General features: G+C 71.5%; 49 protein-coding genes (1 of these 49 only partly in view). 28 read left to right on the forward strand and 21 right to left on the reverse strand.

Going from position 1 to position 55,615, the window contains the following annotated elements; translation table 11 throughout:
• Positions 1-640 carry the 5' portion of an aldo/keto reductase gene (locus ACE3Q8_RS03090; protein ID WP_374468771.1) on the reverse strand. The gene continues 200 nt to the left of window position 1, outside the view, so the window shows 640 of its 840 coding nt (coding positions 1-640); the start codon lies at positions 638-640; the stop codon falls past the left edge of the window.
• 186 nt (positions 641-826) lie between these two features.
• On the opposite strand from ACE3Q8_RS03090, the gene ACE3Q8_RS03095 reads away from it, so the two are divergent.
• Positions 827-1,333, forward strand: a complete 507-nt coding sequence (locus tag ACE3Q8_RS03095) for a hypothetical protein (protein ID WP_374468772.1) — start codon at positions 827-829, stop codon at positions 1,331-1,333.
• Positions 1,334-1,357: 24 nt separating this feature from the next.
• Here the strand turns inward: ACE3Q8_RS03095 and ACE3Q8_RS03100 are convergent, their stop codons facing one another.
• Complete coding sequence (locus ACE3Q8_RS03100) at positions 1,358-2,125, reverse strand: SDR family NAD(P)-dependent oxidoreductase (protein ID WP_374468773.1); 768 nt, start codon at positions 2,123-2,125, stop codon at positions 1,358-1,360.
• Positions 2,126-2,244: 119 nt separating this feature from the next.
• On the opposite strand from ACE3Q8_RS03100, the gene ACE3Q8_RS03105 reads away from it, so the two are divergent.
• The 3 genes from ACE3Q8_RS03105 to ACE3Q8_RS03115 are packed head-to-tail and all read left to right on the forward strand — an operon-like array spanning position 2,245 to position 4,649.
• The gene (locus tag ACE3Q8_RS03105; protein WP_374468774.1) at positions 2,245-3,210 is read left to right on the forward strand and encodes an alpha/beta fold hydrolase; all 966 of its coding nucleotides are present in this window, start codon (positions 2,245-2,247) and stop codon (positions 3,208-3,210) included.
• A gap of 3 nt (positions 3,211-3,213) precedes the next feature.
• The gene (locus tag ACE3Q8_RS03110; RefSeq protein ID WP_374468775.1) at positions 3,214-4,011 is read left to right on the forward strand and encodes an enoyl-CoA hydratase/isomerase family protein; all 798 of its coding nucleotides are present in this window, start codon (positions 3,214-3,216) and stop codon (positions 4,009-4,011) included.
• A gap of 2 nt (positions 4,012-4,013) precedes the next feature.
• Positions 4,014-4,649: a glutathione S-transferase family protein gene (locus tag ACE3Q8_RS03115; protein WP_374468776.1), complete on the forward strand. Its 636-nt coding sequence runs from the start codon at positions 4,014-4,016 to the stop codon at positions 4,647-4,649.
• 3 nt (positions 4,650-4,652) lie between these two features.
• On the opposite strand, the gene ACE3Q8_RS03120 is transcribed toward ACE3Q8_RS03115, so the two are convergent.
• Entirely contained in the window at positions 4,653-5,048 is a 396-nt protein-coding gene (locus ACE3Q8_RS03120) for a cupin domain-containing protein (protein WP_374468777.1), read from the reverse strand.
• A gap of 178 nt (positions 5,049-5,226) precedes the next feature.
• Between ACE3Q8_RS03120 and ACE3Q8_RS03125 the strand changes: the two genes are divergently transcribed.
• The 4 genes from ACE3Q8_RS03125 to ACE3Q8_RS03140 are packed head-to-tail and all read left to right on the forward strand — an operon-like array spanning position 5,227 to position 10,145.
• Positions 5,227-7,077, forward strand: coding sequence for an AMP-binding protein (locus ACE3Q8_RS03125; RefSeq protein ID WP_374468778.1), 1,851 nt, complete (start codon positions 5,227-5,229; stop codon positions 7,075-7,077).
• Positions 7,077-7,970: a glutathione S-transferase family protein gene (locus tag ACE3Q8_RS03130; RefSeq protein WP_374468779.1), complete on the forward strand. Its 894-nt coding sequence runs from the start codon at positions 7,077-7,079 to the stop codon at positions 7,968-7,970. The genes ACE3Q8_RS03125 and ACE3Q8_RS03130 overlap by 1 nt, the downstream gene beginning before the upstream one ends.
• Before the next feature lie 9 nt (positions 7,971-7,979).
• The gene (locus ACE3Q8_RS03135; protein WP_374468780.1) at positions 7,980-8,795 is read left to right on the forward strand and encodes a crotonase/enoyl-CoA hydratase family protein; all 816 of its coding nucleotides are present in this window, start codon (positions 7,980-7,982) and stop codon (positions 8,793-8,795) included.
• 60 nt (positions 8,796-8,855) lie between these two features.
• Complete coding sequence (locus ACE3Q8_RS03140; protein WP_374468781.1) at positions 8,856-10,145, forward strand: amidohydrolase family protein; 1,290 nt, start codon at positions 8,856-8,858, stop codon at positions 10,143-10,145.
• Positions 10,146-10,193: 48 nt separating this feature from the next.
• Here the strand turns inward: ACE3Q8_RS03140 and ACE3Q8_RS03145 are convergent, their stop codons facing one another.
• On the reverse strand, positions 10,194-10,463 hold the full coding sequence (locus tag ACE3Q8_RS03145) for a hypothetical protein (protein ID WP_374468782.1): 270 nt from the start codon (positions 10,461-10,463) through the stop codon (positions 10,194-10,196).
• A 199-nt stretch (positions 10,464-10,662) separates the two neighbouring features.
• The gene (locus ACE3Q8_RS03150) at positions 10,663-11,424 is read right to left on the reverse strand and encodes an SDR family oxidoreductase (RefSeq protein ID WP_374468783.1); all 762 of its coding nucleotides are present in this window, start codon (positions 11,422-11,424) and stop codon (positions 10,663-10,665) included.
• Between the two features lie 61 nt (positions 11,425-11,485).
• Between ACE3Q8_RS03150 and ACE3Q8_RS03155 the strand changes: the two genes are divergently transcribed.
• Complete coding sequence (locus ACE3Q8_RS03155) at positions 11,486-12,853, forward strand: family 43 glycosylhydrolase (RefSeq protein ID WP_374468784.1); 1,368 nt, start codon at positions 11,486-11,488, stop codon at positions 12,851-12,853.
• Between the two features lie 30 nt (positions 12,854-12,883).
• Positions 12,884-14,890 (forward strand): TonB-dependent receptor, encoded by a 2,007-nt coding sequence (locus ACE3Q8_RS03160; protein WP_374468785.1) that lies wholly within the window; start codon positions 12,884-12,886, stop codon positions 14,888-14,890.
• Between the two features lie 3 nt (positions 14,891-14,893).
• Here ACE3Q8_RS03160 and ACE3Q8_RS03165 read toward each other — a convergent pair whose 3' ends face one another.
• Entirely contained in the window at positions 14,894-16,108 is a 1,215-nt protein-coding gene (locus ACE3Q8_RS03165; protein ID WP_374468786.1) for an LLM class flavin-dependent oxidoreductase, read from the reverse strand.
• A gap of 69 nt (positions 16,109-16,177) precedes the next feature.
• On the reverse strand, positions 16,178-17,272 hold the full coding sequence (locus ACE3Q8_RS03170) for a DNA topoisomerase IB (RefSeq protein ID WP_374468787.1): 1,095 nt from the start codon (positions 17,270-17,272) through the stop codon (positions 16,178-16,180).
• Between the two features lie 78 nt (positions 17,273-17,350).
• Between ACE3Q8_RS03170 and rlmJ the strand changes: the two genes are divergently transcribed.
• From rlmJ to ACE3Q8_RS03200, 6 genes are all read left to right on the forward strand, one after another.
• Positions 17,351-18,178, forward strand: coding sequence for a 23S rRNA (adenine(2030)-N(6))-methyltransferase RlmJ (gene rlmJ, locus ACE3Q8_RS03175; protein ID WP_374468788.1), 828 nt, complete (start codon positions 17,351-17,353; stop codon positions 18,176-18,178).
• A 68-nt stretch (positions 18,179-18,246) separates the two neighbouring features.
• The gene (locus tag ACE3Q8_RS03180; protein WP_374468789.1) at positions 18,247-18,768 is read left to right on the forward strand and encodes a hypothetical protein; all 522 of its coding nucleotides are present in this window, start codon (positions 18,247-18,249) and stop codon (positions 18,766-18,768) included.
• Between the two features lie 37 nt (positions 18,769-18,805).
• Positions 18,806-19,366 (forward strand): sugar transferase, encoded by a 561-nt coding sequence (locus ACE3Q8_RS03185; protein ID WP_374468790.1) that lies wholly within the window; start codon positions 18,806-18,808, stop codon positions 19,364-19,366.
• Between the two features lie 68 nt (positions 19,367-19,434).
• The gene (locus ACE3Q8_RS03190) at positions 19,435-21,579 is read left to right on the forward strand and encodes an AsmA family protein (RefSeq protein WP_374468791.1); all 2,145 of its coding nucleotides are present in this window, start codon (positions 19,435-19,437) and stop codon (positions 21,577-21,579) included.
• Positions 21,580-21,654: 75 nt separating this feature from the next.
• The gene (locus tag ACE3Q8_RS03195) at positions 21,655-22,161 is read left to right on the forward strand and encodes a cytochrome c (RefSeq protein ID WP_374468792.1); all 507 of its coding nucleotides are present in this window, start codon (positions 21,655-21,657) and stop codon (positions 22,159-22,161) included.
• A 4-nt stretch (positions 22,162-22,165) separates the two neighbouring features.
• Complete coding sequence (locus ACE3Q8_RS03200; RefSeq protein ID WP_374468793.1) at positions 22,166-22,849, forward strand: cytochrome b/b6 domain-containing protein; 684 nt, start codon at positions 22,166-22,168, stop codon at positions 22,847-22,849.
• On the opposite strand, the gene ACE3Q8_RS03205 is transcribed toward ACE3Q8_RS03200, so the two are convergent.
• Positions 22,846-23,178, reverse strand: coding sequence for a hypothetical protein (locus ACE3Q8_RS03205; protein ID WP_374468794.1), 333 nt, complete (start codon positions 23,176-23,178; stop codon positions 22,846-22,848). The two genes, ACE3Q8_RS03200 and ACE3Q8_RS03205, sit on opposite strands and share 4 nt — an antisense overlap.
• 176 nt (positions 23,179-23,354) lie before the next feature.
• Here ACE3Q8_RS03205 and ACE3Q8_RS03210 point away from each other — a divergent pair, with 176 nt between their 5' ends.
• Entirely contained in the window at positions 23,355-24,113 is a 759-nt protein-coding gene (locus tag ACE3Q8_RS03210; protein WP_374468795.1) for a hypothetical protein, read from the forward strand.
• A gap of 43 nt (positions 24,114-24,156) precedes the next feature.
• The gene (locus ACE3Q8_RS03215; protein ID WP_374468796.1) at positions 24,157-25,332 is read left to right on the forward strand and encodes an L-lactate dehydrogenase; all 1,176 of its coding nucleotides are present in this window, start codon (positions 24,157-24,159) and stop codon (positions 25,330-25,332) included.
• Here ACE3Q8_RS03215 and ACE3Q8_RS03220 read toward each other — a convergent pair.
• Complete coding sequence (locus ACE3Q8_RS03220) at positions 25,244-26,344, reverse strand: acyltransferase family protein (RefSeq protein ID WP_374468797.1); 1,101 nt, start codon at positions 26,342-26,344, stop codon at positions 25,244-25,246. The genes ACE3Q8_RS03215 and ACE3Q8_RS03220 overlap by 89 nt on opposite strands.
• A gap of 117 nt (positions 26,345-26,461) precedes the next feature.
• On the opposite strand from ACE3Q8_RS03220, the gene ACE3Q8_RS03225 reads away from it, so the two are divergent.
• From ACE3Q8_RS03225 to ACE3Q8_RS03235, 3 genes are all read left to right on the forward strand, one after another.
• Complete coding sequence (locus ACE3Q8_RS03225; RefSeq protein WP_374468798.1) at positions 26,462-27,646, forward strand: glycosyltransferase; 1,185 nt, start codon at positions 26,462-26,464, stop codon at positions 27,644-27,646.
• 210 nt (positions 27,647-27,856) lie between these two features.
• Positions 27,857-29,107: a glycosyltransferase family 2 protein gene (locus ACE3Q8_RS03230; protein WP_374468799.1), complete on the forward strand. Its 1,251-nt coding sequence runs from the start codon at positions 27,857-27,859 to the stop codon at positions 29,105-29,107.
• Positions 29,104-30,081 carry a glycosyltransferase family 2 protein gene (locus ACE3Q8_RS03235; RefSeq protein ID WP_374468800.1) on the forward strand — a complete coding sequence of 326 codons (978 nt, stop codon included), beginning with the start codon at positions 29,104-29,106 and terminating at the stop codon, positions 30,079-30,081. Before ACE3Q8_RS03230 ends, ACE3Q8_RS03235 begins: the two co-directional genes overlap by 4 nt.
• A gap of 15 nt (positions 30,082-30,096) precedes the next feature.
• Here ACE3Q8_RS03235 and ACE3Q8_RS03240 read toward each other — a convergent pair whose 3' ends face one another.
• From ACE3Q8_RS03240 to ACE3Q8_RS03275, 8 genes are all read right to left on the reverse strand, one after another.
• The gene (locus ACE3Q8_RS03240; protein WP_374468801.1) at positions 30,097-31,608 is read right to left on the reverse strand and encodes an oligosaccharide flippase family protein; all 1,512 of its coding nucleotides are present in this window, start codon (positions 31,606-31,608) and stop codon (positions 30,097-30,099) included.
• Complete coding sequence (locus ACE3Q8_RS03245; RefSeq protein ID WP_374468802.1) at positions 31,605-33,137, reverse strand: O-antigen ligase family protein; 1,533 nt, start codon at positions 33,135-33,137, stop codon at positions 31,605-31,607. Before ACE3Q8_RS03245 ends, ACE3Q8_RS03240 begins: the two co-directional genes overlap by 4 nt.
• Positions 33,134-34,099: a glycoside hydrolase family 16 protein gene (locus ACE3Q8_RS03250; RefSeq protein WP_374468803.1), complete on the reverse strand. Its 966-nt coding sequence runs from the start codon at positions 34,097-34,099 to the stop codon at positions 33,134-33,136. The genes ACE3Q8_RS03245 and ACE3Q8_RS03250 overlap by 4 nt, the downstream gene beginning before the upstream one ends.
• A gap of 21 nt (positions 34,100-34,120) precedes the next feature.
• The gene (locus ACE3Q8_RS03255; protein ID WP_374468804.1) at positions 34,121-36,331 is read right to left on the reverse strand and encodes a GumC family protein; all 2,211 of its coding nucleotides are present in this window, start codon (positions 36,329-36,331) and stop codon (positions 34,121-34,123) included.
• 241 nt (positions 36,332-36,572) lie between these two features.
• Positions 36,573-37,256, reverse strand: coding sequence for a polysaccharide biosynthesis/export family protein (locus ACE3Q8_RS03260; RefSeq protein WP_374468805.1), 684 nt, complete (start codon positions 37,254-37,256; stop codon positions 36,573-36,575).
• Positions 37,257-37,370: 114 nt separating this feature from the next.
• Entirely contained in the window at positions 37,371-38,261 is an 891-nt protein-coding gene (locus ACE3Q8_RS03265) for a glycosyltransferase family 2 protein (RefSeq protein WP_374468806.1), read from the reverse strand.
• Between the two features lie 71 nt (positions 38,262-38,332).
• Entirely contained in the window at positions 38,333-40,162 is a 1,830-nt protein-coding gene (locus ACE3Q8_RS03270) for an FG-GAP-like repeat-containing protein (RefSeq protein WP_374468807.1), read from the reverse strand.
• A 60-nt stretch (positions 40,163-40,222) separates the two neighbouring features.
• Positions 40,223-42,940 carry a family 16 glycosylhydrolase gene (locus ACE3Q8_RS03275; protein ID WP_374468808.1) on the reverse strand — a complete coding sequence of 906 codons (2,718 nt, stop codon included), beginning with the start codon at positions 42,938-42,940 and terminating at the stop codon, positions 40,223-40,225.
• A 167-nt stretch (positions 42,941-43,107) separates the two neighbouring features.
• Between ACE3Q8_RS03275 and ACE3Q8_RS03280 the strand changes: the two genes are divergently transcribed.
• The 3 genes from ACE3Q8_RS03280 (at position 43,108) to ACE3Q8_RS03290 (ending at position 44,990) form a co-directional block, all read left to right on the forward strand.
• A complete protein-coding gene (locus ACE3Q8_RS03280) occupies positions 43,108-43,299 on the forward strand; it encodes a hypothetical protein (RefSeq protein ID WP_374468809.1) in 192 nt (63 codons plus the stop codon).
• Between the two features lie 269 nt (positions 43,300-43,568).
• The gene (locus ACE3Q8_RS03285) at positions 43,569-44,246 is read left to right on the forward strand and encodes a sugar transferase (RefSeq protein WP_374468810.1); all 678 of its coding nucleotides are present in this window, start codon (positions 43,569-43,571) and stop codon (positions 44,244-44,246) included.
• Between the two features lie 12 nt (positions 44,247-44,258).
• Positions 44,259-44,990 carry a phosphatase PAP2 family protein gene (locus ACE3Q8_RS03290; RefSeq protein WP_374468811.1) on the forward strand — a complete coding sequence of 244 codons (732 nt, stop codon included), beginning with the start codon at positions 44,259-44,261 and terminating at the stop codon, positions 44,988-44,990.
• Here ACE3Q8_RS03290 and ACE3Q8_RS03295 read toward each other — a convergent pair.
• A complete protein-coding gene (locus ACE3Q8_RS03295; RefSeq protein ID WP_374468812.1) occupies positions 44,987-45,625 on the reverse strand; it encodes an arylesterase in 639 nt (212 codons plus the stop codon). The genes ACE3Q8_RS03290 and ACE3Q8_RS03295 overlap by 4 nt on opposite strands.
• Before the next feature lie 58 nt (positions 45,626-45,683).
• Between ACE3Q8_RS03295 and ACE3Q8_RS03300 the strand changes: the two genes are divergently transcribed.
• Entirely contained in the window at positions 45,684-46,355 is a 672-nt protein-coding gene (locus ACE3Q8_RS03300) for an ABC transporter ATP-binding protein (RefSeq protein ID WP_374468813.1), read from the forward strand.
• Positions 46,352-48,871 carry an ABC transporter permease gene (locus ACE3Q8_RS03305; RefSeq protein WP_374468814.1) on the forward strand — a complete coding sequence of 840 codons (2,520 nt, stop codon included), beginning with the start codon at positions 46,352-46,354 and terminating at the stop codon, positions 48,869-48,871. Before ACE3Q8_RS03300 ends, ACE3Q8_RS03305 begins: the two co-directional genes overlap by 4 nt.
• On the opposite strand, the gene ACE3Q8_RS03310 is transcribed toward ACE3Q8_RS03305, so the two are convergent.
• On the reverse strand, positions 48,868-50,148 hold the full coding sequence (locus ACE3Q8_RS03310; RefSeq protein WP_374468815.1) for an amidase: 1,281 nt from the start codon (positions 50,146-50,148) through the stop codon (positions 48,868-48,870). The genes ACE3Q8_RS03305 and ACE3Q8_RS03310 overlap by 4 nt on opposite strands.
• 65 nt (positions 50,149-50,213) lie before the next feature.
• Between ACE3Q8_RS03310 and ppc the strand changes: the two genes are divergently transcribed.
• Together ppc and ACE3Q8_RS03320 are read left to right on the forward strand one after the other, a co-directional pair.
• Entirely contained in the window at positions 50,214-52,934 is a 2,721-nt protein-coding gene (ppc, locus tag ACE3Q8_RS03315; protein ID WP_374468816.1) for a phosphoenolpyruvate carboxylase, read from the forward strand.
• Positions 52,934-54,343, forward strand: a complete 1,410-nt coding sequence (locus ACE3Q8_RS03320) for an AMP-binding protein (RefSeq protein WP_374468817.1) — start codon at positions 52,934-52,936, stop codon at positions 54,341-54,343. Before ppc ends, ACE3Q8_RS03320 begins: the two co-directional genes overlap by 1 nt.
• On the opposite strand, the gene ACE3Q8_RS03325 is transcribed toward ACE3Q8_RS03320, so the two are convergent.
• Positions 54,316-54,582, reverse strand: a complete 267-nt coding sequence (locus ACE3Q8_RS03325; protein ID WP_374468818.1) for a hypothetical protein — start codon at positions 54,580-54,582, stop codon at positions 54,316-54,318. The genes ACE3Q8_RS03320 and ACE3Q8_RS03325 overlap by 28 nt on opposite strands.
• 78 nt (positions 54,583-54,660) lie before the next feature.
• Entirely contained in the window at positions 54,661-55,437 is a 777-nt protein-coding gene (locus ACE3Q8_RS03330; RefSeq protein WP_374468819.1) for a Crp/Fnr family transcriptional regulator, read from the reverse strand.
• Positions 55,438-55,615: the final 178 nt, after the last annotated feature.

Here is a 55,615-nt window from a genome sequence, read left to right on the forward strand (position 1 = left end):
GCAGCGGCAGGCGTCGCACGCGGGCGAAGACGTCACCGCCGGCGAACGGCCGGTTGACGATCACAGCCATGCCGCGCTCCTGCGCCAGCGGCAGGATGCGCCGTTCCGCCTCGCGCTCGGCCACCGAGGCGTTGACCTGCACGAAGTCCAGCCGGTGACGTCGCATGGCGGCCTCAAGGCCCGGATAGGCGCTCTCCGTGTAGTGCGTGGCCCCTACGTAGCGAACGCGACCACGCGACTTCCAGTCGGCGAGCGTCGCCAGGTGGGTCTCCAGGTCCACCAGGTTGTGCACCTGCATGAGGTCGATGACCTCCGTCCGGAGCTTGCGGAACGAGGCCTCCATCTGCGCGACGCCGGCCTCCCGGCCAGTCGTCCACACCTTGGTGGCGAGGAACAGACGGGGCCGGAGTCTGAGCTCGGCGGCGATGTCGCCCACCACGCCTTCCGCGGGCCCGTACATCGGCGAGGAGTCCACCAGCCGGCCGCCGCCGTCGGCAAAGGCCTGGAGGCCCTGACGCGCCTCGTCCCACTCCGTCCCGCGGCTCACGTGGAACGCCTGCCAGGTGCCGAGCCCGACCATCGGCATGACCTCGCCGGTGGCGGGAATGCTGCGCGTCGCAAGCGGGCCGGCGTCTGTCATGGTTCTCTCCGGAATAGAGGCGGAGGCGGCGGGCGCGGGCTCTGACGAGCATCCGGCCAGGGCGGCGGCGCCGATCAGCATCCCGCGGCGAGTCAACGGCATGGGTCCAGCCTCCGTTTCCGGCTGCCCTCAGGGCGCCACGTTTGGCAGGACATCTCAACGTGCATTTCCGCAGGAGGTCTCCCGTTGAAAGTTCTGCTGGCGGGCGCGCTCGCCCTGGCCGCCGCCTCGCTCACCGGCCCCGCCGCCGCCGAACCCGCCCAGGAGGCGGCGTCGGCCATGCGCGCCTGTCTGGACGCGGTGATCGAGGGCGCGCCGGTGGATTCCATCCGCGCCGGCGAGATCGAGATCACCCGCGAGAGAGACCCGAACGCCTGCACCGTCGCCGTCTCCGAAGGCGAGCCGGCGGTGGTGCGGGAAGCTGTGCTGAAGGCGGTGGCCGACCGCCGCGAGCGGTTCACGCCTGCCAAGACCCGCTGGGACCCGGGCCAGTTCGCCACCCGCGAAACCTGGTGCAACGTCGCCGGCCGTCGGCACCTGAACGTGGTCATCTCCACCGGCATGCCCGGCCGGCCGCTGAAGCTGATCGCCACGGCTCTAGAGGCTAAGGAACGCGACTCGCGCTGCGATCGCGATGAGGGCGTCCAGAAGCCGCCGCTGGCGCCTGCGGCGGCGCCCGCAGCCTCGCAGTGATCATCGGGTCCTAGGCCCGAGGGCTCAGGCGTTGCGGGCCATCAGCCCGCCGTCGACCGGGATCACCGCGCCGGTGATGTAGGAGGCGGATGGAAGGCAGAGACTGAGCGTCATGTGCGCCACCTCTTCCGGGTCGCCGTAGCGGCGCAGGGCCGTCCGGCGGTTGGCGAAGGCCTGCCGGTCGGCTTCCGGCACCTCCGCCGTCATGCCGGTGAGGATCGGGCCCGGGCAGATGCAGTTCACCGTGATACCTTCCTTGCCGAGCTCGACCGCGAGCGCGCGGGTGAGGCCGGTCACCCCCGCCTTGGCGGCCGCGTAGGGACTGTCGCGGGCGGTGGCTCCCAGCGCCTCGGTCGAGGCGATGTTGACGATCCGCGGGTGCTTCGAGGCGCGCAGGTGCGGCAGGGCGCTGCGCACCAGCCGTTGGTGCGCGGTGAGCAGCACCGCGAAGGCGCGATCCCACACCTGGTCGTAGGTGGGGGAGTCCACCGCGGCGAAGGCCGAGATCCCGGCGTTGTTGACCAGGATGTCGAGGCCGCCGAACCGGGCCACGGCCGCCTGGACCACCGTCTCGATGGCCTGCGGATCGGCGACGTCCAACGCCCAGGCCTCGGCCGGCAAGCCGTCGCGTTGCAGGGCGTCGGCGGTCTGCCAGGCGGCGTCCGCCGACAGGTCGGTGACGGCGACGTTCGCCCCCTCCCGGGCGAAGACCTCTGCGGTGGCGCGGCCCATGCCGGAGCCGGCGCCTGTGATCAGGGCGGTGAGCCCGCGGACCGAGCGTGACAGGGCCATGACGTCCTCCCAACCGAAGGGCGAACGATGCGCCGGACGGGCCATGGGTCAACGGTGACGCCGGGGCAGGCTTGCGCGGCGGGCGGCGCGGGAGAAGCATGACGGCGAGGGAGACGCCCATGCCAGAATTCCGCACGGTCGACGCCGGCGAGGTCCGGATCCGCTGCGCCGTGGAAGGCGAGGGGCCGCTGGTCCTGATGGTCCACGGCTTCCCCGAGAGCTGGTTCTCCTGGCGCCACCAGATCGGACCGATCGCCAAGGCGGGCTACACCGCCTGCGCGATCGATGTGCGCGGCTATGGCGGCTCGGACAAGCCGCACCCGATCGAGGCCTACGCCATGGAGCACCTGACGGCCGACGTCGCCGGGGTGGCGAAGGCGCTGCAGCCGGAGGGGCCCGCGATCCTGATCGGCCACGACTGGGGCGCGCCCATCGTCTGGAACACCGCCCTGACCCGGCCCGGCGCGGTGTCGGCGGTGGCCGGGCTGTCGGTGCCCTACACCGGCGTGCCCGCGCGGCCGTTCACGGAGATCTTCAACGCCCTGTTCACGAAGAAGGACCGCTTCTTCTACCAGGCCTGGTTTCAGAAAGTCGGGCCGCCGGAAGCCGAGGCGGAAGCGGACGTGCGCGGCTTCCTGCGCAAGTTCTACTACGGGATCTCGGGCGACGCGCCGGAGGGCTCGTGGCCGCAGAAGCCGGCGGGCGCCACCTTGCTGGAGGGGATGGTCGATCCCGACCCGTTCCCCGGCTGGCTGACCGAGAACGAGCTCGACTACTACGTCTCGGAGTTCCGCGAGAGCGGCTTCCGCGGCCCCATCAACCGCTACCGCAACCACGAGCGTGACTTCGAGTGGCTGCAGGGCTTCAGGGACCGGCAGATCGAGCAGCCCAGCCTGCTGATCGGCGGCACGAAGGATCCGGCCTTCAATGGCTTCGGCCGTATCCCCGACCCGGGCGCCCTGATGCGCGAGCACGCCACCGACCTGCGCGGCGTGCACGTGCTGGAGGGTTGCGGACACTGGACGCAGCAGGAGCGGCCGGAAGAGGTGACGCCCCTGCTGCTCGACTGGCTGAAGGGGCTGTAGAGCATGGCGGACCTGGAGCTCCGACAGGACGGCGAGGTCGTCTGGGCGACCCTCAACCGGCCCGAGCGGCTGAACGCGCTGTCGCGGAACCTCGTGGAAGACCTGCGGGCCTTTTTCGTCGACCTCTACTGGCGGCGCGACGTGCGGGTGGTGGTGCTGCAGGGAGCAGGCGACGCCTTCTGCGCCGGCCTCGACCTGAAGGAGCGCGCCGAACCGCAGGGAGACCGCTCCATCGGCGCCGGCCTGACCGCACAGCGGAGGATCAGCGAGATCGTCATCGCCATGCGCCGCTGCCCGCAACCGATCGTGGCCTGCGTGAACGGTGCGGCGGCCGGCGGCGGGTTCGCGCTGGCCCTGGCCTCGGACATCCGTATCGCCACGCCCACGACGCGCATGAACGCGGCCTTCATCCGCATCGGCCTGTCGGCGTGCGACATCGGGGTGAGCTATTTCCTGCCGCGCATGGTGGGGAGTTCGGTCGCCGCCGAATACATGCTGACCGGCCGCTTCATCACGGCCGAACGGGCGCACGAGCTGGGCCTGGTCAGCCAGATCGTGCCGGCGCAGGAGCTGGCGGGGACGGCGCAGGGCTTCGTGGACGACATGCTGCACGCGACGCCGCTGGGCCTGCGGCTCACCAAGGAGGCGCTGAACCACGCCATCGACGCCGGCGGCCTCGAGGCCGCCATCGCCATGGAGGACCGGAACCAGATCCTGGCCAGCGCCGACGGCGACTTCGGCGAAGGGGTGAAGGCGTTCTTGGAAAAGCGCCGGCCGGTCTATTCGCGGCGCGAGGGGTGAGGATGATCGAACTTTGGCACTGCCCGGACGCGCGCTCGTTCCGGCCGCTGTGGGCGCTGGAGGAGCTGGGACTCGACTACGAGCTGCACCTGCTGCCGTTCCCGCCCAGGGCGCGGGCCCCGGAGTACCTGGAGGTGAACCCGCTGGGCACCATCCCGGCGATGCGCGACGGCGAGACCTTCATGACCGAGAGCGCAGCCATCGTGCAGTATCTGGTCACCCGCTACGGCCCGAACGAACTGGCCCTCGCAGCGGACGATACGGCCTTTGGCGCGTGGCTGAACTGGCTGCACTTCGGGGAGGCGACCCTGACCTTCCCGCAGACGCTCGTGCTCCGTTACGGGACCTTCGAAAAGGGGCGGGCGGACGCGGCGGCCGAGGACTATGCGCGCTGGTTCCTGAGCCGGTTGCGACATGTGGACCGTGCCCTGGAGCAAGGGGACTGGCTGTGCGCGGGCCGGTTCACGGCGGCCGATATTTCCGTAGGTTACGCCCTGCTGCTGGCGCGGCACCTGAAGCTGTCCGAACACTTCTCGCCAGCGGTGGCGGACTATTGGGAGCGCCTCTCCGCCCGGCCCGCCTTCCTGGCCGCGAAGGCGGCGCAGAAGATGGACCTGGCGGAGGCGCTCCGCGCCTGAGGGCTATTCGCTGGTCTTGCCGTCGAAGTGCTCTTCCTTCTCGTCGGCTTCCTTCTTGGTGGCGCGGACCACGCCGTCCCGGTGCTCGGGCGGGCCATAGAGGGTGTAGAGCTTCAGCGGGCGGTCGCCGGTGTTGACCACGTTGTGGCGCGCGCCGGCCGGCACGATCACGGCGTCGTCGTCCTCGATGTCCGTGGGCTGGCCATCGATGAAGACCTGGCCCCTGCCGTCCTCGATCCGGAAGAACTGGTCGTGATCCTCGTGCACCTCCTCGCCGATCTCCTCGCCGGGCTTCAGTGTCATCAGGACGAGCTGCAGGTACTTGCCCGTGTAGAGCACCCGCCGGAAGTCGTCGTTCTCGGTGGTCAGTTTCTCGATGTCGTCGACGAAGCCCTTCATTCCTGTTCTCCGATGCAAAACTGTGGCGCTTGATGTGGTGCCGCCCCCGCGCGCCCGCAACGACGATCCCGTCAAATCGATCCCTTGCCGTCGCGGCAGGTGACGTGGCGGCGTGCTTGCGGGCGGGCGCCAAAGGCCTAGGGTTTCGGCAAAGCCCGGACGACACGGGGAGGAAACCATGAGCCTTGTGGAAGACGCCGCGCCGCCGGTGCGCGCCGAGCCGCCGCCGTTCAAGCCCCTGCCGCAGAAGGCGCCGGACGTCTCGGTGGAGCGCCGGGCCGACGGGACGGTGCTGATCCGTTCGAACCACGCGCCTGGCGACGGACCCCGCTCCATCGCCCACCTGCTGGCCGAGCGCGCCGCGCAGCATCCCGACAGGCCCTACATCCTGCAACGCGCTCCAGGCCACGGGCCCTGGCAGGGCGTCACCTACGGCGAGGCCAAGCGGGCGGCGGACGGCATCGCGCAGTGGCTGCTGGACCGTGGCCTGACCGGCGCCGACAGCGTGATGGTCCTGTCCGCCAACTCTGTGGAGCACGCCCTCATCATGCTGGGCTGCTACACGGCCGGCGTCCCGGTGGCGCCGATCAGTCCGGCCTACAGCCTGATCTCTTCGGACCACGCCAAGCTGAAGCACTGCTTCGCCACCGTCCGGCCGAAGGCGGTGTTCGTGCAGTCGAGCGAGATGTTCGCCCGCGCCATCGAAACCCTGAAGGCGCAGGATCCGGAGCTCTTCTTCATCAGCGTTGATGGTGGGAGCGGAACCATCCCACTCGCCGAGCTCACCCGGACCGAGCCCACGCCGGCGGTGGAGGCCGCGCGCGAGCGGCTGAACCACGAAACAGTGGCCAAGTACCTGTTCACCTCCGGCTCCACCGGCATGCCCAAGGGTGTGCCGCAGACCCACGGCATGTTCGCCGGCGTCATCGCGGGACAGGAGGGGCTGCGCGCGGAGGAGGCCGATCCGGACGTGGTCCCGCAGGCGCTGGACTGGATGCCCTGGAGCCACATCTCGGCCGGAAACATCGCCTTCAACGGCAATCTCTGGGGCGGCGGGACCCTGCACCTGGATGAGGGCAAGCCGGTCCCGGGGATGTTCGAGACCACCATCAAGAACCTCTACGAGGTCTCGCCCATGGTGTTCGGCTCCGCGCCGGTGGCGTTCGGCATGCTGGCCGAAGCCATGGAGCGCGATGCGGCGCTCCGGCGCAGCTTCTTCAGGAACCTGCGCTACATGGGCTACGGCGGGGCGACCCTCTCCAACGACATCTACGAGCGGATGCAGGCGCTCGCCATCGCCGAGACCGGCCACCGGATCCCGCTGACCACCATGTACGGCGCCACCGAGACGCAGGGGATCACGGTGGTGCACTGGATCACCGAGCGGGTGGGCCTGATCGGGCTGCCGCTGCCCGGCATCACGCTCAAGCTCGTGCCGAACGGCTCCAAGCTGGAGGTGCGGGTGAAGGGGCCGACGGTCACCAGCGGCTACCACAACGATCCGGAGAAGACGGCGGCCGCCTTCGACGAGGAGGGCTTCTACAAACTGGGCGACGCCTGCCGCTTCCTCGATCCCGAGGATCCCACGCAGGGCCTGGTGTTCGACGGCCGGGTGACCGAGGACTTCAAGCTGGATTCCGGCACCTGGGTTTCGGTCGGCACGCTGCGCCCCGACCTGGTGGCCGCGTGCAGTCCGTATGTGTTCGACATGGTGCTGACCGGCCAGGACAAGCCGTTCGCCGGCGCCCTGATCTGGCCCTCGCCGGCCGGGCTCGCCACGCTCGGCGACGATCCACTGCCCAAGCTGGTGGCCGTGCTGCGCGAGCGGATCGCCGCGTTCAACGCCGGCTCGGGCGGCTCGTCCCGGCGGATCGGCCGGTTCACCGTCATGGCCGAGCCGCCTTCGATCGACGCCGGCGAGATCACCGACAAGGGCTATGTGAATCAGCGCGCGACGCTCGAGCGCCGCCACGCGCTGGTTGACGCGCTCTACGCCGAGCCGCCGGGGCCGGGCGTCGTGGTCGTCTGATGGCCGAGCTGATCCTGCACCACTACGACACCTCGCCCTTCTCGGAGAAGGTGCGGGCGATGCTGGGGGTGAAGAGCCTGGCGTGGCGTTCGGTGATCCAGCCGGTGATCATGCCCAAGCCCGAGCTGATCCCGCTGACCGGCGGCTATCGCCGCATTCCGGTGCTGCAGGTCGGCGCGGACGTGTTCTGCGACAGCCAGGCCATCCTGGAGGAGATCGAGGCGCGCTGCCCCGCCCCCAGGATGATCCAGGGCGCGGACTGGGCCGTGAACATGTTCGCCGACCGCCAGTGGTTCCAGGCGAGCGTGGCGGTGGTCTTCGCCCGGATCGGCGACGCCGTCCCGCGCGCCTTCATCGAGGACCGGGAGAAGCTGTCGGGACGCCCCTTTGACGTGCAGGCGATGCGCGCCGCCGAACCGTTCGCGCGGGCGCAGTGGCTGGCCTACGCCGCCTGGGTGGACCAGGCGCTGACCGCAGCGCCGTTCCTGGGCGGCGAGCGGCCCTCGCTGGCCGACGTCGCCGCCTGGATGCCTGTGTGGTGGGCGGGGGGCGCCGCGCCCGACCTGCTGGAGGGGCTGGAGCGGCTGGGCGCCTGGCGCGAGCGGATGCTGGCGTTCGGCCATGGTCGCCGCGAGGAGATGACGACCGCCGAAGCGCTGGAGGTCGCCCGTGGCGCTCAGCCGCGGCCGGCCGCGGTCGCAGCCGACGACCCGTCCCGCCTGCGGGCCGGAGACCACGTGACCGTCCAGGCCGACGACTACGGCCGCGACCCGGTCTCGGGGCGTCTCGCGGGGCTCACGCCGACGCGGGTGACCCTGGCCCGAGAGGCCGGCGACCTCGGCCTGATCCATGTGCATTTCCCGCGCGCCGGCTATGTGCTGGCCCGGACCTAGGAGGCTCTGATGAACGACCGCGTGACCGTGGACATCCAGGACGGCGTCGCCGACGTCCGCCTGGTACGCGCCGACAAGATGAACGCCCTCGACAACGCCATGTTCGAGGCTCTCGTGCAGACCGGCGAGCGGCTGAAGTCGCAGGCGGACGTTCGCGCGGTGGTGCTGTCGGGCGAGGGCCGGGCGTTCTGCGCCGGCCTCGACATGGGCAACTTCGCCCAGATGGCGTCCGGCGAGCGCAAGGGGGGCGAGCGCAGCGTCGACGAGCTTGTGAAGGGCCGCACGTCGGCCGGAGCCAACCGCGCGCAGCAGGCCTGCTACGTCTGGCGCGAGATCCCCGTGCCGGTGATCGCAGCGGTGCACGGGGTGGCGTTCGGCGGCGGCTTCCAGCTCGCGCTGGGCGCAGACCTGCGGTTCGTCACCGCCGACGCCAAGCTGGCGGTGCTGGAGATCAAGTGGGGCCTGGTGCCCGACATGGCGGGCATCGTGCTGATGCGCGGGCTGATCCGCGACGACGTCGCCCGCGAGCTGACCTGGAGCGGCCGCATCTTCTCGGGCGAGGAGGCCCTGCAGATGGGGCTGGCCACCCGCGTCTGCGCCGACCCGCGCGAGGAAGCCCTGGCCCTGGCGCGCGAGATCGCGGCCAAGAACCCACACGCCATACGCGCCGGCAAGCGCCTGCTGAACCTCGCCCAGTCGGACGCCGACATCTCCGAGATTTTCCTGGAGGAGACCCGCGAGCAGGTGGCGCTGATCGGCTCGGCGAACCAGGTGGAGGCGGTGATGGCCAACATGCAGAAGCGCGTGCCGGCCTTCGCCGACTAGCCCCGCCACTTTCCCGGCCGCCTGCGCATGGCTAGGCTTGCAGGGGCGGAGGGGAAGTCCATGAAGGTGTTGGCGCTCGCCTTGGCGGCGGTCCTGGCGGCGGGCGTCGCCCAGGCGGAGACCGTCTACGTCCGCGCTGGGCGGCTGGTGGAGCCTGAGGCCGGCCGCGTCCTGACGGACCAGCTTATAAAGGTCGTCGACGGGCGCGTGGCGGCGGTCGGGCCGTTCGGGTCGGCGCCTGCGGACGGCAAGGTGATCGACTGGTCAGCCTACACCGTGCTGCCCGGCCTGATCGACATGCACACCCACATCGCCGACGGTTTCGCCGGCAACAGCGATCCGGCCGACGCCCTGAAGCACTCGGCGGCCGAGTCGGTGCTCAAAGGCGCGGAGGCGGCGCGGCTCACCCTGCACGCCGGCTTCACCAGTGTGCGCGACGTGGGCGTCTACCGGGGCCTGAACGACGTCGCCCTGCGTGACGCGATCGCCGCCGGATGGGTCGAGGGGCCGCGGATGAAGGTGGCCGGCGCCTACATCACCGTGCCGGGCGGCGGCGGGGCGGTGACCGGCATGTCCCCGGACGTCGAGGTCCCCCGCGACTTTCGCCTGGGGGAGGTGAGGGGGCCGGAGGAGGCGCGGGAAAAGGTCCGTTACCTCTATCAGCAGGGCGCTGACTTCACCAAGGTGATCGGCACCGGCGCGGTGCTGGCCATGGGCAGCGAGCCCGGACAGCTCGAACTCACCGAGGCCGAGATGAGGGCCGCCTGCGACGAGGCGAAGCTGCGCGGCGGCTACTGCGCGATCCACGCCCACGGGGCCGAGGGCATCAAGGCGGCGATCCGGGCCGGGGCCCGATCCATCGAGCACGCCTCGCTCATCGACGAGGAGGGGATCGCGCTCGCCAAGGCGCGCGGCGTCTTCCTCGACATGGACGTCTACAACGGCGACTACATCGACGAGGTAGGCCGCAAGGACGGCTGGCCGGCCGAGTACCTGCGTAAGAACCTGGAGACCACCGAGATCCAGCGGCGTGGCTTCCGGAAGGCGGTACGGGCCGGTGTGAAGATCAGCTACGGCACCGACGCCGGGGTCTATCCGCACGGCCTGAACGCCCGGCAGTTCGCCTACATGGTCCGGTGGGGCATGACGCCGATGCAGGCGATCCAGTCGGCCACCACCGTGGCCGCCGAGCTGCTGGGCGAGAGCCGCAACGTGGGGGCGCTGAGCCTGGGCCGGTTCGGCGACATGATCGCCGTGCGCGGCGACCCGCTGGCCGACATCCGCGTGCTGGAGCGCGTGGAGGGCGTGATCCAGGGCGGCCGGCTTGTGAAGGCGCCTGGATCGGAGTGACCGCCGCCCGCCCCCCGGAGAGCGGCGGTCTTCGCCGAGCCGCGCTCGCTAGCGCGTGGCGAGTTGGGTGGCGGCCGGCTTCGCCGCCATCTGGCTCAGGGTGCTGGAGACGGTGTGCTTGACGCAGGTGCGGTGCGCGTCGGCCGGGAAGCTCGCGCCGATCGTCTCGCGCAGGCACAGGCTGCGGGCCGCCTTCGTCACTTCCGCCTGCACCTGCTCGACAGACTTGCCGCTGGTGGAGATGCGAATCGACTTGGCGCTGGCCGGCGCCGCGATGGCGAGGGTCGCGGCGGCGGCGAGGGTCAGGATGCGGATCATAGGTTCGGTTCCGGATTGAGGTTGTGTCCAACCCCTTTCGCGGCGTTCCTCGGCAGGCGTGGCCGGAACTGACGTGGCCTTGCGCCTGAGGCCTCCATGCCCCGGCGCGGCTTGATGATCAATGATCACATTGCGCCGCAGCATGAAATTCGTGTGGCGGTGCAGCGCAAGCGGGCAGGGCGCCCAAGGGCTGGGCAGGTCAGCCCCGGCCGACGAACGGCATCTTGGTGGCCATGACCGTCATGGACTGAACGTTCGCCTCCAGCGGCAGGCCCGCCATGTAGAGCACCGCGTCGGCCACGGCCTTCACGTCCATCACCGGCTCCGGCGCGATGGAGCCGTCCGCCTGCGGCACGCCCTTGGCCATCGACCGGGTCATCTCGGTGCCGGCGTTGCCGATGTCGATCTGGCCGCAGGCGATGTCATAGGCGCGGCCGTCGAGGGAGGTGGAGCGGGTCAGGCCGGTGATCGCGTGCTTGGTGGCGGTGTAGGCGACCGAGCGGGGCCGCGGCGCATGCGCCGAGATCGAGCCGTTGTTGATGATCCGGCCGCCGCGTGGGTCCTGGGCCTTCATCAGCCGGAACGCCGCCTGAGTGCAGAGGAAGGCGGCGGTGAGGTTGACCTCCACCACCCGCTTCCACGCCTCCAGCGGCAGGTCCTCGAGTAGAACGGGCGGCGCGCCCGTCCCGGCGTTGTTGAACAACAGGTCGAGCCGGCCGAACCGGGCGCGGGTGGAGTCGAAGAGGCGGCCCACAGCCTCCGGGTCCGTCACGTCGGCGGGGACGGGCATGGCCCAGTCCGCAGCCTCGCCGGCGAGCGAGCGGGTCTCCTCCAGCGCCTCCGCGCGCCGGCCGGCAAGGCTCACCGACCAGCCGGCGTCCAGCAGGGCGAGCGCCACGGCGCGGCCGATACCGGAACCCGCGCCGGTGACGATAGCGACCTTCCCTGTGCCTGTGGCCATGCGCCTCGATAGCCGCGATCCTGGGCCGCCGCTAGAGATGCGGGCGGCAAGGAGTGTCGGCGTGGGGTTCGAGATCGAGGTCAGCGGAGGCCCCGCTGGGGCCAGGACCGTGCGGGTCCGGCGCGACGGCGCCGGAGCGCGTGACTACGTGCTCGCCGGGCCGACCCAGGCCGCCTACCAGGATCTCTTCGCCCGCTTCGCCCAGGACTACGGCTGCCGCCTGCCGCTGGCCCGGCGGCCGGTGGCGTTCGATGGGCCGGACCCGCGGCTCGAGCCGCTGATCACCGAGAACCTGACCCCGGAGATCCTCTACGGCTACGGCGACCCCTCGGTGCTGCGGGACGGCGGCCGGTGGTGGATGGCGGTCACCTCCAACGACGCGCCCCAGAGCTTTCCGCTGCTTACATCGCGCGACCTGCTGGCCTGGGAGCCGGCGGGCTTCGTCTTCCCGGAAGGGCGGAAGCCGGAGTGGGCCGTGGACGGCGTGGGCAGCGACTACTGGGCGCCGGAGATGCACCGGGTCGGCCGCGAAGTCTGGCTGTGCTTCACCGCGCGGCAGACCAACGGCGAGCTAGCGATCGGCCTCGCCAAGGCGACCTCGCCTGCAGGGCCCTTCAGCCTGCCTGAAGCGCCGCTGATCGGCGGGGACGTGATCGACGCCCACATCCTGCCCGATCCGGCCGGTCCGATCCTCTACTGGAAGTCCGACAGCAACGGCCACTGGCCGGGCCCGCTCGGCCGGCTCCTCTACGAACGGCCGGATCTCCTGCCAGCGCTGTTCCCCCGGGCCGAGGACCAGGTGACCGGCGAGATGGCGCGCGCGCTGCATGTCTGGTCCGAGACGCTGGGGCCGATGGAGCAGTTCTGCCTGCGCCAGCTCCTGATCGAGGCGGTGACCGAGGACTTCGCAGGCTTTCGCGAGAGGCTGACGCGACTGCGCAGCCAGGTCGGGCCGTCCGCCGACACGATCCTCGAGGCGCTGACCACCACGGTCTACGCCCAGCGGCTGGCGGCCGACGGCTCGTGCCTGGTCGGCGAGCGGGTGGCGGTGCTGTGCAACGACCTGCCCTGGGAGGCGCACCTCATCGAGGGCATGTGGATCACCGAGGCCAACGGCCACTACTGGATGTTCTATTCGGGCAACGACTTCTCAACCGCGCAGTACGGCGTTGGCGTGGCCGTGGCGCCGACGCCCTTCGGGCCGTTCGTGAAGCAGCGCGAGCCGTTCCTGAGGTCGAGCCGCGACTGGTGGGGCCCTGGGCACGTCTCGGTGGCGCCCGGGCCGGACGGCCGGCCGCGGCTGTTCCTGCACGCGTTCAAGCCCGGGCAGATGGGCTACAAGGTGTTCCGCGCGCTGCTGACCGCCGGCCTGGTGTTCGAGGACGGGACGGTGCGGCTGGAGGCCCGGCCGCTGCGCAGGGTTGCCTAGGGTCGAACACCTGTTTAGCCCTGCGCCCCCATGGCCGAACTCCCCCCTCCGCCGCCGCCCGCCGAAGTCGAAGTCGTCGTCGTCCGCGCCCCGCGGCTGAACCCGCTGGGCGGTGAAGCTGCCTTCAGCGCCGTGCAGATCGGCCCGGAGATCCTCGAGACCACGCCACGGCTGGACGAGGCGCTGAAGCGTGCGCCGGGCGTCTCGCTCTTCCGGCGGACGACCAGTGTGGCGGCGAACCCCACGACGCAGGGGCTGTCGCTGCGCTCGATCGCGCCCTCGGGCGCGGGGCGGGCGCTGGTGACCCTGGACGGGGCGCCGCAGAACGATCCGTTCGGTGGCTGGGTGATCTGGAGCGCGCTGCCGCCCGAGGGCCTCGACGGCGCCACCGTCGTCCGCGGCGCGGGGGCGGGACCCTATGGGGCCGGGGCGCTGACCGGTGTCGTGGCCCTGCAGGAGCGCGGGGCCGGCCCGGGGCTCGCCGCTTTCGACGTTTCGGCCGGGGAGCGGGACAGCTACCGCATCGCCGCGTCCGGCGGCGGGCCGGGTGTGCTGGTGACGGCCAGCGCCGAGAGCACCGACGGCTATGTGCCGGTGCGGGGCGCGGCCAGGGGCGCCGCGGACCGGCCGCTGACGCTGGACGACGTCGCATTCTCCGTTCGCGCGCAGCGGCAGGTGGGTGGGGTGCAGGCGGCAGCGCGGCTGTCGGCCTTCGAGGAGCGGCGCGGGGCGGGGCTCGCAGGCGCGCGATCGATCGCCTCCGGCGGCTCGGCGGCGCTGACCCTCGCCCGGGCGCCCGAGCAGGGCGTCGGCGGCTGGCGGCTGCAGGGCTGGGTGCGGACCAGCGACCTGAAGAACAGCTCGGTGGCCGTGGCTGCCGGGCGGGCGACCACCACGCCAGCAAACGACCAGTATGCGACGCCGGCGGTGGGCTATGGCCTGAACGCCGCTCTGCAGGGGCTGTGGGGTGACATCGCCTGGGAGGCCGGCGCCGACGTCCGCCTCACGGACGGCGAGGCGCGCGAACGCTTCCGCTACATGAACGGCGCCTTCACGCGTGGTCGGCTGGCCGGCGGCAAGACCCTCGTGGGCGGCGCCTATGTCGAGACGGCCCTCGACCGCGGCCCCTGGCTGGTCACCGGCGGGGTGCGGGTGGACGGCTGGAAGTCCTACGACGCCACCCGCCAGGAATGGGACCTCGCGACCAATGCCCTGCTGCTCGACCAGACCACGCCGGACGCGTCGGGGACCACACCCACGGCCCGGCTGGGGGTGCGCTACGAGATCAACCGCGCGGTCTGGGTGCGGGCCGCCGCCTACGGGGGGTTCCGCCCGCCGACGCTGAACGAGCTGCACCGGCCCTTTCGGGTCGGCAATGACATCACCGAAGCCAATCCGGGGCTGAAGCCTGAGACCCTGCAGGGGGTTGAGGCGGGCTTCGGCGGGGACGGCGCGATCCGCTGGAGCACCACCGCCTTCTACAACCGCATCGAGGACCCGATCACCAACGTCACCATCGGGATCGGGCCGGGGACCTTCCCGACGGCGGGCTTCGTGCCGGCCGGGGGCGTGCTTCGCCAGCGGCGCAACGCCGGCGAGATCACGGCCTGGGGCGTGGAGTCCGAGGGCGCAGGCGAGCTCGGGCCGGCGTTCGGCTGGCGGACCGCCTGGTCCTACACCGACGCCGAGGTGGACGGCGGCTCGGCCGCGCCCCAGCTCACCGGCAAGCGTCCCGCCCAGACGCCGAAGCTCACCGCCACCGCCGGCCTGGACTGGCAGCCGACGCAACGGGTCAGCCTCACCGCCGACGTCCGGTACGAGAGCGCCCGCTGGGAGGACGACCTGAACACCCGCAAGCTGGGAGCCGGCGTGCAGGTGGACCTCCGGGCGGGGTTCCGGCTGGGCCGTGACAGCGAGATCTATCTCGCCGCCGAGAACCTCCTGGACGAGGAGCTGGAGGTGGGCGAGACGGCGGACGGCGTGGAGAGCTTCTCCGCGCCGCGCACGGTCCGGGTCGGCTTCTCGCTCCGGCGCTAGGCGCTACTCGCCCTTGCCCGGCGGGGCAGCGCCGGTGATCAACTGGACGATCTCGGGCCGGATGTTCTCGGCGCCCTTCTCCATCATATGCTGGACGATCCGGGCGCCGACCGCGTTGCGCACCTCGGTGGTGAACTCGGCCTTGTTCGCGCCGACCCAGGCCATGGAGGCCTCGCGGTTGACGTTGAGCTGCTGGAACTCGGGGAAGACGTACCGGGCGACGAGCTCGTAGCTGCGCTGCTTGCGCGCCCACGGCGCCCAGTTGTGGTCCATGAACAGAAACGCGCCGAAGCCGCCGCTTTCGTCCACGAGCTGGCGGATGCGGCGGGCCGCGTCCTCGGGCGTGCCGATCACCGCAAGGCCGGTGTCGATCATCGCCTGCACCGGATCGTCGCCCTCCGGCACCACCGGCAGGTTGGCGATCTCCCGGAAGTAGTAGATCCAGCGGTCGAGGCCGAAGCGGACGTCCTCCATCGCCTGCTCGCGCGTCTCGGCCACATGCATCGGCCCCACGAGGCGCCAGGCGTTCCGGTCCATGCTCTGGCCGTGCTCGGCGGCCTGCTCGCAGGCGATAGCCCAGTTGGAGGCGAGGGCGTTGAACCCCGCCGTGGACGTGGCGCCCAGCGACAGCAGGCCGAGGCCATGCCGGCCGGCCGCCCGGGCGCCGGTCGGCGAGACCTGGCTCGCCACCGCCATCTCCACCGAGGGGCGGGAGTAGGGCGTCATCTGCAAGCGGGCGTTCTTCAGCTCGAACCAGTCGGACTGATGGCTCACCTCCTCGCCGCGCATGAGCCGGACGAGGACGTCGAGCGCCTCGTCCATGCGGTCGCGCTGCTTCTGCACGGGGATGCCCATCATGAAGGCATCCGAGACGAGCGCGCCTGGACCGACGCCGAACATCACCCGGCCGCGAGTCATGTGGTCGAGCTGGTTGATCCGGTCGGCCAGCATCATCGGGTGGTGGTAGGGCAGGGACGCGACCCCGGTGCCGAGGCGGATGCGCCGGGTGCGCTCGGCGGCGGCGGCGATGAACACCTCCGGCGAGGCGATCAGCTCGTAGCCCGCCGAGTGGTGCTCGCCGATCCACGCCTCGTCATAACCCAGGCGGTCCAGGTGCTCGACGAGTTCGAGGTCGCGCTGGAGCGCCAGGGTGGGGTTCTCATCCACCGGGTGGAACGGCGCGACGAAGGCGCCGAAGCGCAGGCGCGGCGGCAGCATGGCAGGTCCTCCCGTGGCGCGGTTCATCCGCGTCTGAGTGTCAGGATACCGGCGTTCCGCGGCGGCAGGCTACGCCTTGGCGGCGCCCTTCGCCTGCTCGGCGATCTCCTCCTTCACCTCGTCCCGGGCGGCTTCCAGGAAGCGCAGAACGGCGAGCTCGAAGGCGCGCTCGTCCTTGGCGGGCTTCAGCGGCAGGGCGCCCTGCTGGTAGGTCTCGAGCACCACGGGGTGGATGTAGGCGCTGCGGCACACCGCGGCGGTGTTGCCCAGCACGCCGGCCACCGCCTTCACGCAGGTGTTGATGTTGCGCTTGGCCTCGGTGGCGGTGGAGCACTGCGGCAGCTCGATGAGCCCGCGAGCGGCTGCGAGCGTGCCCGCCCAGGTGCGGAAGTCCTTGGCCGAGAAGTCCTCACCCAGGGTCTCGCGCAGGTAGGCGTTCACGTCGGCCGACTCCACCACCCGCTGCTCGCCGTCCTCGTCGATGTACTGGAAGAGCCGCTGGCCCGGCAGGTCCTGACAGGCCTTCACCACGCGGGCGAGCCTGCGGTCGTTGAAGCCGGTGCGATGTACCTTGCCGCTCTTGCCCCGGAACTCGAAGACCGCGCCCTTGGCGTCGATCTTGGCGTGGCGGTCCCGCAGGGTGGTCAGGCCGAAGCTCTTGTTCTGCTTGGCGTATTCCTCGTTGCCCACGCGGATCAGCGTCATCTCCATCACCCGGATGACGGCGGCCAGCACCTTCTCGCGCGGGAGGCCTCGGCGGCCCAGGTCCTCGTCCACGCGGCGGCGCAGCTTCGGCAGGGCGCGCCCGAAAGCGATCACCCGGTCGTACTTGTGGGTGTCACGCACCTCACGCCAGCGCTCGTGGTACCGGTACTGCTTGCGGCCCTTCTGATCGCGGCCGATCGCCTGGATGTGTCCGTTGGCCTTGGGCGAGATCCAGACGTCGGTCCAGGCTGGGGGGATCGCGAGCTTGCGGATGCGGTCGAGCGTCTTCTCATCGGTGACCGGATCGCCGTTCGGCTTGAAATAGTTGAACCCGTTCGCCCGCGCCTTGCGGCGGGTGATGCCGGGGTCGGAGTCGCTGACGTAGATGAGGCCGGCGGCCTCCACGTCCTCCAGCCCCGGCGGCGAGGGGCTGAGGTCGTCGGGCATGTCCCTGGCCATCTTCGCACACACTCCTACGGCTGAGCGGCAACGTGGTATGCGCAAGGCGGGTTCCTCCCAGACGCCGCCGGAGCAGACTTGAACTACCGCCACGCCTTTCACGCCGGGAACTTCGCGGACCTGGTGAAGCACGCCGCCCTGCTGCAGTTGCTGGCCCGGCTGCAGGCCGACGCTGCGCCGCTCGCCGTCGTCGACACCCACGCGGGGCGCGGGCTCTACGACCTCGCCGGCGCCGAGGCCCGCAAGTCGGGGGAAGCCGAGGCGGGGATCGTCCGGCTGGCGGCCGCGAAGGACGCGCCCGGGAGCTTCGCGCCGCTCACCGCCGCCGTGGAGGCGCTGAACACGGGCGGGGGCGTACGGCGGTATCCGGGCTCGCCGCTGCTGATCGCCGATGCGCTGCGGCCGGGCGACAGCTATCTCGCCTGCGAACTCCGCGCCGAGGAGCACGGCGCGCTCAAGACCCTGTTGAAGGACCGGCCGGGCGTCCGCACGGCCTGCACGGACGGCTACGGCGCGGCGGTGGAGGCGACACCCGAGGCCGGCCGCATCCTGCTGGTGATCGACCCGCCCTTCGAGCGGCCGGACGACTACCCAAGAATCGTGGAGACTTTGCGTGCGGCGCGGCGGCGCAACGGCGCGGCGCAGGCGCTGATCTGGCTGCCGCTCAAGGATCTCGAGACCTTCGACGCCTTCCTCCGGGACCTGGAGGATGAGGTGGCCGCGCCGCTTCTGGTCGCCGAGGCACGGATGCGGCCACTCAGCGACCCGATGAAGATGAACGGCTGCGCCCTTGTCCTGCTGGATCCGCCGGCCGGCCTGGCGCCTGTCCTGGAGGCGATCTGCGGCTGGACCGCCGGGGCGTTGGGCGAAGGTGGCGGGGCCAGGGTCTACACGCTGATGTCATAGCATTTTCGCATCCGCGAGACGCTCTGGCGTGATATGTTGCGACGCACAATCGAGCCTGGAGCAGCCCAATGTCCGTGAGCGAGATGCGTGAGCTTTCCCCAAAGCCCCTGACCCCGGAAGCGCTGATCGGCGCGGCCTCACCGCTGTGGGGCTTCTTCGCCGGCGCGGCGGCCACCGGCGTGGCGTTCTGGTGGTTCGCCCAGTGGAGCCGGCCGACCAACCTCGAAGCGCTGTTCGGGCGGTCGAGCACGGTGGTGTCGCCGGAGCTCGCGCCGGCGCTGCCGGCCTTGAGCGATCCTGAGACGGTCACGGAGCCCGCCACCGCGGTCGCCTTGAAGGCGATGGAGCCGTTCATCGCCGCCGTCGAGGCCGTGGAAGCTCCGGTGGAGGAGCTGGTCGCCGAGGTCAACGCGGTCGTGGAGGCAGGGGGCGAAGCGGCGGTCGAGGCGACGCCCGAGCCCGCCACCTTCATTGCCGAGCCTCCGGAACCTGTGGCGGGGCCCGAGCCGGCAAGCGAGGCGCCGCGGCCCCGCCGGAAGGCGGCGGCGCAACCCTCGAACGGCATGACTATCGGGCCCGTCGCCGACTGACTTGGCGGCCCCGCCCGGCGCGGCCTAGAACGCCCGGGTGAAGCGGCTGATGGACATCGCGGGCGGGATCGTGGGCCTGGTGCTGTTCTTGCCCCTGCTGCTGGGGATCGCGCTGGCCGTGCGGCTGGAAAGCGCCGGTCCGGCCCTCCACTGGTCGAAGCGCGTGGGGCGGGGCAACCGCATCTTCCTGATGCCGAAGTTCCGCACAATGCGGCTGGGCACGCCTGACGTGGCGACCCACCTGTTGGCCGACCCTGGTCAGTGGGTGACGCCTGTCGGCCGGTTCCTGCGCCGCACCAGCCTCGACGAGCTGCCGCAATTCTGGAGCGTGCTCATCGGCCACATGAGCCTGGTGGGGCCCCGGCCGGCGCTGTTCAACCAGGACGACCTGGTGGCCCTGCGGACCGAGGCGGGGGTGCACACCCTGCGGCCCGGGGTCACCGGCTGGGCGCAGGTGAACGGCCGCGACGAGCTGCCGATCCCCGAGAAGGTGCGGCTGGACCGGGAGTATCTGGAGCGCCGTTCGCTGGCCTTCGACCTGGCGATCATCGCCCGGACGGTAGCGGCCGCGTTCAGCGGCCGGGGCGTAAGCCATTAAAGTTTGAGGGGAACTGGATCGCGGCCCTTGTGCGTTTCCACGCCTGGGCCGCTGTAGGAGCCAGTCCCGTGAGCAACGAAGCCTTCCAGAATCCCGAACCCGGCCCGCGCCGGACACCGGGACGGACGAACCGCACGGCCGATGGCCGGCGCAGGCCGCTGCAGCGCGCCGGCGCCTGGACCCGCGAGCACTGGCAGGCGGCCCGCGCCCGCATGGCCGCCACCCGGATCAAGAAGCCCAGCCCCAAGTCGCTGAAGATCGCCGGCGGCGTGCTCGCCGCCATAGCAGTGATGATCGCGATCCTGATCGCCATCTGGGACTGGAACTGGTTCCGCGGCCCGCTCGCCCGCTTCGCCTCGGCGCGGATGCACCGGGAGGTGCAGATCACCGGCGACCTCGACGTCCATCTCTGGTCCTGGCAGCCCAGGGCGACGGTGGAGGGGATCCGGATCGCCAACCCCGACTGGGCGCCCGACAAGCGGCAGATGGCCGAGATCGACCGGATCGTCGTGCAGATCCGGCTGCTCCCGCTCCTGAAGGGCGACGTGGACCTGCGCCTGCTGCAGTTCGACCGGCCCAACGTGCGGCTCTACGCGGACGCCCAGGGGCGCAAGACCTGGGATTTCTCCGACGGCCGCAAACCCGACAAGCCCACGAAGCTGCCGCCGATCCGCAACTTCATCATCAACCAGGGCCAAATCGACTTCCGGGACGTGAAGCGCGGGCTGACCTTCAACGGCACCCTGAACGCCAGCGAGCAGCTCGGCGGGCAGAACCGCGGCTTCAACATGCTGGGACAGGGCTCCTACAACCGCCAGCCGTTCAACCTGCGGATCACCGGCGGGCCGCTGCTGAATATCAACAAGGACACGCCGTACCCGTTCGACGCCTACGTGCGCGCCGGGGACACGGTGATCACCGCGCAGGGCGCGGTGCCCGAGCCGTTCGACCTCGGCCAGTTCCACGTCAACGCCTCGGTACGCGGGCCCGACATGGCCGAGCTCTACGGCCTGACCGGCATCGCCCTGCCCAACACCCCGCCGTATACCGTGCGCGGCCGGCTGAGCCGGGACGAGGGCCTGTACCGGGTGACCGGCCTGAACGGCCGGGTGGGGGACAGCGACCTCTCCGGGACCCTGTCGGTCGACACCGGCCGGGAGCGCCCGTACCTGAAGGCCGACCTCGCCACCCGCAGCCTCGACTTCGACGACCTGGGCGCCCTGTTCGGCGGCGCGCCGTCGACGGCGCCGGGCGAGACCGCCTCGGCCACCCAGAAGGCGGTGGCCCAGAACCTCAACGCCCAGCAGCGGCTGTTCCCCGACTCGACCCTGGCGGTGGAGCGGATCCGGGCCATCGACGCGGACGTGGACTACAAGGTGGCCACCATCCGTGATGCGCCGGTGCACCTGCGGTCGGCCGCCGTCAAGGTGAAGCTGGACGAAGGACTGTTGCGCGCCGACCCGCTGCGGCTCGACCTGCCGCAGGGGCAGATCGCCGGCCACGTCCAGCTCAACGCCCGGCGCGCGACGCCGGTCACCGATCTCGACCTGCGCCTGTCGAACGCCCGGCTGGAGCAGCTCATCCCGATCCGCAGCCCCGGCGGGCCGCTGCCGGTCACCGGCTCGCTGGTCGGCCGCGCGCGCCTGACCGGCGAAGGCAACAGCGTCCACAAGGCGTTCGCCAACGCCGACGGCGAGGTGATGGTGGTGATCCCGAACGGCGAGATCCGCGAGGCCTTCGCCGAGCTTCTCGGCGTCAACGTGGTCAAGGGCCTCGGCCTGCTGCTGAAGAAGGACCAGGACAAGGTGCCGATCCGCTGCGGGGTGGCGCACTTCCAGACCACCGACGGCGTGATGCGCGCGAACCAGATCGTCTTCGACACCGAGCCGGTCGTCGTCACGGGCTCCGGGACGGTGAACCTCGACTCCGAGCGCATGGCCTTCCGCGTGCAGGGCCATCCGAAGGAGTTCCGGCTGCTGCGGCTGATGCTGCCCGTCACGGCCCAGGGGCCGATCCGGGGGCCGAAGCTGGGCGTGGAGCCGGGCAAGGCCATCGCCCAGGGCGGCGTCGCCGTGGCGCTGGGCTCGCTGCTGTCGCCGCTGGCCGCCATCCTTCCGTTCGTCGACCCGGGCCTGGCCAAGGACGCCAACTGCTCGGCGCTGCTGGCCGGCGCCTCGGCCGAGGGCGCGCCGGTGAAGTCCGCCCGCCGTTGAGCCGTTGACGCCGCGGCGGGGCTCGCGGCAACCTCCCGTCGCCGCCGCTTCCGGCGTGCGACAGGGAGTACGGCTATGGGCGGCAGGATCGGCAGGGGCGCGGGCGCCGCGCTGGCGCTGGGCATCGGCATCGCGGTCGCGGCCGGCGGGGCGCTGGCCCACAACGCCGAGGGCGAGACCGCCACCACCCCCGGCGGCAAGGCGGCCCTGGCCCGCCACGAGAACTTCGAGAAGATGGGCGGCGCCTTCAAGCGGCTGAACGACGAGCTGCGCAAGGGCTCGCCGGACAAGGCGGTGCTGGTGCAGAGCGCCACCCAGGTGAAGACCCTGTCCGACCAACTGCCGACCTGGTTCCCCCGCGGCTCCGGCCAGGAAGCCCGTCCGAAGAGCGAGGCCAAGGCGAACATCTGGACCGACGCGGCCGGCTTCACCGCCGCGGCGTCGAACCTGCGGACCCAGAGCGCCAAGCTGCAGCAAGCCGCCGGAGCGGGCGATATCGACGCGCTGAAGGCTCAGGTCCGCGCCACCGGCGGCGCCTGCAAGGGCTGCCACGACAAGTACCGCGTGCAGAAGGATTCCTAGACCGGTGGCGAGGGAGGGCGGCCTTGACGCGCAGGTCCGCGCGCGGCTGTGGGACGGCCCCGTGCGGATCGTCCATTGGTCGCTGGTGCTGCTGATCGCCTTCTCCTGGGGAGCGGCCGAGTTCGACCAGATGCAGCTCCACAGGATCAGCGGCTACCTGGTCATCGGGCTCCTGGTCTTCCGGATCGTGTGGGGTCTGTGGGGGTCGCGCACGGCGCGCTTCGGGAGCTTCGTGAAGGGGCCGGGCCGGACTCTCGCCTATCTGAAGACCCTGCCCAACCGCTCGCCCACCGACGTGCCGGGCCACAACCCGCTGGGAGCCTGGAGTGTGGTGGCGATCCTGCTGGTGCTGCTCGTCCAGGTGGCCACCGGCCTGTTCGCCGTGGACGTGGACGCCTTCGAAGCCGGCCCGCTCTCGGACAGGGTGAGCTTCGAGACCGGTCGGGCGATCGCCGAACTGCACGAGACGAGCTTCGCCGTCCTGCAGGCGCTGGTCGTCCTGCACGTGGCGGCGGTGCTCTACTACCTGATCTGGAAACGTTCGAACCTGATCGGCCCGATGATCACTGGCCGGCGGAGGTTCGCCGCCGACCCGGGCCTGACGTTCGCGCCCTGGTGGCGCGTGGTGGCGACGGCCGTCCTGGCCGCCGCCGTCGCGTGGATCCTGTCGAAGGGCCTGAGGCTCTAGCCGACGTCGGCGGCTTCGCGCAGCGACTTCAGCCAGGCGTCCTCGCGGGCCTTCTCCGCGGCCCGGAGCTTGTCCTCGGCCTCGCGGACCGCGGCGTCGTGCTTGCGCCACTCGAGCACTGCGCCCTCACGCGCCGCGCGGGCGGCTTCCAGGGTCGGGTAGCGGGCGAGCACCGCGCGCACGGAATAGCTGACGGGCGGGCCCACGGTCTCGCGGTCGGGGTAGAAGCCGGTGATCGAATCCGCGGTCTCGCTCTCGATGTGGAAGACGTCCGCCCAGCCGGCATGATGGCGCATCAGGGCCCAGGGCCGTTCCATCCGCTCGCTCACCGTGTTCTCCTCGAATGTGTTGCGCGAATCCGCCCGGGGGCGGTTGGGCCGCAAGCTACTCCGCGGCTCCGCCTGCTCCAACGCCGGGCGAACGATTTTGGGTCTTCCGTTCCGCAACGACGCCGTGGCAAGCCTGGGACATTCCTTAGATCCATTTTCCTGAAGAGCATTCGCGTTTGTCCCAGATCGTGATCGGCCGCCGGTTCTGCGGCCCGCCCAACTCCGGCAACGGCGGCTATGTCTGCGGCGTGCTGGCCAAGGAAATCGACGGCCCGGCCACGGCCGTGCTTCGTGCGCCGGTGCCGCTGGACGCCGGCCTCGACCTCTCCGTCCAGGACGGCCAGGTGGCGCTGACCGGGGAGGGTGGGACGCTGATCGGCCAGGGCCGTCCCTCCGCTGGGGCCGAGCTGCCCAAGGCGCCGGCGCCGATCAGCCTTGACGAGGCCCGCGCCGCCGGCGCCCGCCACATCGGCCTGACCCAGCGGGTGCACCCGATTTGCTTCACCTGCGGGACGGAGCGCGCGGAAGGGGACGGGCTCCGAGTGTTCGCGGGCCAGGTGGCGGGCCGCGAGCCGGGCGTCGTCGCCGACGTCTGGACGCCGCACGAGGCCTTCGCCGACGCCGACGGGGTCGCGCCGCTGGAGGTGGTCTGGGCGGCGCTCGACTGTCCGGGCTACTTCGCCTGGGTGGAGAAGGAGGGCCGCCACGGCGCCCTGCTCGGCACCATGACCGGCGAGGTCCTGCGCCGGCCGAAGGCGGGCGAGGGCTGCGTGATCATGGCCTGGCCGCTCGTCCGTGACGGTCGCAAGGAAACCGCCGGCGTGGCGCTGTTCAGCGCCGCGGGCGAGCTGATGGCCCGGGCCCACCAGGTGTGGATCGTCATGGGCCCCCGGCCCGAGACGGCGCCTGCGGGGAAGGAATCGGCTTCCGCCTGAGGCCGCGCGGCGGCAACCTGCGCCCCGCAACCGGGGAGGAAGCATGCGCGCGGCGTCTGTCTCGGATTATCGGGAGCTCGCCCGCCGGCGTCTGCCGAAGATCTTCTTCGAGTACATCGACGGGGGCTCCTACGCAGAGGAGACCCTTCGGCGGAATGTGGCCGATCTGGAGGCCATCGCGCTTCGCCAGCGGGTGATGCGCGACATGACCGAGCTGGACATGGGCGTCGAGGTGCTCGGCCAGGAGCTGTCGATGCCCGTGGGCCTCTCGCCCGTGGGCATGGCCGGCATGTACGGTCGCCGCGGCGAGGTGCAGGCGGCCCGCGCGGCCGCGGCGGCGGGGGTCCCGTTCTGCCTGTCCACCGTCGGCGTCTGTTCGGTGGAGGAGGTGGCGAAGGGGGCCCAGGCGCCCTGGTTCCAGCTCTACATGCTGAAGGACCGGGGCTACATGCGCGAGCTGCTGGGCCGCGCCAAGGACCTCCACTGCCCGGTGCTGGTGTTCACCGTCGACCTGCCCGTTCCCGGCGCCCGCTACCGGGACGTCCGCTCGGGGTTCACCGGCGCGTCGAAGTTCGAAGCGGCCATGACCCAGCTCTGGGACGGGATCACCCATCCGGGCTGGACCTGGGACGTGTTCGTGAACGGCCGGCCGCACAGCCTCGGGTCCGTCGCCTCTGCGGTTCAGGACAGCCGGCGCGTCACAGACTTCCTGAGCTGGATCGCCCGGAACTTCGACCGCTCGGTGACCTGGAAGGACCTCGACTGGGTGCGCGAGACCTGGGACGGGCCTATCGTCGTCAAGGGCGTGCTGGACCCGGAGGACGCGCGCGACGCGGTCCGCGCAGGCGCGCAGGGGCTGGTGGTCTCGAACCACGGGGGCCGCCAGCTCGATGGCGTGCGTTCGTCGATCTCGGCGCTGCCTCGGATCGCTGACGCGGTGGGGAACGACCTCGAGGTGTTCATGGACGGCGGCGTCCGCTCGGGCCTCGACGTGCTGAAGGCCCTGTCCCTCGGCGCCAGGGCCTGTTTCCTCGGGCGCGCCTGGGCCTATGCGCTCGGCGCTGGCGGCGAGGCGCAGGTGGCGAAGATGCTGGCCACCGTCCGCTCGGAGCTGGCGGTGGCCATGATCCTCACCGGCTGCCGGTCGGCGCAGGAGGCCGGGCCGGAGCTGCTGGACGGGCTGGACCCGCCGCCGGCTTCGCGGCGAGACCTGTCCTGAAGAGGCGCATCAGCGGCTTCTCCACGAGCTGGTAGGTGACCAGTCCAGCGATGACGCCGGCGATGAGGCCGCCCGCCAGGATCAGGGGCGGGGAAGCCAGGCCGGCCATGTCGAGGAGCCGCACCACCGCCGAGATCGCGAGGCCGTGGACGAGGTAGAGCGAGTAGGACGCATCGCCCAGCGCCTGGAGCGGCTTGAGGTTCGGCACCGCGCCCTGGCGCTCGATGGCGACGGCGCCGGCTACGAGCAGCAGCGCGGGGACGCCCCAGATCAGGAACCGCGCGCGCTCCACGTCGACGCCCGAGACACCGGCCACCGCGAAGCCGAGCAGTCCGGCGACCACCAGGGCCCAGCCTGTGCGGACGCCGGGTAGCCGGCCCTCGGCCCACGCCTTGCCGAGCCAGATGCCGGCCCCGAACTCCAGCAGCAGCGGGTTGGTGTAGGTGGCCCAGAGCGGGTTCTGCACGTCGCCCAGCGGCCGGATGGCCACCAGGGCGAGCAGGGCCGCGCTCACCAGCCACGGCCTGAGCCTCACCGGCGCCAGCAGGCCGGCGGCGAACAGGACGTAGAAGAACATCTCGTAGTTCAGCGTCCAGCCGGGGATCACCAGCGGGGCGACCAGGCCGGTGTGGTCCCGATAGGGGACGAAGAACAGCGACTTCACCACCGCCTCGGCCGTCACCTCCATGGCCGGGAAGATCCACGGCGCAGACAGCGCCACCCCGACCACCAGCAGGGTCAGGCCCCAGTAGAGCGGCACGATGCGCTGCGCCCGGCGGATCAGGAACTGGGCGGGCGACGGCGGCCGCCGGCAGGTCACGACCCACATGATGAAGCCGGAGATCACGAAGAAGACGTCCACGCCGGCCGCGCCCAGGCCGAAGTGGCCGCCCGCCCGCTCGGCGGCGTGGAAGACCAGCACCCCGAACGCCGCGAAGCCGCGCAGGTACTGGATCGAGCGGACCTCGGCCGGCGTCTGCCGGGTCTCGCTCTGCGGCGTCAGTTCTACCAAGGACCCCCTCCGGACGCGCGCCCACGCGCCGGAGCGCTCGGGCGGTGAAGCTTTGCGTCCAAACGGGCCGCCGCGCGTTTGGCTCCCGACCGATTGCTCAAGCTCGGGGGTTCGCCTGTGAAGCTCGCCTATTTCGTGCACGACCTTGCCGACCCCGCGGTGACGCGCCGCGTGCGGATGCTGCAGGCGGGCGGGGCGCAGCCGGTGGTGCTGGGCTTCCGTCGCACGGAGACCGCGCCCGAGCAGGTGGCTGGCGCGCCGGCCGTCGACCTCGGGCGCACTTACGACGGACGGATGGGTCATCGCGCCAAGGCCACGGCCATGGCGGCGCTGCAGGCTGGGCGCTGGAAGCGCCTGCTCGCCGGGGCGGAGGTGGTGGTGGGCCGCACGCTGGAAGCCCTGGCGATGGCCGAGGCGGCGCGCCGTCTCTGCGGCTTGGACGCCCGGCTGGTCTACGAGTGCCTGGACATCCACCGGATGATGCTGGGCGAGGGGGCGAAGAGCCGCGCCATGCGGGCGGTGGAGCGGGGGCTGATGCGGCGGGCCGACCTGCTGGTGGTGAGCTCTCCGGCGTTCCTGGAGCACTACTTCGCGCCACGCCAGGGCGTGGGATCGAGCCTGCGCCTCGACACCCTGCTGATCGAGAACAAGCCGCTGGAGCTGGGCGGCGCGCCCGCAGGCAAACGGCCGATGCGGGCTCCCGGCCCGCCGTGGCGGATCGGCTGGATGGGCGCCATCCGCTGCCGCAGGAGCCTGGACATCCTCACCGCGCTCGCCGCCCGGCGGCCCGACCTGATCGAAGTCCGCATCCACGGCCGACCGGCGTACACCGAGTTCGACGACTTCGACGCCCAGGTGGCGCGGGCGCCGAACGTCAGCTTCCTCGGGGGCTACGTCGCCGAGGACCTGCCGCGGATCTACGGCGACGTCCATTTCAGTTGGGCCTTCGACTACATGGAGGAGGGGCTGAATTCGGCCTGGCTGTTGCCCAACCGGATCTATGAGAGCGGCCGCTACGGGGCGGTCCCGATCGCGCTCGCCGGCGTGCAGACCGGCCGCTACCTCGCCGAGCGCGGCTTCGGCGTCCGGCTGGACGATCCGCAGGACCTGGAGGCCTTCCTCGACGCCCTGACGCCGGAGGCCTACGCTCGGCTGCGGGCCGCGCTGGACGCCGTCCCGGGCGAAGCCTTCGTCGCCGACCAGAACGACTGCGAGGCGCTGGTCGCTGCCCTGAGCGGTCGGTCGGGCGGGCTGAACGATCAGTACCCTGACCACTCCAAAGCAACGCGGCTGGTGGCCTGACGGCCAGGACAGACTAGCCTTCGGACGGAATAGAAAACCGGGATCGCACGACTGTAATCCAGGCTGAACTGTGCAGATCGCCGGTATTGAGAAAATGTCTTACGGCCAAGCCGTGCGGGTGCGGAACGTAATCGGGCAGAGGCTGTTTTAGGCCCGACGCCACCGGAGCTTCGCCGGAGCGTCGCTGGTCACAGTGCAGGTCCCGAGACGATGCTTAACCCCAAGCCCATGCCCGAGCGGTCGCAGCGCTCGGATGGCGCGCCCACCGAGGATGGCCGCGCGCGCGCCCCGGCCGAGCCCCGCTCCTTCGCTCCCGCCGAGCGGGCGGCGCGGACCGACGACCCCTTCGACGGCCTCCTGCCGCAGGCCTGGGACCGGATCGACATCCCGTCGTTGATCCGGCTCGCCGAATCCGCCGAGCCGGTGGCCAAGGCGCCCGAGGCGGACGCCTCGCGCCGGGCGCTGGTGGTGATCCCGTGCCTGAACGAGGAGGCGGTCATCGCCCAGGTGATCGCCCAGATCCTTGAGGACGACGGGCTGGTGGACCCCCTGGTGCTGGTGGCCGACGGGGGCTCCAGCGATCGCAGCCGGGAGATCGTCGCCGAGATCGCCGCGCGAGATCCGCGCGTGCGCCTCATGGAGAATCCCGGCCGCTTGCAGAGCGCCGGCATGAACCTAGCGGCTCGCATGATGGGCGGCGACCGGCCGTGGCTGGTGCGCGTGGACGCGCACGCCGACTATCCGAAGAACTACGCCTCGACCCTGATCGAGGAAGCCCGCCGCACCGGTGCGGACTCCGTGGTGGTCTCGATGGACACCCGCGGCGAAGGCTTCTTCCAGCGGGCCGTGGCCGCGGCCCAGAACTCGCTGCTCGGCACCGGCGGCTCGGCCCACCGACTGGCGAGCCATGGCCAGTGGGTGGACCACGGCCATCACGCGCTCTTCAGCCTCGACGCCTACGCTCAGGCCGGCGGCTACGACGAGAGCTTCAGCCATAACGAGGACGCGGAGCTCGACCTGCGGCTGGCGGAGCAGGGCGGCCGCATCTGGCTCACCGACAAGGTCCGCATCGGCTACTACCCGCGCAGCACGCCGCGGGCGCTCGCCAAGCAGTACTACGGCTACGGCCGGGGCCGGGCGCGCACCGTTCTCAAGCACTACACCCCGCTGAAGATCCGCCAGACTCTCCCGTTGGCCGTGGCGCCGGCGGTGGCCGGCCTGGCGCTCGCGCCGCTTTTCTGGGCCTTCGCGATCCCGGCTCTGCTGTGGATCGCCGCAGCGCTCGGTTACGGCGCGCTGCTCGGCGTGAAGAAGCGCGACCCGGCGGCCTTCCTGTCGGGTCCCGCCGCGATGATCATGCACCTGGCCTGGTCCGCCGGCTTCTGGGTCCAGCTCGCCACCTGGCGGCGCGACCGCAAGGCCGCGCCGCCCGTGCGGTTCGCGCCCCAGGCGGCGTCATGACGGACGCGCGTCCGCTCGTCTCGGTCGTCACAGCCAACTACAACGGCGCCAGCTACCTGGCCGAGGCCGTACGCTCGGTGCTGGGCCAAACCCTGGCCGACCTCGAGCTGATCGTGGTCGACGACCGCTCCACCGACGACAGCCTCAGGGTGATCGACGAAGCTGCGGCGGGCGACCCGCGCGTCCGTGTGCTCGTCCAGCCGCAGAACGGTGGCCCGGGCGCGGCGCGCAACAGGGCGCTGGCGGAGGCCCGCGGCCGTTGGATCGCCGTGTTCGACTCTGACGACCTGATGGCCCCCGACCGCCTGGAGCGCCTGGTGGCCCGGGCGGAGGGGGACGGGGCGGACATCGTGGTCGACAACCTCGACGTCTTCCAGGATGGATCGCTCACGCGCGGCAAGCCGTTCCTGGCGGGTCGGGCCTGGACACAACCGCGCTCGATCGGCTTGGCCGAATACGTCCACGCCGCGCGGATGTACGCGAAGACGCCCGGCCTGGGCTATCTGAAGCCGCTGTTCCGGGCCGAGCCGGTCAAGGCCGCGCGCTACCGCGAGGCGCTGCGGATCGGCGAGGATTACGACCTCGTGGTGCGCCTCCTGGCGCAGGGGCTCACCCTGCGCTTCGAGCCGGCTGTCATGTACCGCTATCGCAAGCACGGGACCTCGATCTCGCATGTCATGCGCCGCGAGCACCTCGTGCAGATGGTCGCCGCGGACGCGTCGCTGGAGGGGATCATGATGGGCCAGCCGAAGGAGGTCCGCCGGGCCTTCGCGGCGCGCCGGCGGTCCCTGCACGCGGCGCTCGCCTACGATCACGTAGTCTCGCGGCTGAAGGCGCGCGACGTGGTCGGCGGCGTGACCGCCAGCCTGGCGTCGCCGGAGATCTGGCCGCTGCTCACCCTGCCGGTGAAGGCGCGGCTCAGGCGCCTGGCCGCCAAGCTGGCTCCGGCCCCGGTGGCTGCGGCCGCCGCCTAGCTCTACCGACGGAGATCAGGCGCTGGGCGCGTCGCCCAGCGCCTGGGCTGCCTGGAAGGCGCGAAGATCGGCGATCAGCCGCCGCCGCGCGATCAGCCAGAGCACCGCGCCATAGGCGAGGGCGCCCACCGCCACCATCAGCACGAACTCCACGACCATCGGCGCGTGGACGAGCGCGGCGCGAGCCGCCAGCACCGCTCCGGCCATGACCGCGCAGCCCAGGGCAGCGGGGCCGAACGCCGCCACCAGCCGCCGGCGCGGGGCCTGCAGCTCGCGGGCGAGGGCGTGGACGTAGATGGCGCAGACCAGGGCCATGGCCGCGGCCGCCGCCGCCGACACCGGCTCCAGGCCGAAGCGGACGACGGCCGCCACCGTACCGATGGTCGCCACGCCCAGCAGGATCGAAAGCTTCAGGCGCTGCCCCGTGCGGCCCAGCCCCATGAAGGTGGTGGCCATGATCGAGCACATGCAGAAGAAGAAGCCCGCGCCGGCCAGGAACCGCAGGGGACCGATCGCGTCGTGCCACTTGTCGCCAAGCACCAGCTTTACGGCCAGGTCGGCCACGAGCGCGAGGCCCACGAACAGCGGGGCCAGGAACACGGAGCCCAGCCGCAGGCTCGACGCCGCCAAGTCCTGCATCGCCTCGCGCGAGGCGCCGTGGGCGGTCTTGGCGACCGCGGTGAAGATGTAGAGGTAGAGGGGCCCCGAGATCAGCATGTCGGGCGCGCGGACGATCTGGTAGGCCATGGCGTAGTAGCCGAGCATGGTCGCGCCCAGCACGCCGCCGACGATCAGGCTGTCGAGGTTGCGCGAGACGAAGTCCGCCAGGATCGCGCCGATCGTGTGAGCCCCGAAGGTCAGCAGGGCCTTCGCCTCCTGGAACCGGTAATGCAGGCGGATCGGCGCGCCCGCGCGGGCGCTGACCCAGGCCAGTTTGCAGAGCCACAGGACGAGCTGCTGGGCCACCAGCGCCCAGGCGCCCCAGCCGGCGAGCGCCGCGGCGAGCGCCGTGGCGGCGCTGGCCCCAGTCGAGATCAGGTCCCCGCCGGCGAAGACGGCGAACCGGCCCTCGCGGATGATCCGGCCGTTCGGCACCGTGGTGAGGCTGTTGATCAGCAGGATGGGCGAGAGGGCGGCGATCAGCAGCGGCAGGCGCGGCTGGTTCATCAGCGCGCCCATCGGCCAGGCGGCCGCGGCGCAGGCGAGGCTGAGCGCCAGGCCGATGGCGGCCGAGAGCCAGAAGACGGTCGATTCCTGGTCGCGGCTCACGTCCCGCTGGCGGCCGAGCGCATAGCCCATGCCGCCGTCCGACAGCACGTTGGCCAAGAGGATGAACGGCATGGCGAGCGCGACGAGGCCGTACTCCGAGGGCCCGATCAGCCGCGCCAGGATCGGCAGCATGGCGAACTGCAGGCCGAGCCGCAGCGCGCTCGCGCCGGTCAGCGCCAGGGCGCCGATCGAGGTGCGGTGCAGCCGCCGCCGGCCGCCGGCCGGGGGCGTGTCGGCCACGTCGCCGGCGGCGGTCATCGGTGCGGTTCGATGTCGGAGCGCAGCAGGCGCAGCGAGCCGGCTTCGGGGCGCAGCCGCGGGTTCGCCCAGCCGCTGGGGATCTGCTCCACCGGCCAGACCTGCACCATCCGCGGCTGCTGCGGGCGGTAAGCGGTGCGGGCGATCCTCGGCGAGTCCACCCGCCCGAACGCCGCGCCCAGGGCGCCGAACGCGAGCACCGTCGAGAAGTAGAAGGGCGCGATGCCGATCGTCTCGATGCCGGTCCGCGAGAGCTGGTAGAGCAGCACGCCCACCCAGAAGACCAGCGCCAGGTTCGGGCGGATCACGAACCGCCGGACCAGTGCGAAGACGCCCACCGCCACCGTGATCCCGACCACAATCAGGCCGAGCAGGCCCATGGTCACGAGGATCTCCACGAAGGTGTTGTGGAAGGTGAAGCCGCCGCGGCTGTCGATGCCGAAGTACTTCCACAGGCCCTCGGCGTCGGGATTCCCCTGCAGCCAGAAGGCGTAGTAGCCGCGGCCGAGCAGGGGCTTCTCGTGCATCAGGTCGGCGGCGCGGTACCAGAGGTAGGTGCGCCCGGTGAGCGTCGGGTCCTTGTCGAAGGTCTGCGCGCCCCACTCGATCAGCGCCTGCGAGAGCCAGCGGTAGCTGAGGCCCACGCCCAACAGCACGACGCCGACCATGGCCGTCAGCCAGGCGCGCACCGCGCGGTGCGCCTTCAGCAGCGGCAGCAGGGCCAGCATGGCACCGACGCCCGCCGCCAAGCCCAGCAGGGCGCCGGCCGAGCGGGCGGCGGTCACCGCATGGAAGCCGAGCGCCAGGCCCACCAGCGCCACCGCGGCCCACAGCCAGCTTCGGCTGCGGACGGCCATGAGACCCATGCCGAGGAACACCAGCACGCCGGTGGAGGCGATGTCGGCGAGCAGGTTCTTGCTCTCGGTCAGGCCCGAGAAGGCGCTGCCGCCGGCGCCCACGCCCACCGCCACCGTGCCGCCGCTGACCAGCGAGAAGGCGATGTAGGTGAGGAAGGCGCAGGCCATGGCCCGCAGCGCCGCCTCCTGGTTCCTGGCCGACGAGATCAGCAGGCCTGCGACCACGGTGATCGTGAGTTCGAGGGCGAACTTCAGCGTCTCCTTCGGCGCCTCCGACCAGATGGTCGAGAAAATCGCGAACGCGGGGATGGCGAACAGGAAGCCGCGGACGAACAGCACCCGCTCGAGCTTGCGTCGGCGCACGAAGAGGTAGAGCGGCACGGCCGCCGCGATGATCGCCGCGCCGAGCGTCGCCAGGTTGGCGATGAACAGCAGGGCGATGAACAGGGCGAAGGTGAAGACTGCGTCCAGGTCCACGGTGAGGCGGCCGAGCCGCACGGTCGCGCCCTCGGCCGCGCCGGGGTCGGCGGCGGCCTGCGGGGGCGGTCCGGCGAGCCGCGCCTGCGCCCTGCGCTGTTTGCGCCAGCTCACCGGGTGCGGCGTCGGGATTTCGCCGCCGCGGATGCGGCGGGGGCGGGCGGCGGACGGGCCGAAAGCGTCCCAGGTGGTCATGGCGCGAACCTGTAGGCGCGGATGTAGTCGATCTGCATCCGGGCGGGGAAAGGCGTGGTGGCGTCGGGCTCGCCGGCCCAGCCGCCGCCGAGCGCGATGTTGGCGAGCATGTACATGGGCTTGTGCATGTCGGCGGGCGTGGGCTGGCGCTTCACCTCGCGGCCGTTCACGAACCAGACGATGCGGTCGCGGTCCCAGCTCACGGCGTAGGTGTTGAACCCGTCTGGGTCGACCTTCACCTCCACGCCCTGGCCCTTCACATGGTTCGAGTGGGCCGTGACATAGACGGTGGACGGGTCGCCGACGCTCTCCATGACGTCGATCTCGGGGGGCCAGGAGAGGTCGAGCGGCAGCATCCAGAAGGCCGGCCACACGCCCTTGCCGCGGGGCAGCCTGGCCCGCATCTCGAAGTAGCCGTAGGTCTGCGAGAACGACGGCTGGGTGGTGATCAGGCCCGAGACGTAGCGGAAGCCGCCGAGCTGCTCGGCGAGCCCCGCCGGCGCCCGGTCGGCCCGAATCTCGAGCACGCCGTCGCGCACCGTGAACGGATCCAGACCCAGCGGCCGGTCTGCCGGCTGCCGCCGCGCCCGGCGGCCCTCGTCGCCCGGTGTCTCATGGTCGCCGTGCCGGCCCCGGTGGCCGACCATGTCGGGGTCGACGTAGAGCTGAAGCTCCTTGTTCCACTTCAGGGTGCGCAGGTTGAAGTCGTCGTCGTTGTCGTCCCGTCCGTCGCGGAAGGTGGTCCGCCACACCCCCTGGCCGTTGCGGAACCGGCGGAAGCTGTCGAACTCGTCGGCGAAGGTGAGCTTGAGCGCCCGTCCGTCCGGCGTCCTGGCCAGCGGGGCCGGGGAGGCCGTGGCGGCCTCGGCCCTGGAGCCGCCGCCCTGGCAGGCGGCGAGGCCGGCGGCCATGACGGCCGCGGCCAGCGCCGCCCGCGAGGAAGCTGTCACGCGTTGCAGCATGGTCTGCACCCCCGGTCGGCCTCAGGCCGCGGCGATGTAGTAGTTCTTGAAGTAGCCGTAGTAGTCGCTGCTGTCGCCGTAGCCGTAGCGGGCTTGGCCCTTGACGTTGACCTTCGTCAGCAGCGCGCCGGCCACGTTCGCCCCGCACTCCTGCAGGATGTCGACCGCCGACTGGGCCGCGCGCAGCGGGGTCTTGTTCCACTGCACGAGGTAGAGCACCCGGTCGGCCTTGGCGGCCAGGATGCGGGCGTCGGCGACCCCGAGGATCGGCGGGGCGTCCAGGATCACGTAGTCGAACTGGCTGGAGAGTTCGCGCAGGACCTCGTCGGTGTCGGGGTTCGAGAACAGGTCGTAGGGAACGCTCTTGCCCGCCGCCGGCAGGACGAAGAGGTTGGTCTTGGCGTCGTGCACCAGCGCCTCGGCGAGCGGGACCTTGTCCTGGACCACTTCGACCAGGCCCACGTCGCGGGCGCCGATCAGCTTGGTCACGCCGCGCTGGCGCAGGTCGCAGTCGACGATCACCACCCGCGAGCCGCTCAGCGCCAGGGTGCGCGCCAGGCAGAACGAGGTCAGGCTCTTGCCCTCGCGGGGCACGGCCGAGGTGATCGCGATCAGCTTCGACTCCTCGTGCGGCGCGCTGATCATCAAGAAGGCGCGCAGGTTTCGGAACGCCTCGGCGAAGCCGGAGAACGGATGGCTGACCAGGTACTCCTGCGGCGCCGCCTCCGGACCGCGCAGGCCCTTCGGCTTCACCGAGCGGAAGTCGGGCAGGACGCCGGCGAACGGCACGCCCAGCTCCCGCTCCACGTCGAGGCGCGAGCGCAGGTGCTTGTCCCAGAACTCCGCCACCAGCACCGCCACGCCGGCGGCGACGAGACCGGCCAGGAGGGCGAGCGCCGCGCCGAGCTTCATGTTCGGCGAGGAGGGCGCGGTGGGGACCGCGGCGCGGGCGTTGATCGTCGCGTCGGCCTGCTGGAGGCTGCCCTCGGCGGCCACTTCCTTGGCGCGGTTCAGATAGGCCTCGTAGATCGCCTTGGCGGCGTCGGCGCGCTGCTGCAGGCCCACCAGGCCGACCATGGCCTGGTTGTTCTGGGCGATGCCGCCCTGGGCCGCGCCGCGGCTGCCCATCAGCGAGGCCTGCCGGCCGGCCGCGGCCTGGGCCTCGGCGCGCAGGCTGGACAGGATGCGGTTGATCTCGATTTGGATCTGGCCGCGGATGTCGTTGAGCTGGGCCTGGGTGCGCTTCACTTCGGGGTACTGGTCGGTGAAGTCGGTCTTCAACTGAGCCAGCTTCACGGACAGCTCGGCCTCGCGCTTGCGCATCTCGCGAATGGTCTCGGAGCCCAGCGCCGCGCCCACGTCGGCGCCGCCGCCGCCGCTGCGCAACTGGGACTGCGCCGCGGCGAGCCGGGCGTACTTCTCGGCCGTCTCCGCGCGGGCGATGGCGAGCTGCTGGTTGAGCGTGGAGACTTCCTGCTCGGCCATGGTCGAACCCTGGGCGGACAGCAGGCCGTGCTCGTTCTTGTAGCGCTGGACGTTGGCCTCAGCGATCTCGGCGTCCCGGCGCATCTTCTCGAGGCTCATGCCGAGCTCGCTGTTGGCGCGGGTGACGCGCGCCAGCTTCTCATCGAGCTGCAGGCGCTGATACTCTTCCATGTAGCTGTTGGAGAGCCGGGCGGCCTTCTCCGGCGAGGTGGAGCTGACGCCCACCAGGACCACGTAGGTCAGGCCGGCGCGGCGCACCCAGGTCTTGTCCATCAGGGCGCTGGCGGTGTGCTCCACCAGGCGGGGGCTGGGATTGGCGATCGGCGCGGCCGGGCGCTTCAGGCCGAAGAAGCCGGGCGCCATCTTCGGGTTGAATTCCGGGTCGTTGTAGAGCTGCAGCTTGCGCACCACGCGCTCGGCCACCGCGCGCGAACGGAGCACCTCGACCTGGGTGTCCACGGCGCTGGTGTCGGCCGGCAGACCCGAGGACTGCTGTTCGGCGCGGGCGAGGTTCTTGCCCGTGGGGTCGATCACCACCGAGCCCACCGCCGTGTAGCTGGGGGTCTGCATGGCGAAGGCCGCCAGCACGACGATGAAGACCGCGGCGGCGACGCCGAGGCCGAGCTTCGCCCGCTGCAACAGGATCCCGAACAACTGGCGCAGATGCATGCGCTCGGGCTCGATCGGGCGGAAGGGCGCCGAGGGATGCGCCGGCAGCTCGTGCGTGATCGGGATCAGATTGTTCATGGGCGACCTGCGTTACCACTGACCTTCGGGGGCGGGGCGCCGGGAGACCCTGGCTCCGGCTTCGGAACGCACCCTGGACCCCGCGAGGTCCCTCTCCAGTGCGCGCGTTCCTTGAAAACCCGGGCTCGGAAGCCCCACCCAAACTTCGGAAAAACTAGCTTTGCCAATAACCCCGACCCCTCGGCCGGGTTCCGGCGGAAAAGACGTGCGCCGGCGTCCGCCGCCGCCGCACGCCCAACGGTCACCAGGGGCGGACGAGCATGCCCAGCAGGCCAAAGCCGCCCTGGAAGTTCTGCATGAAGTTCTTGGCCCCGGAGGTGTCGACGACGACGATGTCGTTGCCGTAGACGGTCGGGTCCTCGGCGCGGCCCGAACGGATCGCCGAGAGGTCGAAGAAGGCGGAGTGCCGCTTGCCGGCCACCGTCCGGAAGATCGCCACCCGCTTGATGTTGGCGAGCTTCGGGTCCGGCCCGCGGGCCAGCGAAACCGCCTGCATCAGGGTGGTCGGCCCGGCGAGCGGGTACTGGCCCGGCTGCTGCACGGCGCCGTCCACCGTCACCTTCTGGCTCTGGGCCTCCTTGACGGTGACGATGACCTGCGGGTCCTTCATGTAGCTCTTCTTCAGGAGGCCGGCGATGTCGCCGGAGAGCTCGGCCGGGGTCCGGCCGCCGGCCTGCACCTGGCCGATCAGCGGCAGGATGATCTTGCCGCCGGAGTCCACCTGGACCTCGCGCTTCAGCTCGTCGATGCCGAACACGTTGATCTCGATCTTGTCCTGGGAGCCGATCCGGTAATCGGCGGCTCCGGGGCTCAAGAGCGCGGCGGAATCGGGTGGGGGAAGGCTGCTTGCCGCGAGCGCGGGCGCGGATGCGCCGGCGAACGTGAGGAACGCCGCAGCGGCGAGCGAGGGCAGACGCCTACGCATGACTATCTAGCTCCAGAAATCGCGACCAAACGATTTTGCGGCAATGCAAAAGACACACTGCCGCGCGTCTCAAACCCGCTGGGGCGCCGCGTGTTCCCTACGGCGACGCTTGGATCAGTAGAGCTGCAGTTCCTTCACCCCCGCGAGGCGGGCGACCACGCCGGCGTGCATCGAGCCGCGGACCAGCCATTTGCTCCGCCGCGCCGGTGAAAGGGCGGAGGCGGCGGCGCCGGCCAGGCAGACGCCGCTCTTGGCGCCCGCGACGCCGATCTGGGCGATGCGCGCCGGGCCGTGGTAGCGGCTCTCCAGCCGCGCGCCATGAGTCTGACCAGTGCGGAAGCTGCGCTTGAGCAGCCACTTCAGGGACGCCCGGCCGGCCGGCACGGGCTCATAGGCGAGGGCGTCCGCGGCGAAGCCGATGGTCCCGCCGCTGTCCGTCAGCCGGTAGAAGAAATCGTCGTCCTCGCCGCCCTGGCGGCCGCGCGCCAGGTCGAAACGCAGGCCGCGGGCCTCCACCGACTCGCGGCGGACCAGCACATTGCCGGCGTAGCCCTTGAGGATGCGCCCGCCCACCTCGACCGGGGCCGTGGAGTGGAAGTCGCCGTCGGCGATCCAATCCGGCGCATCGGGCCCGTAGACGGCCTTCACCGGCCCGAGGACCGCGTCCCAGCCGCCGCGGTCCGCCTCGGCCAGCAGGGCGGCCAGCCAGCCGGGCGTGGCCGTTTCGTCGTCGTCGATGAACGCCAGGAACGCGCCACGGCCCGCATCCAGGCAGGCGTTGCGGGCGAGCGAGATGTTGCGGGCCGGCGCGTGCACGTATTCGAGATCCACGCCGGCGTCCTGGGCAGCCGCGCGGATATAGGCCTCCGCCTCGGGCGTCTCGTCGTTGTCGGCGACGATCACCCGCATGGCGACGCCCGGCGGCAGATGCTGCGCGCCCAGCGAGGCGAGGGTGTCGGCCACCGCCGGGCGGCGGAAGGTGCAGACGCCTACGTCGACATTCATGGCGGGACCCCGAGAACCTTGACCGTGCGGAGAAATGACCGGCCCGCCGCTCAGTTCCCGTCCACCGTCGGTCAGGTCCCGAAGATCCAGCCCGCGGCGAGGGCGGTGAGCTGGACGTTGGCGAGGACGAGCTGGCCGCCGCCGCCCACGTCCACCACCACGTCGGCGCCGACCTGGGCGGCGGCGTAGGTTGCGCCCGGCAGGAGCTGCACGCGGTCGCCTTCGGCGGCGTTGAAGTCCGTGACCCGGTCCACGCCGGCGTCTGCGAAGATGTGGAATGTGTCGGCGCCCGCGCCGCCCGAGAGGGTGTCCGCTCCGCGGTCGCCGGCCAGCCAGTCGTTCCCGAGACCGCCGGTGACGACGTCGTCGCCCTGGCCCCCGCGGACGATGTCGGCCCCGTCGCCGCCGTGGACGGTGTCGTGGCCGAGATTGCCGTAGACGATGTCGTCGCCCAGGTCGCCGAACAGCAGGTCGTTGTCCTTGCCGCCGACCACCCAGTCGGGACCGAGCCCGCCCGACGCCGTGTCGTCGCCCATGTTGCCGTTGATGTCGTCGAAGCCCGGTCCGCCGGCCAGCCGATCGCCCCCCTCGTCGCCGCGCAGGTAGTCGTCCCCACCGCCGCCGAACACCACGTCGTCGCCGGCCCCGCCGCTCATCGTCTCGCCGTCGGCGTCGCCCAGGAAGCTGTTCGCGCCGGCGTCTCCCGTCTGGGTGTGCCCGGCATCGACGCTGCGATACACAGTGAACTGCTCGAGCGGCCCGCCGCTGCGCGCCACCACGAGGTCCGTGCGGCCGTCGCCGTCGATGTCCCCCACCGCCAGGCGGTCCAGCACGCCCAGGCTCGGCACGAGCCCAGGCGCGGGCGTGAACCGGCCCATGCCGTCGTTCAGCAGGATGGCGCGGGCCGAGTCCGCACCGCCGCTCAGCACGATGTCCATGGCGCCGTCGCCGTTCAGGTCCACGAGCGGCGCGCGGTAGACCCAACCGCCATCCGCCACGACGCCGCCACGCGGCAGGCGGTGGGCGGTCTCGTCCGCGAAGACGCCGCCGCCCTGGTTGATCAGCACCTGCAGCGAGGCGCGGCTGAAGCCGTCGCCCGCCACGGTCAGCACAATATCCTGGCGCCCGTCGCCGTTCAGGTCGGCGGCCTGGGCGTCGACCACCTGGTGCGGGCCGGCGATCGGGAAGGTCATGCCGCCGGGGATGGCGAAGCGACCGGTCCCGTCGTTCAGCAGCACCTTGGAGTCGCCGTCGCCACCGAGGAACAGGTCCGGCGCGCCGTCACCGTCGGCGTCGAACAGCAGGGCGGTGGCGTAGCGGCCGAACGTCGGGTTCGCGACCAGATCCGGCAGCCGCGTCTGGTCCAGGGTGAACCCGGCGCGGCCGTCGTTGATGAGAAAGTAGGGCCCTCGCTGACCGAGGTCGCCGACGAACAGGTCCACGTCGCCGTCGCGATCGATGTCGGCCCCGGCCGCGGTCGGGGTGTAGTCGCTGTTGGCGGGGAGGCGGCCGCTGGCCTCCGCCCACGTTCCACCGCCCGAGAGCGCCAGCACGTTCGGCGCGCCGGGGTAGGGCGCTGCGCCATAGCCCGCGTCCGCCAGGAACAGGTCCTTGCGCCCGTCGCCGTCGAGGTCGGCGAGCACGTGGGCGCGGCCGTCCACCAGGCGCGGCGCGCCGCCCAGGAACATGCCGGCCGTGCCGTCGCTGAACCCTCCGGCGCCATCCCCAAGCAGGACACGGACCGGGATGGGGCGGTTCTCCAGCGGGAAGAGCTGGTAGGTGAGGACGGCGTCCGTCCGGCCATCGCCGTTCACGTCCGCCAGCAAGAACTCGCGGACCACGGTGTCGCCGCCCTGAGGGCGGCTGAACACGTGGTCCGCTGGGGTGAAGTAGGCAGGCATCTGGCAAGCTCCACGGTACGAAGCGGAGCCAGAACGCCTGCCCGACGGCTCAGGTTTCGCTCACCCCGCGAAGATCCAGCCGGGCGACAGGCTCGCCATCTGCACGTTGGCGAGCACGAGCTGCGCCGATCCCACCTGCACCACGGTGTCGGCGCCCGCCTGGACGACGCTGTACTGCATCCCGGGCAGGAGCTGCACGCGGTCGCCTTCGGCGGCGTTGAAGTCGGTCACCCTGTCCAGCCCGGCCTCGGCGAAAACGTGGAAGATGTCCGCGCCGGCGCCGCCGGAGAGGGTGTCGTCTCCGCGGTCGCCGGACAGCCAGTCGTTGCCGGCGTGCCCGAAGAGCTGGTCGGAGCCCTGGCCACCCCGGACGATGTCGGCGCCCGCGCCGCCCTCGCACCAATCGTCGCCCATGTTGCCGTAGACGATGTCGTCGCCGTCATCGCCCATGAGCTGGTCATTGTCCTTGCCGCCGACCACCCAGTCGGCGCCGCCGCCGCCGATGACCGTGTCGTTGCCCATGTTGCCGTGGACGTCGTCGAAGGCGTCGCCGCCGACGATCCGGTCGTTCCCCTCGTCGCCGCGCAGGTAGTCCTCGCCGGCGGTGCCGGTGACGGTGTCGTCCCCGGCCAGCGCGTGCACAGGCGTGCGGCCAGGAGCCGCCTGCAGGGCGTCGTTGCCATTGGTGGCGGCGCTGGATCCGCCGCTGCCGCCGCCGTTCGGCTGCGACGCGCCCAGGATCCTGTAGAGCTGCTGCAGGCCCGAGCCGTTGGTGGCGATGAGCTCGCCCGACGCGGTGACGCCGGTGAGGTCGCCGGCGATCTCGCGCACCGGCCCGTACCAGCCGGGGACGTCGCCGCCATAGGCCCACTCGTCGTACGCCCGGGCCAGCGTGCGCCCGTCGGGCGTGTCCCAGCTCGCGGCGAAGCCGCCGAAGTCGGTGGCGACGAAGCGGACGTCGCCGCTGACCGGGCCGAGCTCCTGGCGCGTGAAGGTCTGCTTGACCGGGTCGAACACCATTGCCCAGGCCGAGCGGCCGGCGCCGTCAGCCTGGGTGTAGCCGAAGACCACCTTGCCGCTGGAGAGCCAGGTGCCCGTGCCGGTGAACTGCCCGACCGAGCCGGCCATCAGCGTGGTCGGCTGGCCCAGGACCCCGTTGTTCGACACCGCGCCGAACACCGCGCCGGCGTCCTCCCAGATCACGAAGGCCTTGCCGGGCGGGCCGGACGCGGGACGGGCGCCGTGGATGGCGATGGTCGCGGAGGTCACCGGCTGGCCGTCCGCGAAGGTCTCGGGGACGTTCGCCTGCCCGGAGGTCTGGCCGCCCACCGCGCGCACCGTCCCGACAGGGATCTCGGGACTTTCGCGCACAACCTCGGTCTGGCCGCTGGCGAGCGCATAGGCGCGCACGTAGTCCACCTTCATCTGCGTCGGGAACTGTCCGTGGTCAGGTGGCCCGCCCCAGCCGCCGACCGCCAAGTTGACGATCAGGGCCATGGGATAGTCCCAGTTGTCGGGCGTCGGGCCCTGCAGGACGGCGATGCCGTCGTAATAGAAGGTGACCGTCTCAGGGGTCCACAGCATGCCGTAGGTGTGCATGCCGCCCACCTCCAGCTTCAGCGTGTCATCGTACTGGGTCTGGTCGCCGCCCAGCGCGCGGCGGTAGTCGATCTCCGGCGTGATCGCCAGCCCCTCGAAGATGTCGGCCTCGATCCCGCTCACGTAGGGGTGGGTCATCATCCAGAACGCCGGCCACGAGCCCGCGGCGGTGGGCATCTCGGCCCGGATCTCGAAGTAGCCGTACTTCTGCTCGAACATGCCGAAGGTGTTCAGCATTCCCGACGAGTACTCGCGGTTCCAGGCCGCATAGGACTTGCTGTCGGGGATCCGCTCGGCGGTGATCGTCAGGACGCCGTTCGAGATGGAGAAGGGGTTGATGTCGAGGTCGGCCTCACCGCGCCCCTGGAAGCCGGGCTGGGCGTAGACCTGGACCTCGCCGTTGCTGACCAGGGTGTAGGCCCACTGGTCCTTCAGGTTGCCGCCGAAGTCGGCCCGCCAGATGCCCGTGTCGGTCGACGGGTTCCAGAGCTGGAACGCGTTGAACTCGTCCTGGAAGGTGAGGCCGCCCAGCTTCGACGTGTCGAGCGGCAGCAGGAACTGACGGTCCTGGATGGTCGACAGCAGTTCGTCGCGCAGGATCAGCCGCTCGCCGTTGCCGAAGCTGATCACCACGTCATTGCCCTGCTGACTCATCATCGAGCGGAGCTGGGCGGCGCTGGTGACGCCGTAGCCGTGCAGTTGGAGCTGGCTGTTGCCGTTCCAGTTGTAGATGACGTCGGAGCCTTCGCCCGCGCGGACCACGAAGGTGGTCTTCTGGGTCAGGGCGCCGACCAGCACGTCGTCGCCGCCCGCGCCGTAGATCCAGTGCGTGGCGTCGTCGACCGTGATCAGGTTCGCGAGGCCGTTGCCGACCGCGTAGTTGAACTGGCCGTTGACCACGAGGTTCTCGACATTGTCGGCGAGCCTGAGGTCGGTCCAGCCGATCATGGTGTCGACGCCGCCGCCGGGCTGCTCCACCACCCGGTCCCGCGGGTGGGTGATCCAGTGGCGGTTGTCCATGCCGTTGCCGACCAGGACGTCGCCGCCCCCCTCGCCGGACAGGGAGGAATGCCCCGCCGGGGCGTTGATGGTCTCGTTCGCCGCAGCGGTGCCCGCGATGCGCGCCTGTTCGGCCGCGCTCTCCGGCATCGCCTCTCCACGGGCGTTGTAATAGGTCACTCTCGGAAGCCTCCACCGTATGCGGGGTGCACAACACGGAGGCGCCGGAGTTGGTTCTACGGCTCGCGGGAGTGTCATTTCGCAAACGCGAAAATGTGACGGTTCCGCGTGGCAACCGGCCCCTCCGACCGGGTGTTTCTGATCCCGTGTCGTGTGAGGGTAGGGGTATGCAGGAGCCGCGTTCGTTCGCTTATTCGCTGAGCCAGGGCGAGAAGGGCTGGAGCTGGAGCGTCTACGACGAAGAGGGCGTGACCGTCGCCCGAGGCGCCGACCCCAGCCGCGCCGCCGCCCAGGCGGCCGTGGAACGGACGCTCAAACGACCGCCGCGCTACGAGGACGCCGGGCTGTCCGCCCTCTGAACGCCCAACGTCGAGTCTTCCACAGCACGCCGCAGGACAGACGCGCGCCGCCCCCGCGGCGCGCGGCTTCGCATGTGCGGGCGGCCGGAGATCCTCCGCCGGCTTCACAAATCCGAGAGGCCGCCCCACCGCCCTCCGTGGTTTTGAGCACACGGTCGGTCATGCTGAAAAATTCCTTAAGCTTGACCACGGAACCGTCCGCCTTGGCTTTGGGTTGTTGCGCCGTTCCTGGCGGGGACTGGCTTCGCCGGACAGCTTCCGAAGTTCCGATGTCAGAAATTGTCTATGCCAACGAGGTCCTCGGTGGGACCCGTATCAAGGTGCGCAAGGTTCCGGTGGATCAGGCGCTAACCGAGGCCATGAATGTCGTGGTAGCGCTTCTCGCGCTGGTCTTCCTGGCCCCGGTGATGATCGCGGTAGCGATCGCAGTCTATGCGCAAGACGGCGGGCCGATACTCTTCGCTCACCGGCGGCTTGGCCGTAACGGGCGGTATTTCTACTGCCTCAAGTTCCGCAGCATGGCGGTCGACGCCGAGCAGCGACTGAAGACCCTGCTCGAGAACGACCCCCAGGCCCGGGCCGAGTGGGAGAAGGACCACAAGCTGCGTGACGACCCACGCGTCACCAAGCTTGGCAACTTCCTGCGCAAGACCAGCCTCGACGAGCTGCCGCAACTTTTCAACGTGCTGAAGGGCGAGATGAGCCTGGTGGGCCCGCGGCCGATCGTGGAGGCGGAGATCGCCAAGTACGGCCGTCGCTTCCACCACTACTGCGCCGTGAAGCCCGGCATCACCGGCCTGTGGCAGGTGAGCGGCCGCAACGACACCACCTACCGCGCCCGGGTCGCCATGGACTGCGTCTACGCCGCCCGCCGCAACGTGTTCATGGACTTCCGGGTGCTCGCCCTCACGGTGCCCGCGGTGCTTGCCCGGCGTGGCTCGTACTGATTTCCTGAAGACATGATCTCGAAGACCGAGGAGCGGGTCGACCCTAGGCGGCACCCGCTCCTCACCCTCGTCAAGCGGATCGAAAGCCGCGTCCTCCTGGTGCTCCTGGCCGTCGCCGGAGCGCTTTGGCTGTTCCTCGGCCTGGCCGACGAGGTGACCGACGGCGACACCGCCGACCTCGACCGCCGGCTGCTGCTGGCCTTCCGCAACCCCGTCGACATCAACGACCCCGTGGGCCCGCGCACGCTCGAGGAGTCGCTGCGCGACATCACCGCGCTCGGCGGCTTCACGGTGCTCACCATCGTGACGGTGGTGGCGGCGATGGCCTTCCTGTTCCACCGCAAGCGACTGCACGCCGCGGTGCTGGTGGGCGCCGTGGTCCTCGCCCAGGTGTCGAACTCGCTGGCCAAGGCGTTGGTAGACCGGCCGCGGCCGGACCTGGTGAGCCACGGCTCCTACGTCTATTCGGCGAGCTTCCCGAGCGGCCATTCGGCGCTCTCGGCCGCCACCTACCTGACGCTCGCCATGCTGGTGGCGAGCCTTGAGACCCGGCGGCGCGCAAAATTCACCGCCTACGCCCTGGCGGTGCTGATCGTGGTGTCCGTGGGACTGAGCCGCGTCTACCTCGGCGTCCACTGGCCGAGTGACGTGCTCGGCGGCTGGGTCTTCGGCGCGGCCTGGAGCCTGCTCGCCTGGCTGGTGCTGCTGCGGCTGGGCGCGCGGCCGGCGACGCCGACCGACTAGGCCTGGGTCGCCAGCGCCCGGGCAACCACCGGCGCGAGGCCTCGGGCGATCACCTGGACGCCCTGCGCGTTCGGATGGAGGCCGTCCCCCTGGTTCAGCACGCGAACCCCCGCCACGCCGGCCAGCAGATCGGGATAGAGCGCCGCCCGGTGCGCCTTGGCGAGGGCCGGGAAGATGGCGTTGTACTCCCGGGCGTAGTTGCGGCCGATCTCCACCGGCGCCCGCAGGCCGCAGAGCACGATCGACTTGTTGCGCTGCCGGAGCCGCGCCAGGATCCGGTCGAGGTTGGCCTGGACCGCGCGCGGCGGCAGCCCCTGCAGCAGGTCGTTGGCGCCCAGCGCCACCACGCAGACCGCCGTGTCCGGCTGGACGCTGAAGTTCACCCTCGCCAGCCCGCCGGCGGTGGTGTCTCCCGAGACGCCGGCGTTGCGGACGACGGCGGCGGTCCCGCGGCGCTGCAGTTCCGCCTGAAGCTGGGCGGGCAGGGCGGCGCGGGCGGGCAGGCCGTAGCCGGCGGTGATGGAGTCGCCCAGCATGGTCACCACCTTGCCGTGCGCGGCCAGCGCCGCGACGGGCCAGGCGGCGAGGACGCCGGCGATCAGCAGGCGGCGTGTCGGGGTGGATGTCTCGGCCATGCGCCTGTCCTATCTAGTCTCGGATAGCCTTCCGCCAACCGCCCGCAGAGAGGTTTCGTTGCCCGACGCCCCGCCGCTCCTCCTCGAGGACGTCTTCCTGACGCTGCCGTCGGCGGCCGGGCCCGTGGACATCCTCCGCGGCCTCAGCGTGTCCGTCGAGGCGGGCGAGCGCGTGGCGCTGGTCGGGCCTTCGGGATCGGGCAAGTCGTCGCTGATCGCGGTGGCCGCCGGGCTGGAGCGGCCGACGCGCGGCCGGGTCGCGCTGTTCGGCCGCGATCTCGCGCGGCTGGACGAGGATGGACGCGCGCGGCTGCGGCGCGGGCGCGTGTCCCTGGTTTTCCAGGCCTTCCACCTGCTGCCCAACATGACGGCCGAGGAAAACGTCGCCGCCCCGCTGGAGATTGCGGGTGTGGCGGACGCCGGCGCCGCGGCGCGGGCCTGGCTGGACCGGGTCGGGCTTTCGGCCCGGACACGGCACTATCCGCACCAACTCTCGGGCGGCGAGCAGCAGCGGGTGGCGCTGGCGCGCGCTCTGGCGCCTAGGCCGGCGCTGCTGTTCGCGGACGAGCCCACCGGCAACCTCGACGCCGCCAACGCCGCCCACGTGGCCGAGCTGATCTTCGATCTCGCGGCCGAGACCGGAGCGGCGCTGGTGCTGGTCACCCACGACGAGGCGCTGGCGGCGCGCGCCGGCCGGACCGTACGCCTGCGCGACGGCCGCGCCGCATGACGCCGCTCGCCCTGCGGTTCGCGGCCCGGGAGCTGCGCGGCGGAGTCCGCGGGTTCCGCATCTTCCTGGCCTGCCTGGCGCTCGGCGTCGCCGCGATCGCCGCTGCGGGCTCGACGGCGGAGGCGTTCCGGCGCGGCTTGGCGACCGAGGCGCGCGACATCCTGGGCGGGGACCTGGCGATCTCTACCCAAGGGCGGGCGTTCAGCCCCGCCGAGCGGCAGGCCTTCCAGGCCGCCGGCCGGACGGCCTATGCCGTCGCCCACCGCGCCATGGCCGAGGCGCCGTCGGGCGAGCGCTGGCTGGTCGAGCTGCGCGGGGTCAGCGCCGAATATCCGGTGGCGGGCCGGGTCACGCTGGCCGGGGCCGCCGACATCCAGGCCGCCGTCGCGCGGCAGGGCGACGCCTACGGCGCGGCGGTGGAGCAGGGGCTGCTCGACCGGCTGGGCCTCCGGCTCGGCGATCGCTTCCTGGTGGGCAATGTGCCGATGGTCGCCACCGCCGTCCTGCTGGAGGAGCCCGACCGCCTGTCCCGCGGCTTCGCTCTCGGTCCGCGGGTGCTGACCAGCCTCGCGGCCGTCGAGGCGGGCGGAGGGATGCGCCCCGGCTTCCCCTTCGGCTCGACAGCCCGGATCGTGCTGCCGCCCGACGCCGACCCGGCCAGGGCCGAGGCCGCGTTGCGGGCGCGGTTCCCGGGCGAGCCCTTCCGCGTCCGCACGCGCGACGAGGCTGCGCAGGGCTTCGGCCGGATGATCGACCAGCTCGAGTACTTCCTGGCCTTCATCGGCCTGGCCTCGCTGGTGGCCGGCGGGCTCGGCGTCTATGGCGCAGTCAACGCCTACCTGCAGGGGCGCAAGCCGGTCATCGCCACGCTCAAGTCGCTGGGCGCGGAGGGCCGGCTGGTGCGGGACGTCTACCTGGCCCAGATTGCGGTGCTTGCGCTCCTCGGCATCGGGCTCGGCCTCGCCGTCGGGGCAGCGGCGCCCCTGGTGCTCGGGCGACTGGTGGCCGACGAGCTTCCCGTGCCAGCGCTGTTCGCCGTCTATCCCGGGCCGCTCGCCAAGGCCGCGGCGTTCGGCGCGCTCTGCGCTGCCGCGTTCTCGCTGGCGCCGCTTGCCCGCGCCCGCCAGACCCCGCCGGCCAGCCTGTTCCGCAGCGACCTCGCCGGGCGGCTGAGGTTCGGCCCGGAAGTAGTGGGCGCGCTCGCCGCGGCGGCCGGGCTCGCGGCGCTCGCCATCGTGACGGCGCCCACCCTGGCCACGGCGGCGATCATGATCGCCGGCGTCTGCGCGGCCTTCGTCCTGCTTTGGTTGATGGGCGCGGCCTCGGCGCGGCTTGCGGGACGGCTGCGGACCGGCGCCCGCGGCCCCTTGCGGATCGGCCTCGCCAATCTCGCGGGCCCAGGCTCCGCCGCCCGCACCGCGGCGCCGGCCATCGGCCTGGGTGTCGCGCTCCTGGCTGCGGTGGTGCTGATCCAGTCGAGCCTCCTTCGGCAGGTGTCCGAGATCGCGCCGCGCTCGGCCCCGGCGATTGTCTTCACAGAGGTGCCGCAGGCGCGGGCGCAGGCCTTCGACGCGGAGGTGGCCCGCGCCTTCGGCCGCCGGCTGACGCCCGAAGACTACTATCGCGCTCCGCTGCTGAACGGCCGCATCACCCACGTGCGCGGCCAGCCCGTGGACCGCGACCGCATCGCGCCCGGCGCGCGCTGGGCTTACGACTCCTCGGTCACCCTGTCGGCCATCGGGCCCGAGCCGCCGAACGCCATGATCCGTCAGGGTCGCTGGTGGCCGGCGGATTACCGCGGGCCGCCGCTCCTGGCGATGAGCGAGGAGGTGGCCGCCGGCGCGGGCCTGAAGCTCGGCGACGCCGTCACCGTCCAGTTGCTCGGCCGGGACATCGAGGCCCGCATCGCCGTCCTGCGCGAGGTGGAGTTTGGCGGGTTCGGAGCGAGCTTCCCGCTGGTCCTGACGCCCAACGCCATCGAGGGCGCCGAGCCGCAGCACGTGGCCATCGCCAAGGCCACCCGCGCGCAGGAGGCGGCGGTGATCCGGGCGCTGGGCCGCGACTTCCCGGAGGTGAACGTCATCTCCGTGCGCGAGCAACTGGAGGCGGCCACCGCCCTCTTCGACCGACTGGCGCTGGCCGTCCGCGGGGCCGCGGCGGTGGCGGCTCTGGCCGGGCTGCTGGTGCTCGCCGGCGCCATCGCGGCCCGCGCCCGGGAGCGCACCCGCGAGGCCGCGACCCTGAAGGTGCTCGGCGCCTCGCGCGGCCAGATCCTGGCCGCCTATGTCCTGGAGTACGGGGCGGTGGGGCTGATCGCCGGGACGGCGGGCGTGGCGCTGGGCTACGCCGCGGCCTGGCCGGTGGTGGTGAAGGTGTTCGAGACCGACTGGAGCGTCGACTGGGGCGGCGTGCTGGCGCTGCTGGCCGGCGCGGCAGCGATAACCGGCGCCGGCGGCCTGCTCGCCGCCTTCCAGGCCCTGTCGAAGCGGCCCGCGCCGGCGCTGCGCGCCGACTAGGCGTCGAACCCCGCGAGGTCGGGCGTGCGCCCGTTCCAGCCGGACACCCGCTCGAACGCCGCGCCGACGGCGACCACCGTGCTCTCGTCCTGGGGCCGGCCGATCACCTGCAGCCCCACCGGCAGCCCCTGGTCCGTCAGCCCACAGGGGACGCTGATCCCCGGCAGGTCGAGGTAGTTGGCCGCGCGCGTGAGGCGGCTGAGCGGCGAGACTGTCTCGTCCACCTCGTCCATCGGCGGGGCGGGGATGGGGCAGGTGGGGCTGAGCAGGCCGTCGTAGCCCGCGAGCCACGCGTGAAAGGCCGCCTGCTGGGCGGCGCGATCGGCGTGCGCCTGTTCGAGCTTGGCCTCGTCGATCTCCCGCCCGGCCTCGAAGCGGCGGACGATCCAGGGATCCATGACCGCGCGATGCTGTGCGATCCGGTCGCCCCAGATGCGCCAGCCTTCGCCGGCCATCAGCAGGCCGTTCGGCCCGAAGGACTCGTCCAGCGAGCGCGCCGGCGCGACCACCTCCACCTTCACGCCCGCCCCGCGCAGCCGCTCCAGCGCCTCGTGATAGAGACGGGCCACCTCCGTATCCACCTCCCCCAACTGGTCTAGGGGGATGGCCGCCAGTCGCAGGCCCGACACGTCGCGGGCGAGGGCGGTCTCGGCGTCGAACGGGCCGCGCACCGCCGCGGCCTCGTCGGGCCCCGAGATCACCGCCAGCATCCGAGCCGCGGTCGGCACGTCTCGCGCGAGCGCGCCCACGGTGTCGAGCGCTGGGCTCAGCGGGTGGACGCCGCGCAGGCTGACGAGCCCGCGACCGGGCTTCAGGCCCACCACGCCGCAGACCGCCGCCGGGATGCGCACCGAGCCGCCGGTGTCGGAGCCCAGCGCTCCGTCGCAGAGGCCCGCCGCCACCGCCACCGCCGAGCCGGAGGAGGAGCCGCCAGGCGCCCGGTGGACTTTGGCGTCCCAGGGATTCCACGGCGCGCCCACCGCCCGGTTGGTCCCCCAGCCGCCGTAGGCCAGCTCGACGGTGTGGGTCTTGCCGACCGCGCTCCAGCCGGCCTGAAGCAGGCGCTCCACGACGCGGGCATGGCGGGGGGGATCGGCCTCCAGAGGCACGACCGCGCCGCCGCCGGTCGGCACGCCTTCCACGTCGAAGAGGTCCTTGATCGCGAAGACCGGCCCGTCCGCGTCCTCGCCCATCAGCGGCGGGTCGAACACCCGCACGAACGCCTTCAGCCGTCCGTCGTAGCGGCGGATCCGGTCGAGGGCCTCGTCGGGCGTCATGGTGTGCTCCTTGCGCGAACGCGGACTATCGCCGAGCAGGGCAGGGGAAACCAGATGACGCGCCGATGCCCTTGCGTCATTCCTTCGCGCCGATGACCCAGTCGCTCCCCGACCAGCTCCGCGCCACCGTCCGCTTCCTCGGCCGCATCCTGGGCGACGTGATCCGCGCCGAAGACGGCGAGGCTGTGTTCAGCCAGATCGAGGAGATCCGCCAGGCCTCAGTCGCCTTCCACCGCGAGGGCACGCCCGAGGCGGCCCGGGTGATGGCCGACCGGTTGGCCGGGTTGTCGCTGCCGGACACCGTCCGCTTCGCGCACTCCTTCGCGGTCTTCCTGCAGATCACCAACATCGCCGAGGACCAGATCCAGCGCCGCCGCGGCCGCGCGGGCGACGCTCGGGCCGACACCCTGGCCGGCGCGCTGCGGGCGCTGAAGGCTGATGGCGTCGGTACGGAAGCGGTGGCCGAGCTGCTCCGGACCGCGCTGATCGCCCCCGTCATCACCGCCCACCCGAGCGAGGTGCGCCGCAAGAGCGTGCTCGACCGCCAGAGCGCCATCGCCTACGACCTGGATCTGTTCGACCACGCCCGCAGCGACGTGGAGCGGGCGGGAATCGAGCGCGAGCTCGTCCGCCAGGTTTCGATCTTCTGGCGCACCCGCCTGCTGCGCAGCGTGCGGATCGCGGTGTCCGACGAGATCGAGAACGCGGTCTCCTACTTCGACCGCAGCTTCCTGGCCGAGCTGCCGAGGCTTTACGCCCACTGGCGAGACGTTATGGGCGGCGAGGACCTGCCGAGCTTCCTGAGGGTGGGGTCCTGGGTCGGCGGCGATCGCGACGGCAACCCCTATGTCACGGCCCAGGTGATGCGGCAGGCGCTGATGCGCCAGTCGCGGGCAGCGCTGCGCATGTATCTCGAGCGGATCCATGCCCTCGGGGCGGAACTCTCCATGTCCGTCCGCCTGGCCGACGTGACGCCGGGCCTGCAGGCGCTGGCCGACCACAGCCACGACGAGTCGCCGCATCGCTCGGACGAGCCCTACCGCCGCGCGCTCACAGGGATCTACGCGCGCCTCGCGGCGACCTATCCCGGCCTCACCGGCGAGGCGCCGCCCAGGCCCTCATCCAAGGCGGCCGAGCCGTACGACAGTCCGCAGGCTCTGAAGGCGGATCTGCAGACGGTGCTGGACTCGCTGCTCCAGAAGCACGGCCCCGCGTTCGCGGCCGGCCCGCTGCCGGACCTCATCCGCGCGGTGGACGTGTTCGGCTTCCACCTCGCCACCCTGGACATGCGGCAGAACTCGTCGGTCCACGCTCGCGTCGTGGCCGAGCTGCTGAAGACCGCCGGCGTCTGTGACGACTACGAGGCTTTGGACGAGCCGGCCCGCTGCGAGCTGCTGACGAAGGAGCTTGGCCACGGCCGGCTGCTGGCTACGCCGTTCGCCAACTATTCCGAGGAGACCGCCCGCGAGCTCGAGACGCTCGCCATGGCCGCCGACGTCAAGCGCCGCTACGGACCGGAGGCGATCCGCGCCTACATCGTCTCAAACACCCAGTCGGTCTCCGACCTGCTGGAGGTCTATCTGCTGCTGAAGGAAGTGGGGCTCTACCGGCCGGGCGACGCGCCCAGCGCCGAGATCTTCGCTGAGCCGCTGTTCGAGACCATCGAGGACCTGCGCGCCGCGTCCAAGACCATGGCGCGCTACCTGTCGCTGCCGCTCATCCGGAAGCTGCTGGTCCAGCCGGGCCTGCAGGAGGTGATGATCGGCTACTCCGACTCCAACAAGGACGGCAGCTATCTCACTTCCACTTGGGAGCTGCACAAGGCGTCGCGCGCGCTCTGCGCCGTCGTCGGCGGGGAGGGGCTCCGACTCCAGCTCTTCCATGGCCGCGGCGGCGCGGTGGGCCGCGGCGGCGGCTCGAGCTTCGAGGCCCTGCTGGCGCAGCCGCAGGGAACGGTCCACGGCCGCATCCGCATCACCGAGCAGGGCGAGGTCGTGGCGAACAAGTACGCCGACCCGGAGATCGCGCGGCAGAGCCTGGAGACGCTCACCGCCGGCGTGGTGCTGGCCTCGCTCCGCCGTCAGGCGGCGGACGAGCTGGCGGCCCCGCACTCCAAGGCCATGGACGCGCTCGCTCGGACCGCCATGGGGGCCTACCGGGCGCTGGTCTACGAGACGCCGGGCTTCGTGGACTACTTCTACGCGGCCACCCCGATCAGCGAGATCGCCGACCTCAACATCGGCAGCCGGCCGACTTCGCGCCAGGCGACCCGCAGCATTCAAGGCCTGCGCGCCATTCCGTGGGTGTTCTCCTGGTCGCAGTCGCGGGCTATGGCGCCCGGCTGGTTCGGCTTCGGCTCTGCGGTAGAGAAGGGCGGCGTCTCCATGGCGCAGCTCCGCGAGCTGAACGAGGTCTGGCCGTTCTTCCAGTCGATGCTGGCGAACATGGAGATGGTGCTGGCGAAGTCCGACCTCGCCATCGCCGGCCGCTACGCCGGCCTGGTGGAGGACCGCGCGCTGGCCGACCACGTGTTCGGCGAGATCCGCGCCGAGTGGGAGCGGACCCATGCCGCGCTGCTGGAGATCACCGGCCAGTCGCAACTCCTCGAGAAGAACCCTGATCTCGCCGCGGTCATCCGCTCCCGGCTGCCCTACATCGACCCTCTGAACCACCTGCAGATCGAGCTGATCCGCCGGCGGCGCCGGGGCGACGAGGACGAGGCGGTGCGCGAAGGCATCCACCTGACCATCAACGGCGTGGCCGCCGGCCTCAGGAATACCGGCTGATGTCGGAGAACCTCTACGACCGCCTGGCGGCCGGCTTCCCGGCCGACCGGACGAAGCCCTGCTTCCTGCTCTCCGACGGCTCGGCGGTGAGCTACGGCGAACTGGAAGAGCAGGTGGGCCGCGTCGCCGGCCGGCTTGTCGCCGAGGGCGTGCAGCCCGGCGACCGCGTGGCCCTGCAGGCCGAGAAGAGCGTGGCCGGCGTGATCGTCTATCTGGCCGCGCTGAAGGCCGGCGCGGTCTACCTGCCGCTGAACGCCGCCTACACGCCGGCGGAGGTGGACTACTTCCTCAAGGATGCGGAGCCGGCGGTCTTCATCACCGACGACGTGGCCTATGTCCGCGAGGCGGCAAACCACAGGCGGCTCGCCCGGGCCGTCCCGCGAACGGCGGCCGACCTCGCCGCCATCATCTACACCTCGGGCACCACCGGCCGCTCCAAGGGCGCCATGCTGAGCCACGGGGCGCTCGCCGCCAACGCTGTGGCTCTCCACCAAGCCTGGGGCATCACGCCCGACGACGTCCTGCTGCACGCCCTGCCGATCTTCCACGTGCACGGCCTCTTCGTGGCCCTGCACTGCGCCTTCCTGTCCGGCTGCCCCATGGTCTGGCTGGCGAAGTTCTCGGACGGAGAGGTGCTGGCCGGTCTCTCGCGCGCCACCGTGATGATGGGTGTGCCGACCTTCTACACGCGCCTGCTGGCCAACCCGGCCTTCGGAGCCGAGGCGGCGGCCGGCGTGCGGCTGTTCATTTCCGGCTCCGCGCCGCTGCTGCCGTCCACCTTCGCCGAGTTCGAGGCGCGCACCGGCCAACGCATCCTCGAGCGCTACGGCATGAGCGAGGCGGTGATCATCACCACCAATCCGCTGCACGGGGAGCGGATCGCGGGCTCGGTGGGCTTTCCTCTGCCGGGGGTCGAGCTGCGGATCGGCGGGGGCGAGGAGACCGGGGTCATCGAGATACGCGGGCCGAGCGTGTTCGGCGGCTACTGGCGGATGCCGGAGAAGACCGCGGAGGAGTTCACGGCCGATGGCTTCTTCGTCACCGGCGACGTCGGCCGGCAGGACGCCGACGGACGCGTGTGGATTTCCGGCCGGGCCAAGGACCTGATCATCTCGGGCGGCTACAACGTCTATCCCAAGGAGGTCGAGCTGGTGCTCGACGAGACCTCGGGCGTCGTGGAGAGCGCCGTGATCGGCGTGCCCCACCCGGATTTCGGCGAAGCGGTTGTGGCGGTGGTGATCGGCCGGGGCGAGGAGGCGGCGCTGATCGCCGAGGCCCGGCGCCAGCTCGCCGCCTACAAGGCGCCAAAGCGGGTGGTGTTCGTCGACGAGCTGCCGCGCAACGCGATGGGCAAGGTGCAGAAGAACCTGCTGCGCGACCGCTACGCGGGGCTGTTCGCGGGGTCCTGAGGCGGGTCGTCCCGGCGCGCCGGCGGATCGGCCTCGGCCCGTGGCGGGACGGAGGACAGCTCGCCGCCCACGTCCTGCATCAGAACGTCCACCTCGTAGCCCTGACGCCGCGCCTGCTCCGCCAGCCGCTGGGCGGCGGCGAGCGCGCTCTCGCGCGAGGCGTAGCGGTTGTACCGAACGCCCGGGGCGAGCAGCGTCCACCGCCCGCCGTACCAGATCACCGCAAACTGCAGCGTCATTGCGCCGCCGCCTCCACCATCACCGGCTCAGCAGGCCACGGGTGGGGCAGGGACGCAATGTCCCTTGTTAAGGTGGGCCTAGGCGCTCGCCAGTCGGATGCCCGTGGGCGCCGCCGGGCGGGTGGCGAGCATCGGGCGGAAGTCGGAGATGCTGACCAGCAGGTCCCGCTGCAGCAGGATCGCCACGCCGGAGCGCAGTTCGATCAGCTTCTCGCGGCGGAGCTGCTGAAGCGTGCGGTTCACGTGCACGATGGAAAGCCCGAGCACGTCGGCCATGATCTCCTGCGTCAGGGGCAGGGGGAAACGCTGCTGGTCGCCGAGGCCGGCGATCTGAAGCCTATTCTGCAGCTCCAGAAGAAAGTGCGCGACGCGTTCGTAGGCCGTCTGGCGGCCGAGCCGCACCATGTGGTCGAGCAGGAGCGCCTGTTCCAGGAACTGGCTCTGCTGCAGGGCCCGCGCGAGGCCGGGCGCCCGGCCCGCGAGCGCGGCTTCCACCACCGGCTCGGCGTCCACCGTCTCCAGCGCCGTCAGCGCCACCGTGCTCCCCAGGGCGGGTGTCGGAGGGCGTTCGCCGACGCCGATCGCCTCACCGGGCACTGCGAAGCCGAAGATCTGCCGGCGCCCGTCGGGCAGCACCCGCTGGCGGCAGGCCCAGCCGGAGACCACGAAGCGCGCGCGGCGGCTGGCCTGGCCTTCGGCGATGAGCTCCTCGCCCGGCGCATGCCGCTCGCGGCGCTCGCCGAGCTGGCGCACGAGCTCCTGCTCGGCGTCGGTCAGGGGTGAGAGCAGCCGAAGCCGCCGAAGCACCGCGTCCAGAGGCCGCGGTGCGAGATGAGGTCTGAACCGGCCCGTCATCCGGTGTCCCCTTGTCTGCTGGATGGGACGTCCCGGAAGTCGGAACGGTCCGCCAATTTGGAACCCAACCGGGAGGGAAAGGTTCCGTTTGCATCCTCAACCATTGAGCGAACAACGTTTCATCTGCGCGATGGGCGCGACGGGTTGTTCCTGCCATCGGCGCAGTCGTGTCGGATAG

It is taken from the genome of Phenylobacterium sp. (assembly GCF_041913825.1).
GTDB lineage: Bacteria > Pseudomonadota > Alphaproteobacteria > Caulobacterales > Caulobacteraceae > Phenylobacterium.

What these genes read in the sequence shown, in the direction of transcription:
- ACE3Q8_RS03100 (WP_374468773.1), bottom strand. Translation starts at nt 2,125, where the DNA reads ATGGCCCTGTCACGCTCGGTCCGCGGGCTCACCGCCCTGATCACAGGC.
- ACE3Q8_RS03105 (WP_374468774.1), top strand. Translation starts at nt 2,245, where the DNA reads ATGCCAGAATTCCGCACGGTCGACGCCGGCGAGGTCCGGATCCGCTGC.
- ACE3Q8_RS03110 (WP_374468775.1), top strand. Translation starts at nt 3,214, where the DNA reads ATGGCGGACCTGGAGCTCCGACAGGACGGCGAGGTCGTCTGGGCGACC.
- ACE3Q8_RS03115 (WP_374468776.1), top strand. Translation starts at nt 4,014, where the DNA reads ATGATCGAACTTTGGCACTGCCCGGACGCGCGCTCGTTCCGGCCGCTG.
- ACE3Q8_RS03120 (WP_374468777.1), bottom strand. Translation starts at nt 5,048, where the DNA reads ATGAAGGGCTTCGTCGACGACATCGAGAAACTGACCACCGAGAACGAC.
- ACE3Q8_RS03125 (WP_374468778.1), top strand. Translation starts at nt 5,227, where the DNA reads ATGAGCCTTGTGGAAGACGCCGCGCCGCCGGTGCGCGCCGAGCCGCCG.
- ACE3Q8_RS03130 (WP_374468779.1), top strand. Translation starts at nt 7,077, where the DNA reads ATGGCCGAGCTGATCCTGCACCACTACGACACCTCGCCCTTCTCGGAG.
- ACE3Q8_RS03135 (WP_374468780.1), top strand. Translation starts at nt 7,980, where the DNA reads ATGAACGACCGCGTGACCGTGGACATCCAGGACGGCGTCGCCGACGTC.
- ACE3Q8_RS03140 (WP_374468781.1), top strand. Translation starts at nt 8,856, where the DNA reads ATGAAGGTGTTGGCGCTCGCCTTGGCGGCGGTCCTGGCGGCGGGCGTC.
- ACE3Q8_RS03145 (WP_374468782.1), bottom strand. Translation starts at nt 10,463, where the DNA reads ATGATCCGCATCCTGACCCTCGCCGCCGCCGCGACCCTCGCCATCGCG.
- ACE3Q8_RS03150 (WP_374468783.1), bottom strand. Translation starts at nt 11,424, where the DNA reads ATGGCCACAGGCACAGGGAAGGTCGCTATCGTCACCGGCGCGGGTTCC.
- ACE3Q8_RS03160 (WP_374468785.1), top strand. Translation starts at nt 12,884, where the DNA reads ATGGCCGAACTCCCCCCTCCGCCGCCGCCCGCCGAAGTCGAAGTCGTC.
- ACE3Q8_RS03165 (WP_374468786.1), bottom strand. Translation starts at nt 16,108, where the DNA reads ATGCTGCCGCCGCGCCTGCGCTTCGGCGCCTTCGTCGCGCCGTTCCAC.
- ACE3Q8_RS03170 (WP_374468787.1), bottom strand. Translation starts at nt 17,272, where the DNA reads ATGGCCAGGGACATGCCCGACGACCTCAGCCCCTCGCCGCCGGGGCTG.
- ACE3Q8_RS03180 (WP_374468789.1), top strand. Translation starts at nt 18,247, where the DNA reads ATGTCCGTGAGCGAGATGCGTGAGCTTTCCCCAAAGCCCCTGACCCCG.
- ACE3Q8_RS03195 (WP_374468792.1), top strand. Translation starts at nt 21,655, where the DNA reads ATGGGCGGCAGGATCGGCAGGGGCGCGGGCGCCGCGCTGGCGCTGGGC.
- ACE3Q8_RS03215 (WP_374468796.1), top strand. Translation starts at nt 24,157, where the DNA reads ATGCGCGCGGCGTCTGTCTCGGATTATCGGGAGCTCGCCCGCCGGCGT.
- ACE3Q8_RS03230 (WP_374468799.1), top strand. Translation starts at nt 27,857, where the DNA reads ATGCTTAACCCCAAGCCCATGCCCGAGCGGTCGCAGCGCTCGGATGGC.
- ACE3Q8_RS03235 (WP_374468800.1), top strand. Translation starts at nt 29,104, where the DNA reads ATGACGGACGCGCGTCCGCTCGTCTCGGTCGTCACAGCCAACTACAAC.
- ACE3Q8_RS03240 (WP_374468801.1), bottom strand. Translation starts at nt 31,608, where the DNA reads ATGACCGCCGCCGGCGACGTGGCCGACACGCCCCCGGCCGGCGGCCGG.
- ACE3Q8_RS03245 (WP_374468802.1), bottom strand. Translation starts at nt 33,137, where the DNA reads ATGACCACCTGGGACGCTTTCGGCCCGTCCGCCGCCCGCCCCCGCCGC.
- ACE3Q8_RS03250 (WP_374468803.1), bottom strand. Translation starts at nt 34,099, where the DNA reads ATGCTGCAACGCGTGACAGCTTCCTCGCGGGCGGCGCTGGCCGCGGCC.
- ACE3Q8_RS03255 (WP_374468804.1), bottom strand. Translation starts at nt 36,331, where the DNA reads ATGAACAATCTGATCCCGATCACGCACGAGCTGCCGGCGCATCCCTCG.
- ACE3Q8_RS03260 (WP_374468805.1), bottom strand. Translation starts at nt 37,256, where the DNA reads ATGCGTAGGCGTCTGCCCTCGCTCGCCGCTGCGGCGTTCCTCACGTTC.
- ACE3Q8_RS03265 (WP_374468806.1), bottom strand. Translation starts at nt 38,261, where the DNA reads ATGAATGTCGACGTAGGCGTCTGCACCTTCCGCCGCCCGGCGGTGGCC.
- ACE3Q8_RS03270 (WP_374468807.1), bottom strand. Translation starts at nt 40,162, where the DNA reads ATGCCTGCCTACTTCACCCCAGCGGACCACGTGTTCAGCCGCCCTCAG.
- ACE3Q8_RS03280 (WP_374468809.1), top strand. Translation starts at nt 43,108, where the DNA reads ATGCAGGAGCCGCGTTCGTTCGCTTATTCGCTGAGCCAGGGCGAGAAG.
- ACE3Q8_RS03285 (WP_374468810.1), top strand. Translation starts at nt 43,569, where the DNA reads ATGTCAGAAATTGTCTATGCCAACGAGGTCCTCGGTGGGACCCGTATC.
- ACE3Q8_RS03290 (WP_374468811.1), top strand. Translation starts at nt 44,259, where the DNA reads ATGATCTCGAAGACCGAGGAGCGGGTCGACCCTAGGCGGCACCCGCTC.
- ACE3Q8_RS03295 (WP_374468812.1), bottom strand. Translation starts at nt 45,625, where the DNA reads ATGGCCGAGACATCCACCCCGACACGCCGCCTGCTGATCGCCGGCGTC.
- ACE3Q8_RS03305 (WP_374468814.1), top strand. Translation starts at nt 46,352, where the DNA reads ATGACGCCGCTCGCCCTGCGGTTCGCGGCCCGGGAGCTGCGCGGCGGA.
- ACE3Q8_RS03310 (WP_374468815.1), bottom strand. Translation starts at nt 50,148, where the DNA reads ATGACGCCCGACGAGGCCCTCGACCGGATCCGCCGCTACGACGGACGG.
- ppc (WP_374468816.1), top strand. Translation starts at nt 50,214, where the DNA reads ATGCCCTTGCGTCATTCCTTCGCGCCGATGACCCAGTCGCTCCCCGAC.
- ACE3Q8_RS03320 (WP_374468817.1), top strand. Translation starts at nt 52,934, where the DNA reads ATGTCGGAGAACCTCTACGACCGCCTGGCGGCCGGCTTCCCGGCCGAC.
- ACE3Q8_RS03325 (WP_374468818.1), bottom strand. Translation starts at nt 54,582, where the DNA reads ATGACGCTGCAGTTTGCGGTGATCTGGTACGGCGGGCGGTGGACGCTG.
- ACE3Q8_RS03330 (WP_374468819.1), bottom strand. Translation starts at nt 55,437, where the DNA reads ATGACGGGCCGGTTCAGACCTCATCTCGCACCGCGGCCTCTGGACGCG.